This window comes from Alteromonas sp. ABH4_452 (genome assembly GCF_056311825.1).
On the sequence record NZ_CM149973.1, the window covers coordinates 2,013,086 to 2,070,756 of the forward strand.

The 57,671-nt window shown below is 44.0% G+C and carries 53 protein-coding genes, 2 rRNA genes and 1 other annotated feature (2 of these 56 running past the window's edge); of the genes, 33 read left to right on the forward strand and 22 right to left on the reverse strand.

What is annotated here, in order from left to right:
* From ACYX4N_RS08580 to ACYX4N_RS08655, 16 genes are all read left to right on the forward strand, one after another.
* Positions 1–1,686, forward strand: a 23S ribosomal RNA gene (locus tag ACYX4N_RS08580); it begins 1,190 nt to the left of the window's first position.
* Between the two features lie 121 nt (positions 1,687–1,807).
* Positions 1,808–1,923: ribosomal RNA gene (gene rrf, locus ACYX4N_RS08585) — 5S ribosomal RNA — on the forward strand.
* Between the two features lie 392 nt (positions 1,924–2,315).
* Positions 2,316–2,711, forward strand: a complete 396-nt coding sequence (locus ACYX4N_RS08590) for an HvfA family oxazolone/thioamide-modified RiPP metallophore (protein WP_476056254.1) — start codon at positions 2,316–2,318, stop codon at positions 2,709–2,711.
* A gap of 149 nt (positions 2,712–2,860) precedes the next feature.
* Positions 2,861–3,712, forward strand: coding sequence for an HvfB family MNIO-type RiPP peptide maturase (locus ACYX4N_RS08595; protein ID WP_476056255.1), 852 nt, complete (start codon positions 2,861–2,863; stop codon positions 3,710–3,712).
* The gene (locus ACYX4N_RS08600) at positions 3,709–4,473 is read left to right on the forward strand and encodes an HvfC family RiPP maturation protein (protein WP_476056256.1); all 765 of its coding nucleotides are present in this window, start codon (positions 3,709–3,711) and stop codon (positions 4,471–4,473) included. The genes ACYX4N_RS08595 and ACYX4N_RS08600 overlap by 4 nt, the downstream gene beginning before the upstream one ends.
* A gap of 153 nt (positions 4,474–4,626) precedes the next feature.
* On the forward strand, positions 4,627–4,749 hold the full coding sequence (locus ACYX4N_RS08605) for a hypothetical protein (protein ID WP_256253717.1): 123 nt from the start codon (positions 4,627–4,629) through the stop codon (positions 4,747–4,749).
* A gap of 22 nt (positions 4,750–4,771) precedes the next feature.
* A complete protein-coding gene (gene apt / locus ACYX4N_RS08610; protein WP_202942946.1) occupies positions 4,772–5,308 on the forward strand; it encodes an adenine phosphoribosyltransferase in 537 nt (178 codons plus the stop codon).
* A 41-nt stretch (positions 5,309–5,349) separates the two neighbouring features.
* Positions 5,350–8,442 carry a DNA polymerase III subunit gamma/tau gene (gene dnaX / locus ACYX4N_RS08615; protein ID WP_476056257.1) on the forward strand — a complete coding sequence of 1,031 codons (3,093 nt, stop codon included), beginning with the start codon at positions 5,350–5,352 and terminating at the stop codon, positions 8,440–8,442.
* Positions 8,443–8,480: 38 nt separating this feature from the next.
* Positions 8,481–8,807, forward strand: coding sequence for a YbaB/EbfC family nucleoid-associated protein (locus tag ACYX4N_RS08620; protein WP_014950049.1), 327 nt, complete (start codon positions 8,481–8,483; stop codon positions 8,805–8,807).
* Between the two features lie 423 nt (positions 8,808–9,230).
* On the forward strand, positions 9,231–11,792 hold the full coding sequence (locus ACYX4N_RS08625; RefSeq protein ID WP_476056258.1) for an HWE histidine kinase domain-containing protein: 2,562 nt from the start codon (positions 9,231–9,233) through the stop codon (positions 11,790–11,792).
* 4 nt (positions 11,793–11,796) lie between these two features.
* Positions 11,797–14,211 carry an EAL domain-containing protein gene (locus ACYX4N_RS08630; protein WP_476056259.1) on the forward strand — a complete coding sequence of 805 codons (2,415 nt, stop codon included), beginning with the start codon at positions 11,797–11,799 and terminating at the stop codon, positions 14,209–14,211.
* Between the two features lie 281 nt (positions 14,212–14,492).
* Positions 14,493–15,440, forward strand: coding sequence for a hypothetical protein (locus ACYX4N_RS08635; RefSeq protein ID WP_474805872.1), 948 nt, complete (start codon positions 14,493–14,495; stop codon positions 15,438–15,440).
* A gap of 5 nt (positions 15,441–15,445) precedes the next feature.
* A complete protein-coding gene (recR, locus tag ACYX4N_RS08640; RefSeq protein WP_039222833.1) occupies positions 15,446–16,045 on the forward strand; it encodes a recombination mediator RecR in 600 nt (199 codons plus the stop codon).
* Between the two features lie 229 nt (positions 16,046–16,274).
* Positions 16,275–18,197, forward strand: coding sequence for a molecular chaperone HtpG (gene htpG / locus ACYX4N_RS08645; RefSeq protein ID WP_476056260.1), 1,923 nt, complete (start codon positions 16,275–16,277; stop codon positions 18,195–18,197).
* 348 nt (positions 18,198–18,545) lie between these two features.
* On the forward strand, positions 18,546–19,190 hold the full coding sequence (adk, locus tag ACYX4N_RS08650; RefSeq protein WP_334059352.1) for an adenylate kinase: 645 nt from the start codon (positions 18,546–18,548) through the stop codon (positions 19,188–19,190).
* Positions 19,191–19,340: 150 nt separating this feature from the next.
* Positions 19,341–19,736, forward strand: coding sequence for an MAPEG family protein (locus ACYX4N_RS08655; RefSeq protein WP_474805876.1), 396 nt, complete (start codon positions 19,341–19,343; stop codon positions 19,734–19,736).
* A gap of 541 nt (positions 19,737–20,277) precedes the next feature.
* On the opposite strand, the gene ACYX4N_RS08660 is transcribed toward ACYX4N_RS08655, so the two are convergent.
* Together ACYX4N_RS08660 and lepB are read right to left on the reverse strand one after the other, a co-directional pair.
* Entirely contained in the window at positions 20,278–22,872 is a 2,595-nt protein-coding gene (locus ACYX4N_RS08660) for a TonB-dependent receptor (RefSeq protein ID WP_476056261.1), read from the reverse strand.
* 446 nt (positions 22,873–23,318) lie between these two features.
* Positions 23,319–23,993, reverse strand: a complete 675-nt coding sequence (lepB, locus tag ACYX4N_RS08665) for a signal peptidase I (protein ID WP_476056262.1) — start codon at positions 23,991–23,993, stop codon at positions 23,319–23,321.
* Between the two features lie 324 nt (positions 23,994–24,317).
* Between lepB and ACYX4N_RS08670 the strand changes: the two genes are divergently transcribed.
* Positions 24,318–25,163 (forward strand): formate/nitrite transporter family protein, encoded by an 846-nt coding sequence (locus ACYX4N_RS08670; protein ID WP_476056263.1) that lies wholly within the window; start codon positions 24,318–24,320, stop codon positions 25,161–25,163.
* A 100-nt stretch (positions 25,164–25,263) separates the two neighbouring features.
* On the opposite strand, the gene hisIE is transcribed toward ACYX4N_RS08670, so the two are convergent.
* From hisIE to hisG, 8 genes are read right to left on the reverse strand one after another with little or no spacing between them, the layout of a single operon-like run.
* Positions 25,264–25,881, reverse strand: coding sequence for a bifunctional phosphoribosyl-AMP cyclohydrolase/phosphoribosyl-ATP diphosphatase HisIE (gene hisIE / locus ACYX4N_RS08675; RefSeq protein ID WP_476056264.1), 618 nt, complete (start codon positions 25,879–25,881; stop codon positions 25,264–25,266).
* Positions 25,878–26,690 (reverse strand): imidazole glycerol phosphate synthase subunit HisF, encoded by an 813-nt coding sequence (hisF, locus tag ACYX4N_RS08680; protein ID WP_476056265.1) that lies wholly within the window; start codon positions 26,688–26,690, stop codon positions 25,878–25,880. The genes hisIE and hisF overlap by 4 nt, the downstream gene beginning before the upstream one ends.
* Positions 26,672–27,409: a 1-(5-phosphoribosyl)-5-[(5-phosphoribosylamino)methylideneamino]imidazole-4-carboxamide isomerase gene (gene hisA / locus ACYX4N_RS08685; protein ID WP_179983944.1), complete on the reverse strand. Its 738-nt coding sequence runs from the start codon at positions 27,407–27,409 to the stop codon at positions 26,672–26,674. The genes hisF and hisA overlap by 19 nt, the downstream gene beginning before the upstream one ends.
* Positions 27,409–28,038: an imidazole glycerol phosphate synthase subunit HisH gene (gene hisH, locus ACYX4N_RS08690; protein ID WP_476056266.1), complete on the reverse strand. Its 630-nt coding sequence runs from the start codon at positions 28,036–28,038 to the stop codon at positions 27,409–27,411. Before hisH ends, hisA begins: the two co-directional genes overlap by 1 nt.
* Positions 28,038–29,108 (reverse strand): bifunctional histidinol-phosphatase/imidazoleglycerol-phosphate dehydratase HisB, encoded by a 1,071-nt coding sequence (gene hisB, locus ACYX4N_RS08695; protein WP_476056267.1) that lies wholly within the window; start codon positions 29,106–29,108, stop codon positions 28,038–28,040. The genes hisH and hisB overlap by 1 nt, the downstream gene beginning before the upstream one ends.
* Complete coding sequence (gene hisC, locus ACYX4N_RS08700; protein ID WP_476056268.1) at positions 29,105–30,184, reverse strand: histidinol-phosphate transaminase; 1,080 nt, start codon at positions 30,182–30,184, stop codon at positions 29,105–29,107. Before hisC ends, hisB begins: the two co-directional genes overlap by 4 nt.
* Entirely contained in the window at positions 30,184–31,488 is a 1,305-nt protein-coding gene (hisD, locus tag ACYX4N_RS08705) for a histidinol dehydrogenase (RefSeq protein WP_476056269.1), read from the reverse strand. The genes hisC and hisD overlap by 1 nt, the downstream gene beginning before the upstream one ends.
* A gap of 13 nt (positions 31,489–31,501) precedes the next feature.
* Positions 31,502–32,404, reverse strand: coding sequence for an ATP phosphoribosyltransferase (hisG, locus tag ACYX4N_RS08710; protein WP_179983939.1), 903 nt, complete (start codon positions 32,402–32,404; stop codon positions 31,502–31,504).
* Between the two features lie 50 nt (positions 32,405–32,454).
* Positions 32,455–32,572 (reverse strand) — a sequence feature (His leader region).
* 229 nt (positions 32,573–32,801) lie between these two features.
* On the opposite strand from hisG, the gene ACYX4N_RS08715 reads away from it, so the two are divergent.
* Positions 32,802–33,041: a hypothetical protein gene (locus ACYX4N_RS08715; protein ID WP_476056270.1), complete on the forward strand. Its 240-nt coding sequence runs from the start codon at positions 32,802–32,804 to the stop codon at positions 33,039–33,041.
* Between the two features lie 13 nt (positions 33,042–33,054).
* On the opposite strand, the gene ACYX4N_RS08720 is transcribed toward ACYX4N_RS08715, so the two are convergent.
* Positions 33,055–33,828, reverse strand: coding sequence for a ParA family protein (locus tag ACYX4N_RS08720; RefSeq protein WP_476056271.1), 774 nt, complete (start codon positions 33,826–33,828; stop codon positions 33,055–33,057).
* Positions 33,829–34,036: 208 nt separating this feature from the next.
* Between ACYX4N_RS08720 and ACYX4N_RS08725 the strand changes: the two genes are divergently transcribed.
* Together ACYX4N_RS08725 and ACYX4N_RS08730 are read left to right on the forward strand one after the other, a co-directional pair.
* Positions 34,037–35,947 (forward strand): TonB-dependent receptor domain-containing protein, encoded by a 1,911-nt coding sequence (locus ACYX4N_RS08725; protein ID WP_476056272.1) that lies wholly within the window; start codon positions 34,037–34,039, stop codon positions 35,945–35,947.
* The gene (locus ACYX4N_RS08730; protein ID WP_476056273.1) at positions 35,920–36,969 is read left to right on the forward strand and encodes an MBL fold metallo-hydrolase; all 1,050 of its coding nucleotides are present in this window, start codon (positions 35,920–35,922) and stop codon (positions 36,967–36,969) included. The genes ACYX4N_RS08725 and ACYX4N_RS08730 overlap by 28 nt, the downstream gene beginning before the upstream one ends.
* Positions 36,970–37,044: 75 nt before the next feature.
* Here ACYX4N_RS08730 and ACYX4N_RS08735 read toward each other — a convergent pair whose 3' ends face one another.
* From ACYX4N_RS08735 to ACYX4N_RS08750, 4 genes are all read right to left on the reverse strand, one after another.
* On the reverse strand, positions 37,045–38,034 hold the full coding sequence (locus ACYX4N_RS08735; RefSeq protein WP_476056274.1) for a hypothetical protein: 990 nt from the start codon (positions 38,032–38,034) through the stop codon (positions 37,045–37,047).
* Between the two features lie 311 nt (positions 38,035–38,345).
* Positions 38,346–38,918 carry a lipid-binding SYLF domain-containing protein gene (locus ACYX4N_RS08740; RefSeq protein WP_476056275.1) on the reverse strand — a complete coding sequence of 191 codons (573 nt, stop codon included), beginning with the start codon at positions 38,916–38,918 and terminating at the stop codon, positions 38,346–38,348.
* A 220-nt stretch (positions 38,919–39,138) separates the two neighbouring features.
* Complete coding sequence (locus ACYX4N_RS08745) at positions 39,139–39,408, reverse strand: DUF6482 family protein (RefSeq protein ID WP_474809236.1); 270 nt, start codon at positions 39,406–39,408, stop codon at positions 39,139–39,141.
* Between the two features lie 150 nt (positions 39,409–39,558).
* Positions 39,559–40,041: a DUF2244 domain-containing protein gene (locus ACYX4N_RS08750; RefSeq protein WP_474857138.1), complete on the reverse strand. Its 483-nt coding sequence runs from the start codon at positions 40,039–40,041 to the stop codon at positions 39,559–39,561.
* 152 nt (positions 40,042–40,193) lie between these two features.
* Between ACYX4N_RS08750 and ACYX4N_RS08755 the strand changes: the two genes are divergently transcribed.
* From ACYX4N_RS08755 to ACYX4N_RS08765, 3 genes are all read left to right on the forward strand, one after another.
* Complete coding sequence (locus tag ACYX4N_RS08755) at positions 40,194–41,102, forward strand: sulfite exporter TauE/SafE family protein (protein ID WP_476056276.1); 909 nt, start codon at positions 40,194–40,196, stop codon at positions 41,100–41,102.
* 97 nt (positions 41,103–41,199) lie between these two features.
* Positions 41,200–42,504: an alpha-amylase family glycosyl hydrolase gene (locus ACYX4N_RS08760; protein ID WP_474857136.1), complete on the forward strand. Its 1,305-nt coding sequence runs from the start codon at positions 41,200–41,202 to the stop codon at positions 42,502–42,504.
* Between the two features lie 85 nt (positions 42,505–42,589).
* Positions 42,590–42,808 (forward strand): hypothetical protein, encoded by a 219-nt coding sequence (locus ACYX4N_RS08765; RefSeq protein ID WP_476056277.1) that lies wholly within the window; start codon positions 42,590–42,592, stop codon positions 42,806–42,808.
* Between the two features lie 187 nt (positions 42,809–42,995).
* Here ACYX4N_RS08765 and nadS read toward each other — a convergent pair whose 3' ends face one another.
* From nadS to ACYX4N_RS08795, 6 genes are all read right to left on the reverse strand, one after another.
* A complete protein-coding gene (nadS, locus tag ACYX4N_RS08770; RefSeq protein ID WP_474805911.1) occupies positions 42,996–43,286 on the reverse strand; it encodes a NadS family protein in 291 nt (96 codons plus the stop codon).
* Positions 43,283–43,552 (reverse strand): type II toxin-antitoxin system RelE/ParE family toxin, encoded by a 270-nt coding sequence (locus ACYX4N_RS08775; protein ID WP_474857134.1) that lies wholly within the window; start codon positions 43,550–43,552, stop codon positions 43,283–43,285. Before ACYX4N_RS08775 ends, nadS begins: the two co-directional genes overlap by 4 nt.
* Before the next feature lie 269 nt (positions 43,553–43,821).
* Positions 43,822–44,451 carry a phosphatase PAP2 family protein gene (locus tag ACYX4N_RS08780; RefSeq protein WP_476056278.1) on the reverse strand — a complete coding sequence of 210 codons (630 nt, stop codon included), beginning with the start codon at positions 44,449–44,451 and terminating at the stop codon, positions 43,822–43,824.
* 127 nt (positions 44,452–44,578) lie between these two features.
* On the reverse strand, positions 44,579–45,274 hold the full coding sequence (locus ACYX4N_RS08785) for an EF-hand domain-containing protein (RefSeq protein WP_476056279.1): 696 nt from the start codon (positions 45,272–45,274) through the stop codon (positions 44,579–44,581).
* Between the two features lie 319 nt (positions 45,275–45,593).
* Complete coding sequence (locus tag ACYX4N_RS08790; RefSeq protein WP_474857131.1) at positions 45,594–45,992, reverse strand: GFA family protein; 399 nt, start codon at positions 45,990–45,992, stop codon at positions 45,594–45,596.
* Positions 45,993–46,030: 38 nt separating this feature from the next.
* Positions 46,031–47,095, reverse strand: coding sequence for an aromatic ring-hydroxylating oxygenase subunit alpha (locus tag ACYX4N_RS08795; RefSeq protein WP_476056280.1), 1,065 nt, complete (start codon positions 47,093–47,095; stop codon positions 46,031–46,033).
* Positions 47,096–47,257: 162 nt separating this feature from the next.
* Here ACYX4N_RS08795 and ACYX4N_RS08800 point away from each other — a divergent pair, with 162 nt between their 5' ends.
* A complete protein-coding gene (locus ACYX4N_RS08800; RefSeq protein ID WP_476056281.1) occupies positions 47,258–48,178 on the forward strand; it encodes a cation diffusion facilitator family transporter in 921 nt (306 codons plus the stop codon).
* 101 nt (positions 48,179–48,279) lie between these two features.
* On the forward strand, positions 48,280–48,612 hold the full coding sequence (locus tag ACYX4N_RS08805) for a hypothetical protein (protein WP_136782985.1): 333 nt from the start codon (positions 48,280–48,282) through the stop codon (positions 48,610–48,612).
* A 189-nt stretch (positions 48,613–48,801) separates the two neighbouring features.
* Here ACYX4N_RS08805 and ACYX4N_RS08810 read toward each other — a convergent pair whose 3' ends face one another.
* Positions 48,802–49,026 (reverse strand): hypothetical protein, encoded by a 225-nt coding sequence (locus tag ACYX4N_RS08810; protein ID WP_476056282.1) that lies wholly within the window; start codon positions 49,024–49,026, stop codon positions 48,802–48,804.
* A gap of 298 nt (positions 49,027–49,324) precedes the next feature.
* Between ACYX4N_RS08810 and ACYX4N_RS08815 the strand changes: the two genes are divergently transcribed.
* From ACYX4N_RS08815 to ACYX4N_RS08850, 8 genes are all read left to right on the forward strand, one after another.
* On the forward strand, positions 49,325–51,244 hold the full coding sequence (locus ACYX4N_RS08815; RefSeq protein WP_476056283.1) for an ATP-dependent DNA helicase: 1,920 nt from the start codon (positions 49,325–49,327) through the stop codon (positions 51,242–51,244).
* 76 nt (positions 51,245–51,320) lie between these two features.
* Positions 51,321–52,037 (forward strand): tRNA (adenosine(37)-N6)-threonylcarbamoyltransferase complex dimerization subunit type 1 TsaB, encoded by a 717-nt coding sequence (tsaB, locus tag ACYX4N_RS08820; RefSeq protein WP_476056284.1) that lies wholly within the window; start codon positions 51,321–51,323, stop codon positions 52,035–52,037.
* Between the two features lie 136 nt (positions 52,038–52,173).
* Positions 52,174–52,467: a hypothetical protein gene (locus ACYX4N_RS08825; RefSeq protein ID WP_476056285.1), complete on the forward strand. Its 294-nt coding sequence runs from the start codon at positions 52,174–52,176 to the stop codon at positions 52,465–52,467.
* Between the two features lie 348 nt (positions 52,468–52,815).
* Complete coding sequence (locus ACYX4N_RS08830) at positions 52,816–53,472, forward strand: Slp family lipoprotein (protein ID WP_474857126.1); 657 nt, start codon at positions 52,816–52,818, stop codon at positions 53,470–53,472.
* A gap of 96 nt (positions 53,473–53,568) precedes the next feature.
* A complete protein-coding gene (locus ACYX4N_RS08835) occupies positions 53,569–54,408 on the forward strand; it encodes an alpha/beta fold hydrolase (protein WP_476056286.1) in 840 nt (279 codons plus the stop codon).
* Between the two features lie 121 nt (positions 54,409–54,529).
* Positions 54,530–56,182, forward strand: a complete 1,653-nt coding sequence (gene fadD, locus ACYX4N_RS08840) for a long-chain-fatty-acid--CoA ligase FadD (RefSeq protein ID WP_476056287.1) — start codon at positions 54,530–54,532, stop codon at positions 56,180–56,182.
* Between the two features lie 62 nt (positions 56,183–56,244).
* Entirely contained in the window at positions 56,245–57,402 is a 1,158-nt protein-coding gene (gene rnd, locus ACYX4N_RS08845) for a ribonuclease D (protein WP_474805936.1), read from the forward strand.
* 77 nt (positions 57,403–57,479) lie between these two features.
* A protein-coding gene (locus ACYX4N_RS08850; protein ID WP_474857122.1) for a YcgL domain-containing protein crosses the window boundary here: on the forward strand, positions 57,480–57,671 show its 5' portion. It continues 105 nt past the right edge of the window; only the first 192 of its 297 coding nucleotides appear in the window; the start codon lies at positions 57,480–57,482; its stop codon lies beyond the right edge, outside the window.

Sequence of the window (57,671 nt, forward strand, 5' to 3'; positions counted from 1 at the left end):
AGGTGAGTTGTAAAGCTTGCTGGACATATCACAAGTGCGAATGCTGACATGAGTAACGATAATGGGAGTGAAAAACTCCCACGCCGGAAGACCAAGGTTTCCTGTCCCATGCTAATCAGGGCAGGGTAAGTCGGCCCCTAAGGCGAGGCAGAAATGCGTAGTCGATGGGAAACGGATTAATATTTCCGTACTTATATAATCAGTGATGGAGGGACGGAGAAGGCTAGGCAAGCTTGGCGTTGGTTGTCCAAGTGAAAGTGCGTAGGCTGAAGACTTAGGTAAATCCGGGTTTTCAAGGCCGAGACACGAGACGAGCTCCCAAGGGAGTGAAGTTGTTGATGCCCTGCTTCCAGGAAAAGCTTCTAAACTTATGATTATATGAACCGTACCCCAAACCGACACAGGTGGTCAGGTAGAGAATACTAAGGCGCTTGAGAGAACTCGGGTGAAGGAACTCGGCAAAATTGTACCGTAACTTCGGGAGAAGGTACGCCTCTGTTTGTGAACACTTCGCGTGGTAAGCAAATGGAGGCCGCAGTGACCAGGTGGCTGGGACTGTTTATTAAAAACACAGCACTCTGCAAACTCGTAAGAGGACGTATAGGGTGTGACACCTGCCCGGTGCCGGAAGGTTAATTGATGGGGTTAGTTTTCGGACGAAGCTCTTGATCGAAGCCCCGGTAAACGGCGGCCGTAACTATAACGGTCCTAAGGTAGCGAAATTCCTTGTCGGGTAAGTTCCGACCTGCACGAATGGTGTAACCATGGCCACGCTGTCTCCACCCGAGACTCAGTGAAATTGAAATCGCAGTGAAGATGCTGTGTACCCGCACCTAGACGGAAAGACCCCGTGAACCTTTACTACAGCTTGGCACTGAACATTGAACCTACATGTGTAGGATAGGTGGGAGGCTTTGAAGCACAGTCGCTAGATTGTGTGGAGCCGTCCTTGAAATACCACCCTTGTATGTTTGATGTTCTAACATTGGTCCCTTATCGGGATTGTGGACAGTGTCTGGTGGGTAGTTTGACTGGGGCGGTCTCCTCCCAAATAGTAACGGAGGAGCACGAAGGTTAGCTAATCACGGTCGGACATCGTGAGGTTAGTGCAATGGCATAAGCTAGCTTAACTGCGAGACAGACACGTCGAGCAGGTACGAAAGTAGGTCATAGTGATCCGGTGGTTCTGTATGGAAGGGCCATCGCTCAACGGATAAAAGGTACTCCGGGGATAACAGGCTGATACCGCCCAAGAGTTCATATCGACGGCGGTGTTTGGCACCTCGATGTCGGCTCATCACATCCTGGGGCTGAAGTCGGTCCCAAGGGTATGGCTGTTCGCCATTTAAAGTGGTACGCGAGCTGGGTTTAGAACGTCGTGAGACAGTTCGGTCCCTATCTGGTGTGGGCGTTGGATGATTGATGGGAGCTGCTCCTAGTACGAGAGGACCGGAGTGGACGAACCGCTGGTGTTCGGGTTGTGATGCCAATCGCATTGCCCGGTAGCTATGTTCGGAACGGATAACCGCTGAAAGCATCTAAGCGGGAAGCCGGCCCAAAGATGAGTCATCCCTGACCTTTAAGGTCTGGAAGGGTTGTTATAGACGATGACGTTGATAGGCAGGGTGTGGAAGCGTTGTAAGGCGTTAAGCTAACCTGTACTAATTGCCCGAGAGGCTTAACCATACAACGCCCAAAAAGCTTTAGGCTTTTGGAAGTGTTGTAGACAAGCTAAAGTAAGTAGAGTGAAAAGTAGTTACTCACTGATTGAATTGATATCCAGTTTTCTAGATTGTTACCAGTTTTTCCTGGCAGCCATAGCGATACGGTACCACCTGAATCCATTCCGAACTCAGAAGTGAAACGTATTAGCGCCGATGGTAGTGTGGGGCTTCCCCATGTGAGAGTAGGACACTGCCAGGTCCCATTAAGAAGAACCCGCCTAACGGCGGGTTTTTTGCTTTCTGCACCAAAGAAAAATAATGGGGTCAGAGTCACGACTCTGACCCCATTCCTCCTTCAGCCGAACCTCAAAAATGGGGTCGAAGTACTTTATTACTATCAAGGTGAGTACGCAGTTATACCGTTATCCCCAGTACCGAAAATTCAGAAAAAGTACTCTGACCCCTTTGCTTGTTACTTATTCAAGCTTTAATGTGCATTTCGAATTTTATAAAAATCAATAATATCAATTGGATATAAAATAACTGTAAAAAAATTAATTATAATGAAATATCCTTTAAGCAAACAGGGTCTTTTAAAGTACACGTGCTTACTGTACGTCAAACACGACTAATATTATTGAGGGTAGATCAATGAAACAAATCAAAAAATCATCAGTAGCGACAGCTTTGGGTGCAGTTGTAATTGGCTCTTTGGCGTCAACAGTTGCAGTAGCAGACGTAAACCCATTTGGTATGCAAGCACTAGAGTCTGGCTACAGCCAATTTGCTGCAGAGGGCAAATGTGGTGAAGGCAAGTGCGGCGAAGGTAAATGCGGCGGCGACAAAGCTGAAAAAGAAGGCAAGTGCGGCGAAGGTAAATGCGGCGGGGACAAGAAAACTGAAAAAGAAGGCAAGTGTGGCGAAGGTAAGTGCGGCGGCGACAAGAAAGCTGACAAAGAAGGCAAGTGTGGCGAAGGCAAATGTGGCGGCGACAAGAAAGCTGGCAAAGAAGGCAAGTGCGGCGAGGGTAAATGCGGTAGCATGTAGTCACCATTCAAAAAAATCGTGTAGCTAGAAATAGAATGATGAAGGCTGCACGAATAACACTTTGCAATAAATGGCTGTCGAATGATGGCCATTTTTGTCTAACAACTTACGTTACTATTGTGCAATCCCATGTGGTAAGAGGGGAAAATATGAAAAACATATGTGGCGCAGGTCTTGGATTTCGTCGGGAAATGCTAAATGACCTTTTACCTACATTGCCATCTGAGGTCGATTTTTGGGAAGTAGCCCCTGAAAATTGGATCCCACTTGGTGGAAAGTACCAAGAACAATTTCAGCAAGCGTCTTCACAAGCTCTCTTTACAACTCATGGCTTATCTTTGTCTATCGGCAGTAGCGACAAACTAGATGTCGAGTTTGTGAAAACCGTTAAACGATTCTTGGATGCAAATAATATTGCATTGTACAGCGAGCACTTGAGCTTTTGTTCCGGCAACGGTCATATGTACGATCTGATGCCTATTCCTTTTACTGAAGACGCAATTAAGCATGTAGTATCTCGAATTGTTCAAGTTCAAGATATTATTGACCGACCGCTAGTCCTAGAAAATGTTTCTTATTACATAGCTCCCGGCCAAGAGATGAATGAGCTTGAATTTACCACGCGCATATTAAAAGAGTCGGGTTGCCAAATGCTTCTGGACGTAAACAATGTTTACGTGAACAGTATCAACCATAAATACGATGCGAAAGCGTTTATCAACGGCTTGCCCTCAGACAAAATTGTGTATGGGCATATTGCTGGTCATTATGATGAAGCGGAGGATTTGAAAGTTGATACTCACGGCGCTGATGTCATTGAGCCCGTTTGGGAATTGTTGGAGCACGCTTACCTCACTCACGGCGTATTTCCGACTTTGCTAGAGCGTGATTTTAATATTCCCCCGTTAAGCGAATTACTTTCTGAAGTGAAGAAAATTAAGCAAATTCAAGCAAAATGCGAAGCTGTTCAAGCATCAAACGTTAAAGGAAGTGTCGCGTGACTCAGTCATTTCAAACCACTCAAAAAACGTTCGTTGATGCGATCAAAGACCCACAGACATTTTGTGATACCGACGCTGATCACGCTCGTCGGATGAAAATATATCAAACCCTTTTTTTTAATAACATCGACAATTTTGTGAGTACCGGTTTTCCAGTTTTAAAATCTACTGTGGTAAAACAGTATGGTGAAAAAGGATGGGAGAGTATTGTGCGTCAATTTTTTATTGAGCACGAATGCCGCTCTCCTTATTTTGCTGAAATAAGTAAAGAGTTCGTTGAGTACCTTTCAACACAGCCAACCTTCGATATTACTCTGCCCGACTTTGCAGCGGAGCTTGCTCACTATGAGTGGCTCGAGCTTGACGTCAGTATTAGAAAAAATGAAGAGAATGTTGAATTCTATCAACAAGGAAACAATGTGACCGGCATTAGGGTGTCACCGTATGCCTCGTTGGCGGCATATCAGTTCGAAGTCCATCTAATTGGTGAGGATTATATCCCAGAGCAACCTGCCCAAGAACAGCAGTTCTACGTGGTTTACAGAGACCGTGAGTTTGACGTTCAATTTACTCATGTTAATGCTGTGACGGCTATCTTAGTCAACACGCTGGAACAACATGAACTGGGAATGGAAATAGAACAATTAGCTGAATCCTTGTGCCAACAACTTCCCCAAATACCGGCAAACGTGCTTGTAAATGGTATGAACCAGACCCTCACTGATATGTTACAAAAAGGAATATTGCTTCCAGTATCCTAAGTAACCATTACTATTTACCTGCTTTATATTAAACTTTCGCTAGGATCTGGTCTGAAAGTGAGCGATCGATCATATTAGCGCTGTCAATCGGGCTTGCTTTCGATTAACATTTAGCACCATTTTTTTGTTCACAAAATTGTTTAGGTAGTGCAAATGGCTGACAATTCAGATTTCAAAGAAGTCTATAACAAGTGGTACTTTCTAGCATCGCTAGTAACTCTAATCGCGTTCCCGTTGATGCATATCATCGCCGGCTGGTTCACCTTCTGGTTATAACGCAGACATTCAAGGCATAATTGTGACTGCAGAATATATTAAATCAGTAGTGAAAACCGTACCTGACTATCCAAAGCCAGGTATTTTATTTAGAGATGTGACCAGCGTTTTAGAAGATCACAAAGCTTTTAGTAGCTGTATCTCGTTACTTGTAGAAAAGTATCAGGGTATGGGATTTACCAAGATCGCAGGTACTGAAGCGCGCGGGTTCCTTTTTGGTGCGCCATTGGCCATCGAAATGGGCATAGGCTTCGTTCCAGTAAGAAAACCCAACAAACTTCCTCGTGAAGTAGTTAGCGAGAGCTACGAGCTTGAATACGGCATGGATACATTGGAAATCCATAAAGATGCCATTGAGCCAGGTGATAAAGTCCTTCTTATTGACGATTTACTTGCAACAGGTGGAACGATAGCCGCTTCTGCAAAACTAATTCGTTCATTGGGCGGTGAAATAAATCACGCAGGTTTTGTGATTAATTTACCGGACCTAGGTGGCGAAAAGAAATTGAGTGCGCTTGATATAGAAAGCTACTCTATTTGTGAGTTTGAAGGCGAATAATCGCTATAAAGCATAACTAGCAAAAGGCGAAATACGTAATAATGAGTTATCAGGTACTAGCAAGGAAGTGGCGACCGGGCAAGTTCAGTGAACTTGTGGGTCAGGAACATGTTGTCTCTGCCATTTCAAATGCTTTGGATAACGATCGTCTACACCACGCTTATCTTTTTACAGGTACGCGAGGCGTAGGTAAAACCACTATTGCACGTATTTTTTCGAAAAGCCTTAACTGCGAAGAAGGGCAAGGGGCCAACCCTTGCGGTCAATGTAACACCTGTAAAGAAATAGAGCAGGGCAACTACGTTGATTTGTTAGAGATTGACGCTGCATCAAGAACCAAAGTTGAGGATACTCGAGAGCTTCTTGATAACGTGCAATACAAGCCAACTCGCGGACGTTATAAAGTGTACCTTATCGATGAGGTACACATGCTTTCAAAACACAGCTTTAATGCGCTGTTAAAAACGCTGGAAGAGCCACCTCCACACGTTAAGTTTTTACTGGCGACTACCGATCCTCAAAAGCTTCCAATAACCATATTATCCCGTTGCTTGCAGTTTAACTTGAAAGCTATGTCTCGGGAGCAAATTGTTGGGCAGCTACAGCATATTTTAGAACATGAACAGTTGCCTTTTGAGCCACAAGCGCTAACGCTTTTAGCTAGAGCTGCTCAAGGCAGTATGCGTGATGCGTTAAGTTTAACGGACCAAGCTATTGCACAGGGTGGAAATCAGGTTCTGTCATCGGTAGTGACCGACATGCTTGGCCTGATGGACAAGAACCAGTTGCTTAAAGTGGTTCATGCGGTGGTAAGTAAAAGTCCTGCTGATGTATTGCAGTTAGTTAATGACATTGCGGAGCAAGCACCAGATTATGACAACGTCCACAGCGAATTGGCCAGCCTGCTGCATCAAATAGCGTTAACGCAATGGGTGCCTGAAGCATGTAAGCTAGAAACCACGTCGGCTAAAGCGATATTTCAATTAGCGAAAACTATTCCAGCAGAGCAAGTGCAGTTGCTTTACCAGATTGCGCTGCAAGGAAGAAAAGACTTACCGTTTGCGGCAGACGGAAAAAGTGCGTTTGAAATGACATTGATGCGTATGATGTCGTTTGCTCCAAACATCCCCATCGACGACACCACAAGTGAGATTGAAAACGGGAGGAGTGAGCATAGTTTACCTGTAGATCATGCTTCTTCCAGTGGTGGCCCGGGAAACGTCGGTAAGCAGGAGGAAGCGCCATTAAGCGAAACTTCTGCAACCAATGTGCAGGAGGCGACGTCTTCACATCTATCGGTTGAATCTACCTCTACCCAATCGTCAGAAAGTGCGCCATCTACCCCTGATTCACTTGCTACATCAATAATTGATGAAGAGCAGCAAGAACAGCCTCAAAAGACGTCGGCATTTGAATCACAGCAAGAACAGCAGTCTGCAGCCGTTGATGAAAGCGAGTTGAGTGAAAGTAATGCTCAGTCGGCGCTATCTCATGTGGAATCAGGTGCAACGCCGACTCAAACAACAGGGCTGGACCGTGACGCTGCACATGGTGATGAATCTGTAAAGTTAGCACCAACTTCGTCTATTGAAGATGTAGCTGCAGAAAATACCGCCGTACAAACAGGAAACGTTTCTACCCAGCGTGAACCATCGCCAAAGGACACCAGTGCGCCCCAAAACGAGGCCGAGCAGCTTTTTGATGAGCCTCCGCTAGATGCTTACATGGACGATATGCCGCCTCCGTCAGAAGTCGATGTATCCTTAGGTTTTGAAGAATTTCATAACGCTGAGGGTTCTCACAACGCTGAAGGTTTTCATGACGCTGAAGGCTCTCATAAAAACAGCGAGTCGTTGTCGCGCGAAAGTGAAGCGTCCTCATTAACCGCAGAGGAACAGCTTACCTCTACGGCAGATATGTTGGCACTTCGTCAAAAGCTAAAGCAAAGGAAAGCACAAGACGCAGAAGCAAAAAGTACCAGTGCAGCGAATGCTAAAACCGAAAGTGCAAGTGATATTCAAGCGCGCTTTACCAAAAGTAAAGCCGAGGCCTTAAGTACTGCACAAACTGCAAATGGAATTAATAATATTGGCGATAATGGTGCAGGGCAGGCTAGCGCTGATAACGAAAGCAAGAGTGGTAATTTAAGTCCCGTTGGGCATGACGATAGCCTTGAGTTGCAAGATCATACCCCAGAGCTTAAAGGTCATAACCCTGAGCCTGTAAATAGTAGCCCTGAACTTGAAGATAACAGCCTGGAGCCTATAGAAAGCAGCTCAGGATATAAAGACAATAGCATTGCACGTGATGACAATCCTCAACTGGATAGTACAAATTCAGGCTCGTCTATAGGCATTACTCACGCGCATTCTACTGACACTATGCAAACTAGCGAGTCAGAAAGTAATCATTCTAGCTCAAACAACACGAGCGATTTCTCGCTTGATGAATTTGAAGAGGATATGCCTTTTTCAAATGATGAAGCTGTCGCTCAACCAAGTACAGCGGCGTCTACAGAAGATATGCCTCCTTGGTCTACTGATTATGATAATCAACCGCCTCAACACATTGAAGGTGCTGACTATGTTGAAGCTCCCTCAGATAGCAGCTCAAATTACGAGGATGCTCCAGAGCAGATGGAAAGTGTGGGAGATCGGTCTTTTGCGCGGGATGCACTAAATTTTGATACGCCGCTGAGCAGTACCTATGACGGACAGTTAAAGGCGTACTTAAATGACGGAAGCAAATTAACTCACGCTAGCCAAATTGACGAATGGAGCAACTTAGTTGAGCAAATGCCGGTTGCTGGTTTACTTAAACAATTGGTGCTGCACGCATCATTTTCTCGTGATGGCAATCAAGTGTCCCTTGAAATTGACCATAGTCAGACGCACTTATTAAATGATAGTGCGAAAAAGCAATTGGTTGATGCAATCCATCATGGGTTGGGTGAAAACGTTGAAGTAAATATCACGTTAGGTGAACCAGCATCTACACCTTTTGCGTTACAACAAGAGATTCATGCCATGCGCCATGCGCATGCACATTCGGTGATTAAAACCGACGATACAATTCAAGCATTGCTATCGACTTTCGATGCGTCAGTGCTAACCGATTCGGTTAAAGCGCGATAGCAGAATTATTAACACCAAAACGAAGCGAGACAAAAATTATGTTTAAAGGTGGAATGGGCAATATCATGAAGCAGGCGCAGCAAATGCAAGAGCGCATGCAAAAAGCACAAGACGACCTAGCCAAAATTGAAGTAACCGGTGAAGCGGGTGCAGGAATGGTTAAAGTCACCATGACATGCAATCACAACGTACGTCGTGTAGACATTGATGAGTCATTGATGGACGACGACAAAGATATGGTTGAAGACTTGGTTGCTGCAGCATTTAACGACGCAGTACGTCGAGTTCAAGAAACTAGCAAAGAGAAGATGGGTGATGTAACTGGTGGAATGCCACTACCTCCTGGCTTCAAAATGCCGTTTTAAAAAACTAAGCCCTTAGCGCCCGCCTCTATACACCAGCTTAAGTTTACAAAACTAACGGGGTCACATAGGGGCTAAAACTCCAAAAAGCTCTGGTTCTGCACTAGAGCTTTTTTGTGTCTACCGTTTCAATCATAAGTTTCAAATGAGTGGTACATTCGACGACTAATTTAATCACACTTGCCAGCGTAAATTAGGCTATTGCTATATTGTTAAGCCTACTTCATGTCTAACGCTAAAAAAACACACGTCTGCTTATATTTACACTAATATTAATAAACATGCATAAAGAGTTTAGATTCGCTAGAACCTAGGCTATATTTTATCTGGAATGTTTGTTTAGTTTTTCTTAAAGGCTCCTGTGAAGCTTGATACTGCTAAGTTTCCATAGGCGTCATCTAATATGAAGTGGTTGGGATAATAATAATGCACGATGAAGCAGGCGAACTTTCATCATTAGTCGATCAATGCGATAAAGAACCGATACACCTTCTAGGTCGGATACAAAGCAATGGTTTTATGATTATCGTCGATAAGGCGGGGGTTGTTACTCATTTTTCAGAAAACCTGAACCAATTTGCTGATGTTCCGAGCAATCAACTGCTCGGTTGCACATTTTGGGAATTAGTCGATCGTGAACTTGTGCACGCGATACGTGGTGCGCAAAGCCAGGCAATGATCCTTGGCAAAGCAGCCTACCTTCATTCTGTATCAATACCGCATTGTAAAGACACATTCGACCTGTGCATTCATCAAAGTGCCGAACACCTCATCCTTGAATTCGAAAAATTAGAGAGTTTGGGGAAGTATGAGGGGGTTATCACAGCGCTAATGGCTCAGATATCGATGTTTCCTGAGCTTGAGGACCTTTATCAAGGTTTAGTTGAAAGCGTGAGAACTGCGACTGGACACGACAGAGTGATGCTTTACCAATTTTTATCCGACGGTTCAGGCGAAGTTATCGCAGAGTCAGTGTCAAACGAAATGACTCCTTTCTTGGGGTTGCGTTACCCCGCGTCGGACATTCCGCGTCAAGCAAGACAGCTTTACAAGAAAAACCTTATTAGAACTATTTCTGACGTTAACGGTGAAACTTTTCCTATTATTGGTAACAAAAAAAGCGATGGAGCTTCTATAGATCTCTCACTTTCACGCCTAAGGGCTGTTTCCGAAGTGCATATTCAATATCTAAAGAATATGAAAGTCGGCGCCTCTATGTCTATATCACTTATTGTGGAAGGTGAGTTGTGGGGGTTGATTGCATGTCATCACAACACTAAAAAAGTTATCCCTAGTCGCTTAGTTTCGCAATTAGAACTCTTCGCAGAGATGTTTTCACTAGAATTATCCAGAAGGCTGGTAAATGAACGGATAAGAGTAAGCGAGAAAGCAAATGCTACATTTACACGTGTACTTAGCAACCTTTCTCTAGGCAAGTCACTCAATAATGCTATCGTAGAACAGTTATCCCTGCTTAAAACGCTTATAGATATTGACGGCATCGGCTGTATTTTTAGCAATGAATATACTAAGTCAGGTGCTGCATTTAGCGCACGAAAAATCAAACGTCTTACAGCAATACTCGCTGAACTTCCCGAAGAAGAAATCCATCAATTTGACAACTTAGCAGACATTCACAACGAGTTAGCGGATGAGAGTGTTGCCGGGGTATTGGCATTAAAGATCTCTCATCAGCCAATGGACTATATTTTTCTTTTTAGAAACTCAGTTGTGCAACAAGTCTATTGGGCGGGTAACCCTGCAAAACGCGTCGAGCTGAAAGAGGGGAAGGAAACGCTTACTCCACGAGCGAGTTTTGATAAATGGGTAGAAAATAATGAATCTACTTCTACTCCATGGACAACGCTGGATATTGAACGTGCTAAATCTATTAGGCTCGGTGTAATGGAACTAACCATTCGCCATTTGCACGAAAAAGAACTACTGCAACGTGAAGCCAAAAAAAGACTCGAGTTACTGATTGGTGAACTAAACCATCGCGTTCGCAATATCTTAAATTTAGTCAGTGCGATTATCGGACAGACATCACAGAGCAAGAAAGATATTGATGAATTTGTGGTCTCTTTATCGTCGAGAATATCTGCACTTGCTCTGGGGCATGATCAGCTTACGCATGCCTCATACAACAGTGTAAGATTCAAAGAGCTTCTTCATAACGAGCTCAAAGCTTACATGATCAATGAGTCATCTTTTAAGATAGACGGGCCTGATATAAGAATCTTACCCTATGCAGTAACGCCTATCGTGTTAGTCTTTCATGAAATGATTACCAATGCTGCCAAGTATGGAGCGCTAAGCGCGACAAGTAATGATGGCAGAGTGGCGATAACCTGGGAATTAGACGAAAAAGGCTGCTCTATTAAATGGGAAGAAATAGGGGGGCCTCCCTTACATGGTTTAGGTGATGAAGGGTTTGGAATGACGGTTATAAAGTCAGTCATCCCCCACGAATTAAAAGGCAAAGCGTCATTGAGTACTAAAATTACCGGGCTCAATGCAGAGTTTCTCATTCCTCGTAAATTTATAGAATTGGGTGCTAGCCAAACAAGTACTCCACATGCAACCCATGGCGAAAAGCCTCAATCCATTAGTAAAGCTAATACCGAAAAAATCCTCACAAGCGCCTTTATCGTTGAAGATAACTTACTTATATCGCTAGACCTCAAGAAGCACCTTAAACAATTGGGAATTGATAAAATTGATATTTTTGGTGATATCAGTTCAGCAAGAGCGGCGTTGGCCAAAGTTAAACCTTCGATGATGTTTTTAGATGTTCATTTGGGAAATGAAAATACCTTTCAGTTAGGTATTGAAATACAAAAGTTATCAATACCCTTTATCTTCATTACGGGTTATGGAGCGACAATAGAGCTGCCAAACGAGTTATCTAATGTGGATGTATTAACCAAACCCGTCGACACAACATTGCTAAAGCGCTCCATCGAAGCTTTTGGCTTTAAGGTGTAAAGCTGTGACTGATATAACTCCGCCCTTGATACTTGTTGTTGAAGACAATTTAGTTGAAGCAATGAATGTTAAGAATGCGCTTACCGAAGCAGGTATGCAGGTGTTAGGCATAGCAAAGACGGAAAGCGAACTGTATGCGTTAGTAGATAAACGTGTTCCGGATCTGATTTTGATGGACATTGATTTGGGTGGTTCAGATTCTGGTATTGGAATTGCCAAAAGCATTACAGAGAGGTTTAAAGTACCCGTAGTGTTTAGTACCTCTTATTGTGATGACACGACAATTTCTAATGCGCTCGCGATTTCCCCGTATGGATATCTAGTAAAACCGTACGGCGTGCTTTCGCTTACAACGACTATTCAAGTTGCGCTGGAAAGAAAGAAAACGGAGAAAGCGCTCGCTTCTTCTAATAGACGTTTCGCAATGGCCTCAAAGATTGCTAAGTTAGGCGTGTTAGAAGTCGATACCTCTACTCAGTCAGTCGTTATTAAAAGCGTCGAGAACCTTTTTGATTTTCCACGCAAAATGCCAATATCCAAATTCCTTTCGTTGTTTCCCGAAGAAACGGAAGTTGAGTTAAAAGAGGCGATACATTTAAAGTCGAATTATCTCACAACCTTGCAGCTGAAAATTGAAGGGCAAGCGACTAAATGGTTTCAGGTTGTCCTTTCCGATGTAGGGTGGGGCGAAGACTACGTTCAAATTGGCGCCATACAAGATATATCAATCCTACAGAGCGCTCAGTCAAACCTGAGTGTTGCAGATAAGATTGTAAGTGAAATTAAAGAAGGCGTTTTAGTCTGTGATGCTGAAGGTCTCATAATAAAAGCTAACCAATCCTTATGTGAGATGCTAGGTACCCAAGCCGAGCATCTAATATCTACCCACATTAACAATGTTTTTCCTAAAGCGCGAAAACACGATCCTCGTCCAGACTATTTGATAGACGGTTTAAGGACAGAACTCACTATTGTAAGCGAAGGACAAAGGTTTCATTTAACCATGTCGGTAACGTCATTCGAAATTGATGTTGGTGAAACTAATTATGTTGCCATTCTCACAGATGTTTCAGAACTAAAGTCATCGGAAAGTCAACTCAAGTACCTTGCATTCACTGACGCCCTCACAGGCGCGGGAAATCGAAACCTACTAAACAACATTGTCGAGACTTATAGTGAATCATGTGAGCCCTGCTCGATTATTTTTATTGATATCGATGAGTTTAAGCTTATTAATGATACCCATGGACATGAAGTGGGAGATGAGATTTTGAGAGCGTGTGCAAGTCGATTTAAGGCAGCGCTAAGAGACGATGATACTGTTATTAGGTTTGGCGGTGACGAGTTTGTTGTTGTAACAAGCACTACCTGCCATAAGCTTTTAAGTAAAATGACATCCCGGTTATCCTCTTCATTGAAAAAAACATTTAGAACAACATCAGGTGACTTTCAAATTACAGCGAGTATCGGCCTTGCTTCATCTACAGAAAGTATGTCGCCAACAGAGCTACTAAAAAATGCCGATATCGCAATGTTTTCAGCAAAGCAAGGGGGTAAAAACAGCATTGTCACTTTCAACGATAATCTGTCGAAAAACATTGAATATAGGCTGTTTATCCAACAAGGGCTTAAAAGCGCTATCCAAAGTAAACAAATTACCGCTTATTTTCAGCCTATAGTGGGCTCTAACGGTGAGGTTTTGGCCGTGGAGGCATTAGCTCGTTGGCACATTCCCAGCCATGGACCAATCAGCCCAGAAAAGTTTATTCCAATAGCTGAACGTACAAAGTATATTCATGATATTGGGTTACTGATGCTTGATGAAGTCTGTTTTGCACTCAAAGCACTAAGCGGATGGGGTTTTTCAAAGATAAAATTCAATCTAAATATGTCTGCGGTACAGTTACAGAATGATGGCGTCGTAGAACTGTTTGCGGAGCGCTTTGCTTTCCATAATATTGACCCTGGACGAATAGTCATCGAAATAACTGAATCCACGCTTCAAAGTTCAAAGGCGAGGGAAGTGCTTACCAAAATTAAAGGTCTTGGGGTCATTATTTCCATCGATGACTTTGGAACAGGCTTTTCTTGCATATCAGAATTAGCTGACGAAACGTATGATGCAATCAAAATCGATCGCTCGCTACTGCCTGACTTTCCACTACAAAGTAAACAAGAAAAACGCAGAGCGCTGATCATCGAGAATGTGGTGTCAATGTGTGTGAAACTAGGCATGCCGTGCACGTTAGAAGGTTTAGAAACCTCTGAACAGGTAACCTTCGCCAAAAAGATTGGTGCCAAAGCTATGCAAGGATATTACTTCACGAAGCCTTTGAGCTTAGTCGGCTTGATGGAGTATTTGCAAGCAGAGCATGCTTCACCGCTTGTTAGCATTACCGCACTAGCCGAAGGGCAATGAAGACGCTAGTTATTTGAGTTAGTACTGCTGAGTTTTTGTTCCACTTTTATATCATTCTTCATTTCTTAGGCATCCGTTCACACTAGAGAGGTTTCAAGCAGTATTTTACGTCGACAGAAGCGTACCTATCGCACTAAAATGTCGCTTCACTTAGAGTTGGTCCTTTATCTGACCTGATTCGTTATATTATTGACTCTTTATTTCCTCTGCGTAGAGGCAGCTTCCTGCAATGAAAAGCGCTGGGAGAACGTAAAACCAATCACCCTAAATAGAGGTTTGTAGTGCTAAGGAAAGGCTTAGTTATCACCACGGTTCTTTTGCTCCCTATCGCAGCCGTGCTGTTTTTTATGAGTGTTCACGAACTGTTTAAAATGAAAACGGTAACAGTAGACCCAAAACTCAAAGAAATTTCTGGAATAGAGTTCGACAAATATAAAAGGCTGTGGGCTATTAATGATAGTGGTGACGGACCTATTTTGTATTTGCTGGGCAAGAACGGCAGTATTGTTAGAGAGGTTACGGTTTCAAACGCTAAAAATGTAGATTGGGAAGATATGACCCAAAATAGTTTTGGTCATTTTTTTCTAGGAGATTTTGGTAACAATGACAATAAACGCCGCTGGCTCACTATCTATAAAATAGAAAATCCCATTGACATTGAAGGGGATACTACTGAAGCAGAGATTATAAAGTTCACCTATCCAGAAATGGGTAAAGGCAAAGTGAAGCCCCAAGACAAAAACTACGATTTAGAAGCCTTCGTAGAATACAAGCGTAATTTGTATTTATTCACCAAAAATAGAACCAAGCCCTTTGATGGCATTACAAAGCTATACAAAGTGGGCGACCATGCTGCCAACTTCGATGCACAGCTAATAGGTGAGTTCAAAACCTGCACTACCCTAGAGAAGCTATGCTGGATAACCTCTGCGGCGATAAGCCCTGATAGAACAAAGCTTGTACTACTCGATTCAACTAGCTTGTGGCTTTTCGAAAATTTTGAAGGCGACAACTTTTTTAGCGGTGACGTTTCTCGTATCGACCTTGGTGTGGTAACACAAAAAGAGGCGGTAACTTTCTACGATGACAACACCCTGGTGTTCACTGACGAAGAGTACAAAGGGCTATTTGGCGGCAATGTCTACGAAGTTAAACTCGACCAAGTGAAGCGTAACGTGATTAAATACCGCGAAAGCCCGAAACTAACCGAACAAATACCTAAGCAGTAAATATTATGAAGTTCAGCCCGCTACTCTCAGAACTAATACAGGCATTAACCTGTCTTCCCGGTGTTGGAAACAAAAGCGCTCAGCGAATGGCATTTCACCTATTAGAGCGAAATCGCACAGGCGCTATCGATTTAAGCAACGTGTTGCATAATGCCATGGAGCACATTCACCATTGTAAACGCTGCAGAACATTCACCGAAGATGAACTATGCGATATTTGCCGTCACCCAGAAAGAGAGGCTAGCGGTTTATTGTGTATTGTAGAAAGTCCTCAAGACGTATTAGCGATAGAACAAACGTTAAGCTACAAAGGCCAGTATTTTGTACTAATGGGGCATTTGTCTCCTATCGATGGTGTTGGGCCTGAAGAAATTGGTTTAACCGAGCTTGAGGCGCGTTTAGCCGCTGGTGGGATAAATGAAGTTATCTTAGCCACAAACCCCACTGTAGAAGGGGAAGCAACAGCGCACTATATTGCTCAGCTATGCACAAGTCACAATGTGGACGCCTCTCGCATTGCCCATGGTGTACCGGTTGGGGGAGAACTTGAATACATTGACGGCAATACACTTACCCACGCTTTTTCGGGTCGCCGCAAGCTGTAAGTAACATACCGAGCGTTTTGAGTACACAAAACGCTCTTTTTCTTAAAACCGTTCTTCCATTTCCAAGATAACACCTTCCTATTCGCTAGTTAAATAAGCGGTATATACCTTTTCTCGAAAAAGTTTACGAATAGAAAATAAATTTTCGTTCTAAACGTTGAAAAGTGCGTTGAGTGACCTTACCTGTTTAACATCAAACGTGATCCATTCAACGAGGAGATATTGGATTATGGCTGAAGCAGCCCACAAAGAAACCCACGGTTTTCAAACAGAAGTAAAACAGCTTCTTCAACTGATGATTCACTCTTTGTATTCAAACAAAGAAATTTTTCTACGCGAGCTTGTCTCTAACGCGGCAGATGCTGCGGATAAATTGCGCTTTCGCGCATTAGAAAATGATAGCCTGTACGAAAGCGATGGTGAATTAAACGTAAAACTTAGCGTTGATAAAGAAGCGAACACAGTTACGATTACCGATAACGGTATTGGTATGACTCGTGATGAAGTCATTGCTAACTTAGGTACCATCGCCAAATCTGGTACTAAAGACTTCTTTAGTAAGCTTTCTGGCGATAGCGCAAAAGACTCCCAGCTTATTGGTCAGTTCGGTGTAGGTTTCTACTCAGCATTTATCGTTGCAGACAAAGTGACTGTTCGCACTCGTGCGGCTGGTGCCGATGCATCTACTGGTGTTGAATGGGTTTCAGACGGTGAAGGTGAGTTCACTATCGCCGAAATCAACAAGCCTACTCGCGGAACAGAGATTACGCTTCACCTTCGCGAAGACGAAAAAGAATTTGCTGATACATGGCGTCTGCGCTCGATTGTAAGCAAATACTCGGACCACATCAGTATTCCTGTGCAAATGTGGAAAGATGAAGTGCCAGAGAGTGAAGGTCCGGATGGCGGAAAAATCGAAGCTCAGCCTGGTGAGTGGGAAGTGGTTAACAAAGCCACCGCGCTGTGGACTCGTGAAAAGTCTGATATTACTGATGAAGAGTACAACGAGTTCTATAAGCATATTTCTCATGACTTTGCCGATCCGCTAGCTTGGGCGCACAACAAGGTAGAAGGTAAAACTGAATATACCAGCTTACTTTATATCCCTTCTAAAGCGCCTTTCGATATGTGGAACCGCGACCAAAATCATGGTCTTAAGCTTTACGTTCAACGCGTTTTCATCATGGATGACGCAGAGCAGTTCATGCCGACCTACTTGCGTTTTGTTAAAGGTTTGCTAGATAGCAACGACCTTCCGCTAAACGTGTCTCGAGAGATTCTTCAAGACAACAAGATTACCCAAGCACTACGTCAAGGTTGTACCAAGCGCGTTCTACAAATGCTTGAGAAAATGGCGAAGAATGACAGTGAAAAATATCAGTCGTTTTGGAATGAGTTTGGTAATGTACTAAAAGAAGGTCCAGCGGAAGACTTCAGTAACCGTGAGAAGATCGCTGGTTTATTACGCTTTGCTTCGACACACGGAGAATCTGACGCTCAAACGGTTTCATTAGCTGATTATATTGAGCGAATGAAAGAAGGCCAGGATAAGATTTACTACGTGACTGCAGACAGCCTGCAAGCGGCTAAATCTAGCCCACACCTTGAGATCTTCCGTAAGAAGGGCATCGAAGTGTTGCTAATGGGCGAGCGCATCGACGAATGGCTAATGTCTCACCTAACTGAGTTTAACGAGAAGCAGTTTGTTTCTATCGCGAAAGGAAACTTAGATTTAGGCGACTTAGAAGACGAAGAGACTAAGAAAGCTCAAGAAGAAGCAGAGAAAGAAGTAGAAGGTGTACTAGAGCGAGCGAAAACAGCGCTAGGTGACAAGGTTGTAGACGTTAAGTTTACGCACCGTCTTACTGACTCACCTGCGGTGATTGTTGCCGACGACAATGGCATGACTACACAGATGATGAAGTTGATGCAGGCGGCTGGCCAGACCGTACCAGATGTGAAGTATCACTTTGAACTTAACCCTGAGCACAGCTTAGTTAAACTGCTTGCCGACACGCAAGATGAAGAGCTATTCAACCAATGGGTTGGTGTACTCTTTGATCAAGCAGCGTTGTCAGAGCAGGGCAGTTTGAAAGACCCATCTACGTTTGTTCAGAACTTGAACACCTTGCTAATGAAGTTGGCAAAATAAGCAGGTAGACAGCAGGTTTATACTTAAAAACGGGCATCACGCCCGTTTTTTTATGTCTACTACTAACAAAAGTAAATTTGGCTGTTTTATTGTGCTATATTTTGGCAGTTAAAATTTCTAGTTAATCACTTAAAACTTTAAAATTTCATGATTTAAAGAAGATGGATTAGCGGGCGATTAGCTTACAGGTTTCGACTTAAATTTATAAAAACGCCTATAAGCTGAACATATATTCGCCATTAGTCTTAAGATTAACTTTACGGTACTTCTTACACTTGTCACTACAGTGTTGAATGTGTAAAGTGCCCGAAGTAAAAAGTTCAAAAATCATAAGCGGAGAACGCACTCATGCGAATCATTCTTCTCGGCGCTCCTGGCGCGGGTAAGGGCACACAAGCTCAGTTCTTGATGGGCAAATATGGCATTCCACAAATCTCAACGGGCGATATGCTTCGTGCTGCGATTAAAGCAGGTACAGAGCTTGGTCTAGAAGCCAAACGTGTAATGGACGAAGGTAAGCTAGTGTCTGATGAGATCATCATTGGCCTAGTTAAAGAGCGTATTGCACAAGATGACTGCAAAGACGGTTTCTTGCTAGACGGTTTCCCTCGTACTATTCCACAAGCTGATGCAATGAAAGAAGCCGGTGTTTCTGTTGACCATTGCATTGAGTTTGACGTTCCAGATGACGTCATTGTTGAGCGTATGGGCGGTCGTCGCGTACACCCAGCATCGGGCCGCGTTTATCACGTTGTTTACAATCCGCCTAAGGTGGAAGGTAAAGACAATGAAACAGGTGATGACCTAATCGTTCGTGACGACGATAAAGAAGAAACAGTGCGTAAACGTCTTGCTATCTACCACGAGCAAACTAAGCCTCTTGTAAACTATTACAGCGCTGAAGCTGACGCTGGAAACTGTGAATACCACAAGCTAGACGGAACACGTCCAGTTGAAGAAGTAAGTGCTGAGCTAGCTGAGCGTTTAGGCTAAGTACCAAAGAGAACTACAAAAGGTCGCATATGCGGCCTTTTTTTGTTGCTTGTAACTTAATAGCGGATAACGTTTAATAGCTTCTAATGAACGTATGATGTAATCACTGATTAAACTTACGCGCTATAATTATAACATGTGGAGTAGACCATGGTTTTACCAATCACGGCGTTTTATGCCAGCCTATTGGGTATTTGTTACCTGTATTTGTCGTTTTTAGTTATTGGTGCCAGGCGTCGTCACCAAGTGAGTATTGGCGATGGTGGTCACGAAGATCTTGGTCGTTTAGCGAGAGCCCACGGTAACTTCAGTGAGTACGTGCCCATTACTCTCATTATGATAGCCTGTTTTGAAGCCAATACGGGCCAAGTATGGGCTGTTCACGCTCTGGGAAGTGCATTGTTATTCGGGCGCGTCTTTCACGCTTACGGATTAGGGAGACACTCTGGCGTCAGTTGGCAACGCTTTGCGGGGATGATATTGACGTTTCTAGCTATGCTTTGTGCTGCAATAGGTAATTTGGTGCTTATCCATTTCGGGTTGTAGTCGCAGTATAACTACTAAATTCATATAAAAATGCCGGCTTAATGGAATTATTTCATTAGCTGGCATTTTTTATATCACTTCCAAGCAGATTAAATTAATCAGGTATTTAAGACAGGTTCGCTTTACGTGTTGCGAAGGTATAGTACGAAAACCAGCTGAATATTCTCACGTAGTTATGTACTTTGCTGGCACATTCGAGAATACGCAAGAAGACCCATCGCCTCAGGCGTTTAACTGTTAAATAATCTTGGTTGTTATTTAAATGCTTAAAATCTTGATGACTCTGGTATTTATGATTTTCTACACTTACTTGTTGAAGCGCAGGTTTAAAGTGAAGATGATGGATGCTTGGCGCGCCGACATTGTGGGGTCAGAGGTTATGGTTTATATCATAATCATTCTGCCGGTACTTTTCGCATGGTTCACAACGGTTCTAATTGAATACTTGTTCTTTTAGAGCAAGCTAATCGACGTTAAGAAAGCGCTCAAGGCACAGTAATGTAAAGTAATACCATTGAGCGCTTTGTCGTTTTACAAGCCTTTAGAAGCGGTAAGTTAGTTTAGAGTAAACAAAGCGGCCACGAGGATTGTGTACGCTACCTACGTAACCGTAAAGGTCGCTATCACCATCACCAATAGCAAACGGTGGCTCTTCATCAAGCAAGTTGTTAGAACCAATTACTAAGCGAAGATTGTCGCTGTAGTTATAACCAAACTGTAAGTCTACCAACATTTGCGAATCTACTGTTCTAGACGTATTTTCTTCAAAGTCCAATACACCGTCGAAATCAATGTCAGGTGTGTCTTCAAACTCACCAATAAAGCTAATGTTCAAGTTAGCATCGAACGAACCTTTAGACCACGTTGTACCGAACAACCAACGATGCTCGGGGTAACCGTATTCGCCCGTGTATTCCAGACCGTCTTTTTCAAACTCGTCCATATATGACCAGTCTAGGTTGAAGCGTACGTTACCGTATTCTTGAAGCTCCATGCTGTAATTAGCACTGAAGTCTACACCAGAGGCTTCTTGTGACGACACGTTTTGGTAAGTGTTGAAAATTTTCTGAATAACACCTAATGACTCACCTTCCTGAGGGTCTAAACGAACACAGATTGTACTGTCTTGGTTATTACACTCGGCATTGTAAACCAAACCAAACTGCTGCTCGTCGATTTTGTTGTCTTGGGTGATGCTCCAAACGTCAATGCTCAAACCAAGCTCTTGAATAGGTGCATAGATAACACCCACGTTCCATGACTCTGATTCTTCTGCATCTAGGTCAGGGTTACCCGCAAACTCGATGTTGTAATCTAGCGATTCACAATCTTGACCTGTAGCTTCACAGCGATATTGGTCTACAAAAAATACGCTTTTCTGCGATGGACCAAGGCCAACTTGTGCAAGAGACGGTGCTCTAAAGCCTTGTGCCCAAGAGCCGCGTACGGTTACTTCGTCGCTCGGCGCCCAACGTAACGCAATTTTAGGGTTGGTTGTGCTGCCAAAGTCGCTGTAGTGGTCGTAGCGGCCAGCTAATTGAAGTTCTAGCTCTTCAGCCAACGGAATTGAAAGCTCTAAATACGCAGCATACTGGTCGCGTTCTGCTGAAGCTGACACAGACTCAGTACCAAATATTAAACCGCGTTGGAATTGTACGTCTGGTACGTCAGACACTTGTTCTTCACGGTACTCCACGCCCGCAGCCATCATGACAACGTCGTCACCAAATTCAAAGGCTTCGCCCGTAATGTGTGCATCAACGCTGGTCATGCGAGATTCACCGCGACGCACTAGGCTGGTGGTTATATCATCAATTACGCTTTGCGGGTTAGTAACGCCACCAAAAGGATTGTAGTTGCCAAGATCGATTTGCTCTTGTAACCAGTCAACGCGAACCCAGCCTTGTGATTGGTCACCGCTTTGCTCTGAACGGCTGCGACCTTTTTGTACCGACGCTTCCCAATCATAGTCATTAAATGTACCGCGAAGACCCGCGACAAGACGTAGGGTATCAGACTCAATGTCCCAACGACGAGCGCCAGCGTCAACAGGGCGGTAGCGGCCAATTTCGATATCTTGACCAAAAGGATTATCAGGGTGAGTGCCTGGAACGGTTAAACCCGCGTCTTCATCAAGTGGGGTTGCTGCGCCGCCTGCTTCAGACGTATTGTGTTGCATAGCCACTTCCATAAACGCTGTGGTTTCATCGCCAATTTTGTAATCAAACTGGCCGATAAAGCCTACGCGCTCGGAAGAAGGGAGCACCAAGCCAAACGGGCCGTAATCGAACAGGCAACTGCCAGACGCCGTAGCGCTATCTTCAGGACAATCTGGGTCGATGGTTTTAACACCATCTACATAAAAGTAGCCAGGGTAGCCGCGCGATGAACGAAAATCCATGCCGCCATAAGGTGATTGATTTGCTGTACCATAACGACCCATTTCATCAGCGCCTAGCGTGCTGTTGTTAAAGTAGTCAATAATAACAGTAGCACTGCTTTTTTCGCTTTGAGAGCCCCACAAAATGCTCGCTGTGGTTTCATCATAGCTTGGTCCTGTAGTGCCACCGTAACCGGCGTTAATTTCAAGACCTTCATAGTCTTTCTTAAGCACAACGTTAACTACACCTGCTACCGCGTCTGAACCATAAATCGCCGATGCACCGTCTTTTAAAATATCAATGCGCTCAATGGCAGACACTGGAATAGAGTTAATATCAACAAATGAATTCGTGATGCTTTCTGCAAATGCGCTAATTGCTACACGGCGACCGTTAATGAGTACCAGTGTCGCGTCGGGGCCCATACCGCGAAGCGATACTGCTGCAGCACCATTCGCAGTAGAATCTTGGCTATTGTTACGAGTTGAGAAGGTACCTGCACCGGTTGCTGGCATTCTTTCTAATAGCTGCTGTAAATTTTCATAGCCCATGCCTTCAATCATGGTTGCATCAATTGATTGAATAGGAGAAGGGCCTTCCATATCTGTGCGCTTAATACGAGAACCGGTGACCGCAATTCGTTCGAGGTTAGCTGATTCTTCGTCAGCTTGCTGTGCATACGCAGGAGAAAGAGAAGTTAATCCTGAAAGTGCTAATCCCACTGCAATTGCACTTACTTTACGACCTTGTTTCATTATTATTTCCTTATTGTCCATCTTACTTGTTGTGTGTCTCTGCAACATAGTTATGCTGCAAAATTATGAATAGCATTCCTTATACTAAAGTTGCAATAGGGAAAAATAGGAAAAATGTGACACTTGGTTACAAGGTGTGTAAATAAAGACTTACTTTTTAGTGTAATGCTTGTCTAAACAAAGTGTTCTTAATGGGGTGAAATCTCGAACGGGCGGAGAGTTGAAGCGTATCGCCGAGTGCTACTGACTTGGTATAATTAAGAAATAATTTGTCCGTACAAGCGTATGGTTTTTAATATGTGTGTAGCGGTCTGGTGCACATATTTTTTTCGTGAGATATCCGCGACCACTCGTTTTCGCAGAGCTGACCAGTCTTTTTATGATGAAAATTTGAACGTGAGTAAAGGTCGCTTTCAAAACGCAATGAAGACTGAACTTAAATAGCTTTATTGAAGTGCCTCAAAAACTCTGTCTCTTCTCGGTAAATACATATCATGCGTGTCTAAAGAAAATGCAACAGATGTCGCCTTACCTTGAATCTCTTCAACTGGAATGAATCCATAGTAGCGGGAATCGACACTATTGTTTCTGTTATCACCCATAGCGAGGACATGAGCCTTGGGCACAGTGACCGTATTAAAACTCTTTGCTGGGCTTGGTATTGGGTTAAGCGCTATAGTGCGGTTATGACCTAGAATGTCTTCAGAATAAACCTGCTCATTTGTGGGGGTTAACGCCGCTTTCTCACCGTTAATAAAAAGCACATTATTTTTTAAAGCAACCTTATCGCCCTCGACGGCAATGACTCTCTTAATAAGCCTTGTATCAGCAGCGCTGCTGTCGATAATCACGATATCGCCGCGTTTTATATCACCAGTTCGAGCAACTACAACATCGGTAAAGGGAAGCTCTAGCGTGTATGCTGATTTATCTACCACGACCCGGTCCCCGACCATAATGGTTGGCTCCATAGAGCCCGTGGGAACATGATACCAGTCGGCCACGCTGCTTCTAAACGAGAAAAGCAAAACGATCAATAAGATAAAAGGCAGATTGTTTTTTACGCTTTGTTTAATATTTTTCAAAATTGAGTGCTCGCTAATCGCATCTGGCAAAATCATGCAAAGACTTTTGAGATCTTACTGTTCATTAAATATAGAAGTCAATCTAACCCATTCGTTCAACTTTCCGGTTTGAAAAATGTAAGCAACTGTGTCTTTGCTTATTCAGAATCGCCTCACCTCCAATACTTCTATCTTAGTTTGTTTAAATACGAACTTCTAAAGAGTGTAATTAATATGACCGAAAAGGTGCGAAACCGACGTACTTGTATTAGAACACGCACCAGTGTAATTAATATCGTCGTGCATTACTCACCTGCTATTACGCTGTTGAAAATGTTTGAACGAAGTTTAGAAGTTTAAAAAAACGTTACGGAGGCATAAGTGACTGAGAAAGAGAAGGAGTCTGGGCGTCGAGAACAGGATGTTGCGCTTAGTCATACTGAAGAAAAGGATGTTCAAAATAATCAAAGTTTAAACTCTGTCTCTTTATACGCAATTGTGCATCGAGAAGGTCTGGAGGAGCTTCAGCGGCCCATGATGTCGCTGTGGTGGTCTGGGGTTGCGGCGGGTATTGGAATTTCGCTGTCTATTCTGGCTGAGGGGATCCTGCATCACCTCTTTTCCGGTTCTCCTTATCAGTTTGTGATAGAGAACTTAGGTTATACGGTGGGCTTTGTACTAGTTATAGTTGGTCGGTTACAGCTATTTACCGAAAATACACTGTCAGTTATTTTGCCGTTGCTAAGTAAACCATCTCTTAATATGGGAGTGTGCATTGCACGACTGTGGACTATCGTTTTCGCCGCAAACATGGTTGGCACCTTCTTAGCCGCCTTTTTCAGCTATACCCTACAAGCAGTTCCATCAGAGCAGGTGGAAGGAATGACTGCTATATCTGAGCATTACGCTGCATTATCACCGTCAGACGCCTTCTCATATGGCATTACGTCTGGCTTTATCATTGCCGCTATTGTATGGATGAAGCCTTCAGTTAAGCACTCTCAAATATTGATGATCGTTATTTTTACCTATCTTATTGCCATCGGAAACTTTACCCACGTAATAGCAGGCTCTACTGAACTCTTTCTATTGGCTCTGCAAGGGCATATCAGTATTGCCGAAACGGCTGCGTTAATAGGCGCAACTCTGATGGGTAATATCGTTGGCGGAACAGGACTGTTCGCACTGTTAGCTTATGGGCAGGTAGTAAGGGAAATAGAGAAGTAGAAAGGTAAGGAAATCGAGAAATAACACATAATAAATAAAAATGCCCTTAGCGCTTATCGCACTTAGGGCATTTTATATAAAACGTTAGCGTGTTCGCAGATTACTTATGACGCTCACGCAACACATTTAGTGCATCATTTAACGACATATCGCTTGCCTGAAGAAGAACCGTTAGGTGATACAACAAATCAGCGGCCTCGTTTTTAAGCTCTTCTTTGTCGTGCACTGTAGCCGCTAGCGCGGTTTCAACGCCTTCTTCACCTACCTTCTGAGCTATGCGCTTGATGCCTTTGTTATAAAGGCTTGCGGTGTAGCTGCTTTTAGGGTCGGCATCTTTGCGGGCAGCCAAGACACGTTCTAAGTCTGCAAGAAAGGTAAATGCCGGTGTGTTGCCGTCAAACCAACAGCTTTCAACACCAGTGTGGCATGTCGGGCCGTTTGGGTTGGCAAGTATCAACAGTGAATCTTGATCGCAGTCACAAGCAACGCTCACTAAATCTAGCGTGTTGCCCGAGGTTTCACCCTTGGTCCAAAGGCGCTGCTTTGAACGGCTGAAAAAGGTTACTTTTTCTGTTTCAAGGGTTTTCGCTAGCGCGTCTTGGTCCATGTAACCCTGCATTAATACCTTGCCTGATAGTGCGTCTTGCACAATCGCAGGCAGCAGGTTGTCCATTTTATCCCAAGCCAGTTTATTGCTGTTTTCGTTAGTAATGATCACGGGTTTACTCCTTCTGCTTGCGCCGTTAATCCGTGACGCTTACGCATGGCAACGCCATTGCTGGTTAACTCTGCTTTAAGCTCATCAATGTTGATGATGCCTTTGTGAAATACCGAGGCTGCAAGTGCGCCATCTACATCAGCTTGTTGGAACACATCAGTAAAGTGAGCAATTTCGCCTGCGCCACCCGATGCAATTAGGGGCACTTCGCAGACATCGCGCACGGCTTTAAGCTGCTTCACATCATAGCCTTTACGTACACCGTCTTGGTTCATGCAGTTAAGTACTATTTCACCTGCACCGCGAGACTGAGCTTCTTTGATCCAGTCAATGGTTTGCCACTGGCTTTTCTGTGTGCGGCTCTCATCACCTGTGAACTTGTATACTTCGTATTGGTCGGTTGCTTCGTTATAGAAACTGTCGATACCAATTACTACGCACTGTTGTCCGTACACATCATGAAGCTGATTAATAAGCTCAGGGTTATTAAGGGCAGGGGAGTTAATCGAGATCTTATCCGCACCCATTTCCAAAATGCGCCCAGCATCTTCAATGCTTTTAATGCCACCTGCGACACAAAACGGTATATCAATAACCTGTGCAATACGGCTTACCCAGCTTTTATCTACCACTCGGGCGTCAGAGCTTGCGGTAATATCGTAAAATACCAACTCGTCGGCACCCGCTTTAGCGTATTGCTCGGCAAGAGGCACGATGTCACCAATAATTTCATGGTTTCTAAATTGAACGCCCTTAACGACTTTACCGTCGCGTACATCCAAACAGGGAATTATGCGCTTTGCCAGCATGCAATAGCCTCCTTCACCGTGAATTTACCTTCAAGTAATGCGCGACCTAAAATTACGCCGCCAACGTTAGTCGGCTTCAAGGCTTCGATATCAGCAATGCTGCCAATACCGCCAGACGCTTGCCAGCTTACATTAGGGAAACGGGCTGCCATTTCTTGATAGAGCTCAGTGTTAGCGCCTTGTAGTGTACCATCGCGGCTAATATCGGTGCATAGCACGTGCTTAGCGCCAACTGTAGCGAAGTCTTCAAGCAAGCCTTCAAGAGCAACGCCAGAATTCTCTTGCCAACCGTGGGTAGCAATAAGCTTTTCACCGCTGTCGCTAATATTGATATCAAGAGCTAAAACGATGTGCTCTGGACCGTACTTTTCTACCCAGGACTTTACTAGCTCAGGTTGTTTTACCGCCAAAGAGCCTATTACTACGCGGCTTACGCCAGTTTCAAGTAACTGCGCAACTTCTTCTTCGCTACGAATACCGCCGCCGGCTTGAAACTTCATGCGCTTAGTGTCGACCATAGACTTAATCAGTGAAAGCTGACGCTTACTAGTGTCTTTCGCGCCCGTAAGGTCAACAATGTGCAGCCAAGTTGCGCCTTGGTCAGCATAGTCGTGAACCACGTCAACAGGGTCCAGTTCGTATTGGGTTTTTTGCTCGTAGTCACCTTGATAAAGGCGGACTACATGTCCTTCAATAAGATCAATCGCTGGAATAATCATTATAGGTTCACAAAGTTAGTCAGTAGTTGTGCTCCGGCTTCGCCAGAACGTTCTGGGTGGAATTGCACCCCGTAAAAATTGTCTTTGTTTATGGCCGCAGAGAACGTATTTCCATAAGTGCAGCTTGCAAGCGTGTGCTCGTATTCAGGAACGGCAAAACTGTGCACAAAGTAAAAGTAGGTATCTTGCGGAATGCCTTTGAACAGACTTTCGTTGTTGTGTGAGACAGTGTTCCAGCCCATATGAGGTAAGCGCACGCCTTTTGATTCCATGCGCGCCACGTGTCCAGGCATAAGGTTCAAACAGTCGATGTTACCTGTGCCTTGAAAACCACCCTCAGCACTAGTTTCAACCATAAGCTGCATGCCTAAACATACACCCAGCACAGGTTGGGTTAGCGCCTGAAGGGTTTCTACCAGTGCTTTTTGCTTAATGCTTGCCATAGCCGCTGCTGCGGTACCAACACCGGGTAAAAACACTTTGTCAGCGCTTTTAATCACGTCTACATCGTCAGATACGTCTACTTGAACGCCTAGGCGTTCAAGGGCAAAGCGTACCGATGAGATGTTGGCACAGCCGGTATTCACTATTACTATTTTTTGTCGCTGGCTAGTGTTTACCACTGACATTACAGTGCTCCTTTACTGCTTGGTAATGCATCACCTTGGCGCGTAATGGCTTGGCGAAGGGCGCGACCAAAGACCTTAAACAAGCTTTCTACCTGGTGGTGGGCATTACCTTCGCTGGTGGATAGGTGCAGCGAAAGACCCATGCTTTGCGCAATCGAGTAGAAGAAGTGTGGCACCATTTCAGTGGCCATTTCGCCTACTTGATCACGACTAAATTCAGCGTCGAACTTAAGGTGAGGGCGGTTAGAAATGTCCATAATACATTCTGCACGGCACTCATCCATTGGCAAGGCAAAACCAAAACGGCCAATACCACGTTTGTCGCCCAGTGCCTTTTTAAGTGCTTCGCCAAGGGCTAGGGCAGTGTCTTCCACGCTGTGGTGATCGTCAATGTGCAAGTCGCCGTCGGTAGTGAGGGTTAACTCAAAGCCACCGTGGGTAGCAATTTGGTCAAGCATGTGGTCAAAAAAGCCCATGCCGGTTTGAATAGTCGACTTGGCCTGCGAGTCAAGATCTACACGTACTTTAATGTCTGTTTCAGAAGTCGTGCGTACCACTTCAGCAATACGTGACGACGCTAACAAACTTTTCTGAATATCGTTCCAGTTTAAGCTTTCTCGGTTGTATTGGAAGCTGCGAATACCCATGTTTTCAGCAAGCTGTACGTCGGTAATTCTGTCACCAATTACAAAAGAGCGGGTGAAGTCCACCTTGCCTTGCTGCAAGTATTCTTGCACTAGGCCAAGCTTTGGTTTGCGGCATGTGCAGTTATCAGCATCGAAGTGCGGGCAAATAAGCACATCGTCAAACACCACGTCTTGGCTTTCAAAAATCGCCATCATGGCGTTGTGTGGCTTGTCAAAGTCTTCTTGAGGGAAGCTGTCTGTGCCCAACCCGTCTTGGTTACTTACCATAACGAGTTTAAACCCAGCTGCTTTAAGCTTTAGCAACACGGGAATAACGTTTGGCTCGAAAACCAGCTTTTCAAGACTATCTAGTTGCTTATCTACCGGAGGCTCTTCAACAAGTGTACCGTCGCGGTCGATAAATAAAATGGCTTGCTGACTCATGCCGCATCCTCACTATTTTTAAATTCGTTAATCAACTGCATTAAACGCTGATTTTGTTCTTCTGTGCCTATGCTTACCCGTAAACAGTTTTGTAAGTTAAGCTGTTTTGATTGGTCGCGGATTAGCATGCCTTGGCTCACCAAGTACTGCATTAACGCAGACGCTTTCGCGTAGCGGAACAAGATAAAGTTTGCTCGCCTGTCACCAATTAGCTCAAAGCCTTCAACTGCTTCTAACGCTTCAGCTAATGCTTCTTTTTCGCGGTTAAGCGTTGCAACCTGCAGCTCAAGTAACGTCAGCGACTCAGTCGACAATGCTTGTGCGGCAATCTGCGCCACTGGCTCTGGAATAGGATAGGGCGCTATCACTTTAAGTAGTGCTTGAATGACGGGGGCCTGAGCAAGCGTAAAACCACAGCGGAGCCCAGCCAGCGCAAACGCTTTCGATAGCGTACGAAGTACAACTAGATTCGGATAGTTGTTTATTTCATTTGCCCATGTATTGTCAGCATCAAACTCAATATATGCTTCATCTACCACCACTAAAGCCTTATCAGCAAAGTGATTAAGCACAGTCTTAATATCTTCACGAGCGACCGGCGTACCGGTTGGATTATTAGGCGCGCAGATGAAAATCACGTTAACGTCTTCTTCTGCGCAAACTGCATTCACATTCAAGCTGAAATCATCGTTCAAAGGGACTTTTTTAATACCCACATCGCAGGTTTCAGCGCTGATTGCATACATACCGTAAGTAGGCGGGCAAATCAGAATCTTGTCTTTACCCGGCGTACAGAAAGTACGAATAAGCAGTTCAATACCTTCATCGGCGCCACGAGTAACGATTAACTGAGACTTATCAAGCCCTGCGTAGTTAGCGTAACCACTCACTACCGCTTCAGGCTGACACGATGGATAGCGGTTAAAGTTACCGCTATCTACATTATATTCGTTGGCATAAGGTGACTCGTTGGCGTTAAGCCAATCTTGACCGCCTGAAAACAAACGACGTGCTGACTCGTAAGGCTTTAGCGGCACTAAATTTGCGTTAATTAGGTTATCGATAAGTGCCGACATTAGGCGTCTCCCTGCTTAAGTGCCTGCATACGAAGTGCAACAGCTTGTTCGTGGGCGTCTAACCCTTCTGCTGCGGCTAGTGCCATAATCGCAGGGCCTAAATTACGCATGCCGTCTTCACTTAACTCTTGAATGGTGTAGCGACGCATAAAGTCCAAAAGCCCAAGGCTAGAATAATTCTTAGCATAGCCGTATGTGGGCAGCACGTGGTTAGTGCCTGACGCATAGTCCCCTGCAGATTCTGGTGACCACGGGCCCAAGAATATAGAGCCAGCGTATTTGATTTTTGGCAGATAATTACGGGCATTCTCAATTTGAACAATTAAGTGCTCAGCTGCATAGGCATTGCTTGCTTCAATGGCTTGTTCAATTGAATCGGCCAAGATATAGCGTGCATTTTCCATAGCTGGGCGAGCGATTTCAGCACGAGACAGCGTAGCTAATTGGCGTTCAACCGCGGCTTTTGCTTCTTCAATAAGCGTGGCGCTGTTGGATACCAAAATGGCCTGTGAATCTGGGCCGTGTTCGGCTTGAGACAGTAAGTCTGCAGCCACAAATTCAGGGTTTGCAAATTCATCAGCAAGTACCAATACTTCTGATGGACCCGCCGGCATATCAATAGCAGCACCATCAGCACGTTGGCTAACTTGCTGTTTAGCTTCGGTAACAAAGCTATTGCCAGGGCCGAAGATTTTATCGACCTGAGGAATCGTTTCAGTACCCAATGCCATAGCTGCAACCGCTTGAGCGCCACCACACAAGAAGATTTTATCAATGCCGCATTTTCTTGCCGCATAGGCAATTTCAGGCGCAATAAGTTGTTCTTTATTTGGCGGTGTGCACAGGAGTTTATTTTCACAACCTGCCACTAGCGCGGGTACACCAAGCATTAGCACAGTTGAGGGAAGTGGAGCACTGCCCCCTGGAATATACAGACCTACTGCGTCAAGGGCAGTGAAGCGGAGCTCACATTTGACGCCAGGCGTTGTGGTCAGCGCAATATCACTGGGCATTTGCGCTTCGTGAAAGGTCTTTATATTGTTAAACGCGGTGTCGATAGCGTTTGCGACTTCAGGTGTTACCTTAGCTGTAAGTGCATCGATATTCTCTTGCGAAAGCACAAGGCTTTTTAGATCCGGGCAGTCAAATTTCCGTGTGTAATCAAGTACTGCCGCATCACCTTCTGCTTCAACGCGGGCGATAATCTCGCCCACGGTTTGCTTTAACTGTTGGCTATTGGCCATAGCCGGGCGGGCTAGCGCCTGTTTTTTCTCATTTGTCGAGAGAGATGACCAAGTAATCATAATTGTCTGCCTTTTAGCCCATCATTTTTTCGATTGGCATTACAAGAATAGAGCTACAACCAAGGGCTTTAAGCTTTTCCATGGTTTCCCAGAACAAGGTTTCTGTAGAAACTACGTGGATAGCAACTTGCTCTTCATTTCCAGCAAGTGGAAGCACCGTTGGGTTTTCAGCACCTGGAAGTAGGCTCTTAACCTGTTCTAGGTAAGCTTTAGGCGCGTGTAGCATGATGTACTTGCTTTCTTTTGCTAGCAGTACACCATCGACACGAGGCATTAGGCGGTTAACCAGTGTTACTTTTTCGTCACTAAGTTCGCTGTCAGTACGTTTGATAAGTACTGCTTTACTGCGGAAGATGACATCCTTTTCAACGAGGCCGTTTGCTTCAAGGGTTGCGCCTGTAGATACCAGGTCACAAATTGCGTCAGCGACACCAGCACGCGGCGCAACTTCTACTGAGCCTTGTAGCATTACGGCTTTCGCGTTAATACCCTGGTCTTTGAAGTAGCGCTCAAGAAGGTAAGGGTAAGTGGTTGCTACTTTTTTGCCTTCTAAAGACTTAATACCGTCGTAATCCATCTCATTAGGTACGGCAATTGATAAGCGACAGCCGCCGTAGTCTAGACGACGCAATACTTCATACTCAAACGGCTTACCTGCTGCTTTGCGTTCAAGCATTTTTTCTTCTAGCTCGTTCTCGCCAATGAAACCAAGGTCGCAAACGCCGTCCATCACTAGACCTGGAATATCGTCGTCACGTACGCGAAGTAAATCGATTGGCTCGTTCGTTGAGTGCGCAATCAGCAGGCGATCACGAATATTCAATTTAATGCCGATAGCTTTAAGAAGTGCGATGCTGTCATCACTCAAGCGACCTGATTTTTGTACGGCAATTCGAAGTCTGTTGCTGTTACTCATTGAAACGTTCCTTACACGTTGTGTTTTAACTTTTGATTGCGCCTAAAACGAAAAACCCCCGGAAGTTTCCTTCCGAGGGTCGAGAATTTTTCTATCTGCGCCGTTGGAAGGAAATATAGACCTTCCAGCACGAACCTGAAAGGTTATGCTTTGTGGTGATGGTGATGTTTCGCCGCGCAGTTAATCATTTTGGTGAATCTAATTCCTAATTTCGAACGGCTGAAACATTAGCGGTTTGAGCTTCGATTTGCAAGGCAAAAGTGAACTCTTTTCTTACATTAACTCTAAATTAATATACATATAATAAAACTATTTGTTATGAATTAGTTGTGAACCGTAATTTTGAGCGCTTCTCTGCCGATAAATTATAAAACAGATACACATTTTAGGAGGGCGTATGAGCAACGATTTACTGTTTCCCATTTTGCCTCGTAACACCAAAGTGCCGATTGAACCTGATGAGCGGGTGAAAAAAGTGCAGAAGACAAAGAAGTCTGAGCGTCTTAGTGAAGACGATCGCGACAACTATCAAGACATAAAACGCACCGAAGTGGTTGATGCGTCAGTAGAGAACACGAAAGACAAAGAGCGAAGCAATAGCGGCGGTGGGCTTAAGCACATTGATATTGATGTTTAGACTATGCTAGTGATTACTTTTTCTCTGCGTTTAGCGCTTCAAATAATGCTTCTATTTGACCGGTGACCTTGTGCTTTGGTAGATAGAAGGGCAGCGGCACACGCTTAGAATGAGACTCTTTCACCTTCACCGTAGCACTTATATAGCTTTCTAACACTGGCAACCCTTGTTGCTTGAGTGATTGTACTAGTTCTGTAGGCAGTTTTGCCTGACTATTAAATTGATTAACTACAATGCCCAATAGCTTAAGTTCTGGGTTATGGTCCTCTTTAAGTTCTGTTGCATTGTCGAGTAAGTGGATGATAGCTTGTGCGGAAAAGTCATCACAATCAAAAGGAACACAGAAACCATCTGCAGCAATAAGTGCCGCTTTTGAATAGAAATTAAAATTTGGTGGTGTATCAATAAAAATATGGTCGAATTCCCCATTTAACTCCTTCAATGCATCTTTAAGCTTAAAAATTTTGTATCGAGATTCGAGTTCTCGCTCTAGGTCAGCCAAGGCTGGTGAGGACGGCATAACGTAGAGGTTTTCAAAAGGGGTTGGATGAACAAACTCAATAGGCTTTTTAGCCGTTCTGAATATCCCCACCACTTGTTTGAACATATCAGCAACAGAAAGGCTTTTCTCGTTGGGGTTAAACCCCGCGTAGTGAGTACTGTTACCTTGGGCATCCAGATCCACTAATAACGTTTTGTGACCCAATTTCGCGCTTTGTGCGGCTAAATTGGTACTAATCGTTGATTTACCCACCCCACCTTTTTGATTAAATACCACGACAATCATACGCGATCCCTATGTTGAAACGGTTATTGAACACACTGATTGACTAAAATATGCCCAAATACGATTGTGGATGCAAAGTATTGTTTTTATTTTTAGCGTTTGCTTTCTGTAAAAATACCTAAGCGTGACGATAAAAATGAAATTCAACTTTACATATTAATGATAATGATTATCATCAGCTTATTCTTTTTATATTAATCGATTAAGTATGCGTTTTACTCCCACTTTACTGGCAATTTCACTGTATTCACTGTTCTCTCAGAATGTTCTTGCTCAATCTAACGAACAAGATGATATGGAGAGCATCACTGTTACAGCTTCTGGCTTCGAGCAACTTTTGTCTCAAGCACCCGCGTCAGTAAGCGTCATCGATAGAAAACAACTGGCGCAGCGAGCGTACAAAGACATCACAGATGCACTTCGAGACGTGCCGGGGGTTACTGTAACGGGGGGCGGGTACCGCCAAGATATCAGCGTTCGAGGCCTACCTGCACAATATACATCTATACTTGTTGATGGTAAAAAACAAACAGGTAGAGAGTCCCAGCCAAATGGCAGCGGCGGGTATGAACAAGATTGGTTGCCGCCTTTGGACAGCATAGAACGTATTGAAATTGTGCGCGGGCCTATGTCTACCTTATATGGTTCAGACGCAATGGGTGGGGTGATCAATATCATTACGCGAAAAAACTTCAGAAAATGGAGTGGTAACCTTCGCGCAGAAACAAAAATTCAAGAAAATTCAGACAGTGGCTCAGATAGTCAAGTTCAACTGGCATTTTCTGGGCCGTTAATCGAGAATTTGTTGAGCATTACAGCCAGCGGTCTTTATCAAAAGCGAGAAGAGGACGATATTGAACGAGGCTACGCAGAAAAAGATCTAAGCAACATTCGTACAGCGTTTCACTTAACACCAAATACTACAGATACACTCACGTTTGAGTACATCTTCCAAGATCAGACACGTATATCCACACCTGGTAAGTCTCTGCCAGAAAAAAATTCCTTATCAGAGACAGAAAGCGAGAGACATTCATATGCGCTGACTCACGAAGGGAAGTATGATGATGTGACTGCTCGAAGTTACATTCAGCAAGAGTCGGTTGAAAACGTAGGGCGAGATATCACTATTGATAATCTGGTCTTTAATTCTCAATGGTCTTGGGCTGCAAGCGATAGCCACATGCTTACGGTTGGCACAGAGTTTCTTGAAGAGTCGCTGGATGATTTTGATACAAACGGCGGCGAGGCGACCAATATTGAAAACAGTCAATGGTCTTTATATGGCGAAGATGAATGGCGTGTTAACGATAGGTTGGCCTTCACGCTAGGTATTCGTCTTGATGATAATGAACAGTTTAGTTCCCAAGTTAGCCCTCGTGCGTATGCGGTGTACAACCTCAATGATAATTGGGTAGTGAAAGGAGGTGTCTCTACCGGCTATCGTACACCTGAGCTTCGAGAAATGGCTGATGGTTGGATTCAAGAAAGCCGAGGGGGAGATGTTTACGGTAATCCGGACTTGTCACCTGAAACTACGTTAAACAAAGAGCTCGCGCTTTACTATTCCGGTGATGCTGGCTTGGAGTACAGTATTACGGTGTTCCATAACGACTTCGATGATAAAATTGCCATCGCATCATGTGAACTATCAGTCTGTTTGGATGAAACGGACCGCTACAATATCAATATCGATGAAGCTGAATCTTACGGTGCAGAATTCGCTGCAAAGTATAACGTTGGAAACTGGTCATTTAACGGTGCATACAGCTTCACGCGTTCTGAACAAAAGACAGGTTCAAATGAAGGCCTACCTTTGGTTCAACAGCCTAAGCATTTGTTCACGCTAAACACCACATATCGCCTATCTCAAGAAAGCGAAATCTGGTCAAGGTGGACAGTAAGAGGGGAAGAAACGGCGCTAACGTCAGTATCTTCACGTTCTATTTTATCCCCAGGGGTCGGTTTGTTTGACATAGGTTACAACACCAAGCTTACGCGCAATATTAAATTGCAAACGGGGCTCTACAATGCATTTGATAAAACAATGCGATACGAAGAGTTTGGGTACGTTGAAGACGGAAGAAGATTGTGGCTAGGGTTAAATTGGACGTTCTGAAAATAGCGGTTATTGCTTGGGCTGTTTGTGTGTGCGCTAGTTGCACTGCTAGTTCTTCGCTAACCGCTCAAGATTATGCCCGAAAGGGCCTAGAGAGCGCTACGCATTTTCCTGGCTTGGCAAACCTCTGTGATATTAGTGCTCCACCTAGAAATGTGTTCAAACTCGATGAAAAACGACGAGAACGACCTAAGCGTGCCGAAAGTGGAAGCAAGCCCGACCGCAAAGGAAAGGGGCGGCGTCAAATACCACCCCAGCAGGTCTTTGATAACCTCTATTATGTAGGGGCAGGCAACGTTGCAAGTTGGGCAATAGATACGGGCGAAAGCATTGTTCTGGTGGATGCGTTGAATAATGACGAGCAAGCTCAACAGTACATAATTGATGGTCTTTCTGCGCTCGGATTAGGCAACAAGCCCATATCTCACCTCATTATTTCTCATGGCCATGGCGATCACTATGGTGGGTTTGAAGTTATCAAGTCAACATATAGCTCTCGCATAGTCATGAGTAATGTAGAGTGGGATTACCTCGAAAACGATAAATTTGCCAGTTATCGTTGGGGTAAAAAGCCAAGCCGAGATGTGGCGGTAGCCGATGGTGAAAAATTGAATGTTAACGGTACTGAGTTAACGCTTTATGTTACGCCGGGCCATACGCCAGGAACGTTAACGGTCGTCTTTCCCGTAATTGACGGAAGCGAAAAACATCGGGCTGTGTTGTGGGGCGGTACTGGGCTCAACTACGGCCCTGATGTCTCGCGCATTCAGTCTTATACCGACTCAGCCATGACGATGAAACGATTAGTAAAAGACCAAAATATTGATGTTTTTTTATCGAACCACCCTGGGCGTGCCGGAACAAGAGAAAAGCTTGAAGCTTTAAGTAACCGGGAAAGTAATGAAAAACATGCCTTTGTTCAAGGTCGAGATGTCGTTGTTGAAGCGTTTGAACTGCTTGAAAACTGCACGCGCGCACAGTGGATGAGAATTGAGGAAAAACAACACGAGCAACGTAAATAGCTTGGCTGAATCAAGGCAAGAAGAAGAGGGCGCTTTATGGTTGCCTCACTCCTCTTGCCAGTTCATTACCAGATGCTATTTGCAAAGAGTACGGTGCTTGTTAAACCTTCTCGCACTCAGCAAGCCTACTGCGAGAAAAAAAATCGCAAACGTAGAGGGGGCACTTACTTCAGTTGAAGATAAGGTGGTAGCAAACGAACTTGCTAATATGATTTCTCCGTTAACAATGGGATTATTGGTTAGATTGAACACCGGCCCGTTTAACGGCACACCAGCGGGGAAAAGTGCATCGTAAAACGCGTTCAGAGAAAAATTATCAAAAGATACTCTTACTGCATTTCGAGACTCAGAGCATGAAGTGTTTGAGCACGACTTTTCAACTTCATTAACGAATATCCCCAAGCCAAAGTCGGCAATATTTAAACCAGTAAAAAGAGACTGATTTTCAAGTGTCGTAGCCTTTACGCTATTTCCCCAAAGGCTTACTTCCACTTCCGCAATGTTAGATGTACCTGCTGTAGATAGGTTAACGTTCGAACCGGATGTAGCACTTCCGTCAATTTGCGATACGGTTGAAAGTACATCAGCACTTAACGTTAAAAAGCCACTGATGCTAAGCACGTCTGAAAATAAATCAAGATTGAGGTCGTTTATTGTTCCGCGGCCTGAGGTAAAAAAGTTTGCTGGAACAAAACTCGTTAAAGACGATTGAGATTCTCCTTCAATAATGGCTGTAGATGCTATGCCGTCAAACTCTGTAACGTCAATCGAGCCGCCCAATGTGCCTGATGTGTCTGCGCTTGCGCCGACCATAGTTTCGAGCTGTGAATAATTTTCAGGTGCACTACCGCTGGTGTGAGCTAAGTTGATAGTTGAGTTAGCAGCAGCGGTGACAATATTACCGACATTGCTAGTAATGGACAGGTCGACATGAACGGCATTCCCATAACTGCTGCCTATGATCGCTGCGTTAGTTGAAAAGCCTACCGTCGCAGAAGCGAACAATGCGCTCGTTAATATTGTTCTTGCTAGTGCTCTTATCACTTTGTTGTTTTGTGGTTGCATGATGAACCCCTCGTTAATGGCTTAACGTGCTGCTAAGCGAGCCTTTTACAAATAAAGCGTAGTCACGAGTATTCAATTCAGTTATGAGGGTTTCCCCCTAAATTTAGACTTTCGTATAAAGGAGTGGTGGAAAAAGCATCTATGTTGGTAACACAACACTGCTTATTTATTTGTTCCAAATTGCCTTTATATTTTGAGTGGAAGAGAGCATATTGTGCAGAGCAAAAAATAAAAAGGCCTCTTGCATTCAAGAGGCCTCCGGTGGGTTGGAGCACTAATCGCTAATTTGATTAGGAATAGTTAGGGCTGAGTTAGTTTAGTTCTTTATCTACCCAAAATTTCGTGCCTTTTACAGTGGCCTGCAATGTAAGACCGCTTTCAGTCATAGTGTAAACCTTTACATTACCAAGGTAACCTTCGCCTTCAGCAGACGCGCCTTTATTGCCTGCTTTCGCTGCCACATCTGCGTTACCACCGACGGTCCAACCATTTTCAATGAAATGATTAATCGCTTTTTGAGTATGGAAGACCATAACAATACGATAATCTTTAGCGCCTAATCCTAAGCCAACACCACCTTCAGCCATGTTCATGTAGGTTTTTGCGCCGGTAACGTTATTGTTTACCACACCGTAGCCGGTGCCTGCGGCCACAAAAAACACATTAATGTTGGCGTTAGTGAATACGGCGTAGCCTGCGGCATCCCTTATTTGCGAGCGAGTATCTGGTTTCTCGGTATAGAGACGTGCAAGCGCATTCTCTTGCATGTCTAAAATAGCTTGTTGCTTTTCAGCAACAGTGCCATCACCCATAGAAGCGCAAGCAGTCAATGCCAAAACAGCCGCTATAAATACAGACTTAATCGCTAACTTACTAATCTTCATGCAATTCTCCTTAGCATGTAGGTATTTTATTACTTGCGATAAAAGACACTTTCTACCACATTTAATTCAACAAAATACCGTTTTTATTTACGTTACATGAGTTGTACGCAAAAAATGTGCTAAGTGGAGCATGTGTACATGAAACAGTAGGCGCCTTTGATGAATTGGTAGCTTCGTGCTATTAATTTTAGCCCAAGTTGGGTTCGCTAACAGTCAGCATTCACCATTCTATTTCAAGCTCTAGCGCACCGGGATGATCGGTTTGACCGACCATTTCTTCATACGGAGTACTCTGGCGAAGCCAAACGTGCTCAAATGCTTGCGAATCGAAATGTTCTCTAATTTCATTCAGGCAGTGAAATGTTTTAGGTTGCGACTTTTTGTCTCTGACCAAACTGCGTGATGCACCCATGCCCGTAGCAGCGAGGTAGTTACCACCTTCTAATGATTCAATATATAAATTCATAAAATAGCCCTCGTTAGGTCGCAGCGAACTTTGGCTGCGTCTTATATCTAATTAGTCGAAAACGGCCACAATGATCATTAATTTTGTGTCATGAAGGTTCTCATCATCAATCATTAGTACCTAGAAAAAGGGAACAGAAGAGAGTTTGTCAGATGCAAAATAAGACAACGAGCCTTACCACCATTTGTTTGTGCACACCATGATCCCGGCCTTGTGCAAATTATCGTGTACTAGCTTTTTATCTTCCGAGTTTAAAAAAGCGCCTAACTCAAACTGCTGCATAGAAGTTTGTAAAATTAACCGTGAAATACGTTTTAGGCTTGTGTCCTTTTGATAGAGCAAGGAGGTATCTGGACGTGGGAAGCATAAGCTAGTGCCGTTCGAGCAGGATATAAGGATGCGGTCAGCCGAAATTATAATGGTTTCCCATCGGTAGGTGGCTCTAGACACCAAGTACATAACTAGCGCGAGCAACCCCACTTCTAATCCTGCAAACGGCAAAATTACCCAGGCCCCCGCTATTGACCACGCGATAGCGATTAGACCAATAAACAAAGCAAACGCCATGATTAAGTATTTAGTCTGGCGCCATGTTGCTGAGCGGTTTGGCGAAAGATGCAGTTGCACCTGCTGCTCAAATGTAGATACTTCAACCATATTTTACAAAGTACTGTATATAACAATTGTGTAAGTAAAAGCTTATACGTTATGAGCTAACAATAGTTTGAAAAATGTACTGATGCGAATGGTTGACGTATCAAACAAGTTTATTTTCTGACAATTATCATAGTTGTGTCGTAAGGACGTGTGTGATCTCTTTATTAAAGCGCCAACCTGGCAAGTCAATTTTTGTTCTACTTCTTCTTACTTGGTGTAGCCTTTTATTATCGCAGCCTGCATCTATTGAACTTGTTAAAGAGTTCGGACTTTTCAGCGTTCTTGGTGTGATAGGTGCTATATTTGCAAATGCTACAGGCGCCGGTGGCGGTGTGGTGTTTGTTCCGTTTTTTAACTATCTATCGTTTTCCCCTCAAAGCGTAGTGGCAACCAGCTTTGCTATTCAATGCTGCGGCATGACTGCGGGGGCATTGACCTGGGCGGCGTATTATAAAAGACAGCACCAGCACGATAACTATTGGAACGCGCTGCCGAGCGCTCTACTGCTAACCGTTCCTTCATCTATTTGTGGCATAGGGTTCGCGCAATATTCGTCGCAAAGCCAATTGTTGTTAGCGCAATTGTGGGGCGGTGCCAATAACCTTCACATTGCCTTCGGTGGGTTTTCTATTTTATTAGCCATTGCCATATTCGCGTCTGTTCCATTAATGAAGCGCACTCATTTAGTTAAGGATTTACAAACAAAAGATTTAGTGTTTTTACCATTCATTGGTTTTGTCGGGGGCGTTATTACAGCTTGGCTTTCAGTGGGAGTGGGTGAGTTAGTGGCGGTTTACCTCATTATTCGTGGGTTTAATGTCACTATGTCTATCGCGGTAGCGGTTATTTTATCCGCGTTTACTGTGTGGTCAGCGTTGCCGTATCACGCTTTTATAAATCCGTCGGTGGTTTGGCAGGTCGTTTTGTTTGCGGGGGCTGGTGCAATTATCGGTGGAATGATTGCCAAATATGTAGTTTTGGCATTTTCTGTTCAGCGTCTAAAACTTTTTTTCGGTATGTGGGTACTAATTTTAGGCATCACAAGTTTACCTATATTTTAAGCGTAGCTATCGCCGCTATACAAATGCTAGTGATTAAGGTCGTGAGTGTGATGCGAATTCTTCTTTAAAAACGCTAATCTGTAAAAGGAAAGATAATATGGATATCAATCCTACTCCCCAGAAACGCTATAACGTGCTTCAGCCAAAATGGTCATCTCATGCGGTTATTTATCAAGTAAATACCCGTCAGTTTTCAAAAGAAGGTAATTTTGAGGGAGTAAGAAAGGGACTTGCGCATATTAAATCCCTCGGCGCGGATATCATTTGGCTAATGCCTGTACATCCTATCGGTGAAAAAAACAGAAAAGGTGAACTTGGCAGTCCCTATGCCGTTAAAGACTACTTGGCCATTAATCCAGAGTTCGGTGGCGAAGAGGATTTCAAAGCGCTGGTGGACGAAGCGCACCGGCTATCGCTGAAAGTCATTATAGATTGGGTACCAAATCACAGTGCATGGGATAATCCACTGGTTGAACAACACCCTGAGTGGTACGCCAAAGACTACGAAGGAGATTTTCGTCCATCTCCGTGGTGGGATTGGAGCGATATCATTGAGTTCGATTATGAACAAATTGGCCTTCGAAAATACATGATAAATGCACTGTGTTACTGGGTTGAAAAGTTCAACATCGACGGCTTTCGCTGTGACGTAGCAGGCTATGTGCCTAACGACTTCTGGCGTCAAGCTGTTGAAACATTGAATGCAATTCGACCGGTCTTTATGTTGGCTGAATGGGAGAATCGCGATCTCCACGAAAATGCGTTCAATATGACTTATGCATGGAGTTGGAATGAAACACTGCATGAACTCGCTCACGGAAAGTGTTCACTGGATAGGTTGCGTAAATATTATTCGTGGAACGAACGCAGCTGGCCTCGTTCGGCTTACAGAATGACTTTCGTTAGTAATCATGACAAAAATGCCTGGGATGGCACACAGCGTGAACAGTTTGGCAAAGCACTTGAAGCGTGCATTGCTTTATCGGTAATAGGTGAGGGCATGCCGCTTATTCACAACGGGCAAGAAGCGGGAGAAACCAAACGCTTAGCATTCTTCGAACGCGATCCTATACAGTGGCAAGACCATGAAATTGGCAACTTGTATCGCGAGCTTATTGCACTCAAAAAATCTAAAGCCGTGTTAGGAAATGGAGAGTATGGCGCAAGAATGATTCAGGTCCCGAATTCGAAAATGGACCAGGTTTTTAGCTTCGTACGTCACAACGAGCGAGAAAAAGTGTTTGTTGTGATTAACTTTTCTAATAAACAGCTTGATGTAACGTTTGAAGAACCATTGTTTGAAGGTGATTATACGCACTGGAAGTATGAAAGAAAGCGAAATTTTGAAGCTGGTTCTGTCTGTAAGCTTGAACCTTGGAAGTTTGAAATTTGGGTAGCTTGAAGCGTTGATCGTTTGGCGTCGTGTTTAACTACAAAAGGTATATGAGATTTTTTATTTTTTACTAAGTAAAGATTAAGGACGAACAATGACTACGAATGATCCAAATGAAAAAACCGAAGACCGCTCTTTAAATAATCATGCTGCGCTGAAAACTTCCATTGCCAATGGGGATGTGGATGAGGTTAAAACGCGTCTTAAGGGCCACGCATTAGATAAGCTAGAAAAAGGTTATCTTATCGATCTCGCCCGCTTGAGTGGTAACCGTGAAATCGAGAAAGTGATCAAATCTACACCGGAAATTTGAATGTATGCCTTATAGACCTAATGTGTAACACATTAAGCCTATTGGTGTGATTACTAAGGGAAACTGACGGTATAAGTTCTAAGCTATTCTGACATAATCTGGCAGGCGGCTATAGACAAGGAGCGGATATTCGTCGTGGCTCCTAGTGCATTGCCGAACGTACTATCATGCGGTTAATATTGGCTATCTAGTGATTAAGTGCTTCCAAGGCGAGCTTAGGATCAGCATCTAAGATCTTAAGCAAAGCACGAGCAGGACCTGTTGGATGGCGTCGGCCTTGTTCCCAATTCTCTAGTGTGCGTTTACTCACCCCCAAAACGTCAGCAAAACGGGTTTGTGTTAACCCCGTTTTTGCACGAATGGCTTTAACTTGAGGCTTAGCAAATTCAGTTGTACGGGAAGGCTTTGCTTTACCTTTGATGATATCGTCTGCCTGAGACACACTTTCTATCAATTGTTCAAACATGTCACCATTCATTCTGACCACCTCTCTACGATCTTCTTCAGCGCTTTAAGCTGCGTATCTGTCAAATTATCCTGCACATTTTTTGGGTATGCCAACAGCATATAAAGTTGGTCATTGTCGGTCATCCAATAATAGATAACTCTAGCACCACCACTTTTACCCCTTCCTTCCAGCGCCCAGCGTACCTTTCTAAGGCCACCACTATTTTTAATTAATGAGCCTCTATCTGGCCTGCTGACAAGTGCTTCCTGCAAGTCTTTGTATTCATCATCATCCATCAACTCTTTTATGAGCTTGGTGAATATGGGGGTTTCTATAATTACCATGTGTTAACTATAACATTAACATCAGAATACGCCAATGGCGTATGCAGATATTTAAAGCCCAACTAACCTTTTCCCTAAAAATAACAAATCACATCTCGCAGAAGTATGGATGATATCCTTAACTTTCTAGGCACCATTGTAAGCATTAAACAACAAGCCTATGCAAGTGTGTTCCCTCACTAAAAAAGTGAGGAAACATGCCTTAACTCGTATTTCCGTGATTAGTATTGTTTAAATCGATTCTGCAGGTGAGAGCGTTGCTTCAGGTTTTCAACTTCAGCTTCAACGGGCTTTTCGAGTTTAGACACGGCGTGGGCAACGCCAAAGCCTAAACAGCTTCCCACCAAAACATCTGATAAATGATGTGCATCGCGCTTAGTCCTCGACTTTCCAATAACTGCTGTAGCAGCTAAGCCTGCGGCTGATGCTAATAGTAGAGGTCCAGATGTACGAGGTATTGAGCCTGCCACTGCAGCAACGGCTGCTGCGTGTCCTGATGGCATAGAGTTAAATTTGTCTTTCAATGCCGGGCCTTTTATTTCAGGGCCTGCCTCAGCTCTAGGACGCTTTCGTCCAACCAATCTCTTAAGGCCCGCATTAAGTAGACCAGCCACTGAGGCTGATAACGTCGATTTTAGAAGGAAGCGTTGTATTTTTGGAGCGTCCGTCATCTTAGATACGGCATAGGCTGAACCTGTTATTGCGACGACTGATGGTGGCGTCGTTGCATTACTTAACTTGCTAGACGTAATAAGGCTATCTTTACTGTGCGCTCCATCTGCACCGGGCTCATTCATTTTTCGCAGTGCTCGGTACGCGAGTAAACGTTTAATTCCTGTGGAAGCTAACATAAAAAACCCTTTATTCGATGAAGTGGTGTGGAAGGAAATCGATTCGTGCAGGCTCGATAGCACGTCTACTAAAAAGTATCTGAACAATAAAAAGAGCCGCACGAGCGGCCCTTGTCTTGCTAAGACATTACTCTTCCGAATTACCGTCTAAATTTCCTTTAGGTGAGCGCTGATAACGCTTAAACTCTGTACGTGTAATCAATTCATCATCATTTAAATCAATTTTATCAAAATTGCGTGTCACGCCACTTCTTGAGGCTTCAGCTTTTGTAAGCTCGCCATCGTTATTCGCGTCCATCATATCGAATTTACTACGCGCGATTACTGCTTCATCTGCGATCACAGTCTTATCGTTCACAACAGTATCTTTGGCTACTTTATCGACCTTTGTCTTTTCTAGGTTTCCATTAGCTTTAAGCTCAGTTTCAGCTCTTAACTCGTGAGTGAGCCTTTTATCTTTTGTCGCGGCAACCACTTCATCTACATCGGAATCAACGTTAACCTTCGTTTCCATTGTACCTTTTGCCCCCATGCTTTCTTTCATCGACTTGACCGTGGAAAGCACTTCATCATCGAAATGTTGAGGGTGTTTCATGACATGAGCATTAAATTCTTTGGCTGAAAGTTGCATGTCTGAATTGGTATCAATTTTAGAAAAATGTGCATAAATCTCATCGTCGTCAGCTTCTTCTCGTGAGATGTAGCCGTTATCATCGTTGTCTAAATCGACGAACGTTGTGTCGATTTTCTCCATGTCGTTGCCAGCAAATGCACCAGCAGACAGAGCGGCACTGATTAATGTAGCAATAGTTAACTTTTTCATATCTTACTCCTTGGTTTTTCGGCCTCCATACTGCATAAAAACGGAGGAGAGAGTTCACAAAGAGTCATTCACAGCATATGCCATTCAAATAAAGTTTATTTAAATCAATGTGTTGGTTTTTTTAAGGGACAGGTGGAGGCAGGAGGAATTGTGAGAACTATAGAATTTTATGAAAAAGTTACCCGTTATTTTTAACAAAAATGGAACATATTAAGCGGGGCATGTTGTGAATGTGAGCAACGATCGACCTGCCGTTATTCAAACCGCGATTTCTATCTAGTATAAAGCCACTATGTTTCGAATGAGCACCCAGTGTTTGTTACGGTAAACGTTCGAATGTTGTAATTGTTTCTAAGCTTTCTTCCCACGCAGCTTTGCTTACGCCGAAGATATGTGCAGTAGGTTTAATCAGTAGTTTCGTATCCAGACATCCAGCGGGTACGGCTAGAATGTCACCGAGTTGAGTGCACGGAAGGGCTGAACCACAAATTTTACAGAAACTTTTGCTATGACGCGTGTTCTCGAGCGTGAAGTTGACTACAGCGTCAACACCCGATGCCCAAGTTAATATAGCCGAACTTGAAAACAGGTTGGCTGCGAAGGCCGAACCTGTATCCTTTTGACAATGTTTGCAGTGGCACAGATAAAAACTGTCAAAATCACCCTCAATTTTAAAAGTTACCGACCCGCACAAACAAGACCCTTTGTAGTTGTTCATCAAAACTCCTTTTTTGTGAAATACCACTATTTAAAGCACTAAGACTGCTGCTGTTTAGCAAGCCAATCGTAAAAATGCGCCACGCCCGCTTCTAAAAACGGTTCTATGGGACCGTGTTCTTCTTCGCCTGATAAATAAAGTGCTCGTCGACCTTTTTCTAGCAATAGGCAGGCTTCTTCATCTTCTACCGCTGTTTCCATATAGGCCGCTTTTTCCGCTGCAAAGTAGTCTGGCATATCTTTATAAAGTGCTTCGGGATAATAAAATTCAACGTGGTTTACACATGCGCCGGCACCCTTGGGATAAATAGTGCTGACGACAATAATATCTGGGTACCACTCAATCATAATATTAGGGTACAAAAAGCACCATATTGCGCCAAAGCGAGGAAGTGTTTGCCCGAATCGTGCCAATAATGCGTCTTGGAACTCTCTGTAACGCGGTGTTGTGCGCTTGGTAAGCTGGTCGCCTAGCCCAACTTTTTGAGCTGAAAAATCATCGCCAAACGACCATTCTAAATCATCGGGTTTAACAAACTGGCGAAGCCCAGGGTGCATGGAGTACACGTGATAGTTCTCTAGATAGATTTCGATGAATGTCTTCCAGTTAAATTGATATTCCGTGGTTTCAGAACCGGCGTAAAAGTAATCGGTAAAGTCGAGATAGTCCTCAAGCCCAAGGGCAGATAAGTCCATATTAGGAGATCGCCCTCGAAATAGAAGACAGTTCCACACTGACAGTGATTCCTTTTTCAACTGACCGCTAGGGGCATCCTTAAAGTGGGGCGCACCTTTAAGCTGGCCTGTATTGTCATAGCCCCAGCAGTGGAGTTTACAAACAATACTGCGTGCTCGACCTTGCCCTTCAAGAAGTTGAGCTTGTCGATGTAAGCAAACATTGGATATAAGTTCATAACTCTCACCCTGATTAAACAACGCATAACGGTCGTTAAAGTGAGGAAGCACTTGATAACTAAACTTCTCTGGCACCATGAGAGAATGGCCTGCATAAGCAAGCCCCCGAGAGAATGCCTGCTCGATTTCCTGCTGGCTTTCATCAGCATCAAAGTAACTTTTTATAGAAGGGTGGGTAATGGATTTCATAGTTTAAAGTGAGTATTAAAAACGCATTGCGTTAAGTCGAAATTATATAGGCGCTATGTATCACTGAATTGATTAAAAAAATAGCAATATTTTTGTTCAAAGCACTATTTTTTTTTTAATAACGGAGTAGAATCCGCGCACCTTAATTTCGATGTGATTTTCATGGACATTGGCTTCCATCACCTTGAAGAAAAGCGTTTATTAACGCTTTCTTTTTACATTGCCGGCGCATTTGTTGTTATTGCGCTTGGTTTTGCCATTTTAACCAGCTCAGGCGCTATTTTATTTGATGCCGCTTACTCGTTAATTGCTTTTGTTATGTCAATGCTAACGCTTAAAGTAGCTAACTTGGTTCAACGTCCTGATGATGACCGGTTCCACTTTGGTTACACAGCAATTGAGCCTACGCTAAACATGTTTAAGTCGCTTATTATCATTGCTACGTGTGTGTATGCCGTCGCGAGCTCTGTTCAGAGCTTATTAGCAGGTGGGCACGCAGCTGAGTATGGTATTGGTATGGTCTACGGTGTGGTGGCAACGGTTGGCTGTTTTAGTATCTCTCTTTACATGCGTGTAAAAGGTAAGCATTTACTGTCCGATTTAGTAAAAGTGGATTCTCACACTTGGATGATAGACGGTGTGCTAAGTGCATCCATCTTGTTCGCTTTTATTTTGGCCTACGGACTGGAGTTTACAGAATATAAAAGGCTGTCGCCGTATGTTGACCCCGTTTTATTGATTATTCTTGGTTCGGCAATGTTGCCGGTGCCTTTTAAGATTTTGCGTGAAAGCCTTAATGAAGTAATTAACAAAGCGCCGCCTGAAGCTATCTCGGCGGTAATCGAGAAAAAATTCAAAAAAACGTTGGCTGACGTCCCATACGAGCACGTGGAAGTGCGAATTAGTAAACGGGGTAGGGATGTTTATCTGCTAGTCCACATTATAGTGGATGACGCATTCTCGATTGCAACTATCAGTGAGCTAGACGAAATTCGACTGAAATGCGAAGCAGAGATGCGCGAGTGGGACCCTGCAATTATCATGGATATTCTGTTCATAAAAGATCCTGAACTAGCAGAGTAATAATATGGGGTGCGTGTGAATACTCGCATTCACCCCTTACTTGGCTGGTAAAATTTCTAAAATTTTCCGATAATCAAATTTTTGAGCTATTAGAAGATGTGATGGAAACGCGACTTCCGCTATATAAAAAGCTGCTGGTGATGTACCGCATAGAACCGGGGTGCCTTGGGCCGCAAGGTGCTGACTACGTCGAAGAATTCTGTGTATTTGCCAAGAAAAAGCTAAAAGACAACCATGGTCATTGTTTGCGATGGACCATTAAACCCCGCTACGACAAGACATTGCCTGAGCTTGAATTTCAGATAAAAAATGCCGTACTTTCCCGCGACAATGCGGCTAAATATATGGACAGTTTTGGCATTGATATCGACACTTTTGAAGAAGAGTTAGAAGAATCACTCGCCGATTTGGTTGACGCGTTTTTTGAACGCTGATTTATTCGAATAAAGCAACCTTTGCATGCACCGCTGTATATAAGACATAAAAACTCGAAAAGGCATATAAAAAGCAAGGCCAAATAACGTGCTCACTTCAAAAAAAGAAAGCACAAAAAAGCCCCGTCATTTCTGGCGAGGCTCGTTTATCAATTCAGATAAAGTGAATCAGTAACTCACCTTATTAGATTAGTTTAAAGATTTCAGCTTTTGGTAACCTTCAGCTTCTAGCTCATCATTTACGCACTCTAATACAAATGCGTCTTCCGACTTGCCTTTAGTGCCTTCTTCTGCAGCGATTTCTTTACAGAACTGAGTTAATTCAGCTACTAGTTCCGCAGGTGCTTCTTCTGATGCAGCTGCAATTACAGAGAACGCCATTGCGCTTAAACCTACTAAGCCTAAACCTTTCATAATTACCTCGTTAAATAGTTGAGTGTAAACATTTACGAGCTGGATTTTGCGCCTAAGTATTAAGTTTAAAAAGCAAATTCTTTTGTTCTAGAAGATAAATTCTTTTCATCAAAAAATTAACATTTGTGTTGCTCGATAAGTGAAGTTCAGCGCTACGTGCTTTTCGTAATTTAACTATCAAGCTAGGCAAATGAATGGAAGAAGACGACGTTAAAATGCAAACCTTTATTGGGCATTCAATAGGCTTTTTGGCATAATGCGCGGCCTAAAGTAGAAAAGTAATGATAGCGCTTAAACCATGCCCACAATAAATAATGTATTCTCATCAGATGGCCTTCTTGCTGGTGCTATCAAGGGGTTCGTACCTCGCGAAGCTCAAACTGAGATGGCGGAGGCGGTTAAGCGCGCTATTGATACCACAGGTAGTTTAATCGTAGAGGCGGGTACAGGAACCGGTAAAACCTTCGCCTATCTTGCTCCTGCATTGCTAAGCGACGGAAAAGCCATCGTCTCTACCGGTACTAAAAACCTACAAGAACAGCTGTTTCACCGTGACCTACCTTTGGTAAAAAAGGCTTTGGGCAGCAAGCGAAAAACGGCACTGCTAAAAGGCCGTTCAAACTATCTTTGCCTGCACCGGGTAGCGCAGCATAGCGGTAATTCTACTCTGGTTGAAAAAGAGGTATTGGGACAGCTTTCAGAAGTGAAACGCTGGTCTAGTACAACGAAAACGGGTGATATGGGTGAGCTTAAAACCCTTCCTGAAGATGCCCGTGTTTTACCGTTGGTTACCTCTACAGTAGATAATTGCTTGGGCCGCGATTGCCCAGATTATGAAGATTGCTACTTGGTAAAAGCGCGCAGAAAGGCGCTGGATGCTGATATTATTGTGGTAAACCACCACCTTTTCTTTGCAGATATGGCGCTTAAAGACACGGGGTTTGGCGAACTTATCCCAGAAGCTGACGCGATTATTTTTGATGAAGCCCATCAAATTCCTGATATTGCGAGCGACTATTTTGGTGAGTCACTTTCGACCAGACAAATTCACGATATTGCGAAAGATATCACGCTCTTGTTCAGAACAGTGCTAAAAGATGCTGGGCAGCTAGATAAAGCGGCTGACAAATGCAGAATGATTGCCTCTGATTTACGGTTATTGTTCCCGGATACGGCTGAACGTGGCAACTGGGCTGAGGCGCTAGACCGTGACGACGTACGAATGCAGGTGGGCAAGCTGGCCGAAGCGCTAGGTGTACTGCATGAGGTGTGCAAGTTACATATTGGCCGCGATAAAGATTTAGACAACATGTATGAACGTGTTGTCGCTGCAAGAGAGCAGTTAGATGCGTTAAGTGACAATAAGCAAGAAAACGTGAGCTTGTGGTATGAAACAACTCAGCGTCACCTCATTATGCATTTAACGCCATTATCGATTGCGGCTAAATTTAGGCGTTTTGTATCATCGCCCCCGCGCGGGTGGATTTTCACCTCGGCGACCTTAATGGTAAACGGCGGTTTTGATCACTTCCAGCGCCGCATGGGCTTAGAAGATGCTGAAACATTGGGATTAGATAGCCCGTTTAACTATCCTGAACAGGCCATGCTGTGCGTGCCCCGCTATTTACCTGAACCAAACAGCTACGCTATGCGCGAAACATTGCTAGAAACAGCCAAACGGCTAATCAAAGCAAGTCGGGGTAGATGTTTCTTGCTGTTTACCAGTCACGCTATGCTAAGAGAAATTGCGCAGAAGCTAGAAGATGAGATTGACAACCCGCTACTGGTGCAAGGGACTACCACTAAGCAAGCATTGCTGGATGCCTACCTTGCAGATGAAAAAGCCGTACTAATGGGCACAGGTGCATTTTGGGAAGGGGTAGACGTACGCGGCAATGACTTGGTTTGCGTGATGATTGATAAGCTGCCCTTTGCGTCCCCTGACGATCCGCTGCTTCAAGCGCGTATGGAAGATGTAAAAAAACGAGGCGCAAATCCTTTTGGCGTCATCCAAATTCCCCAAGCTGTTATTACGTTAAAGCAGGGTGCAGGACGACTCATTCGAGACCCTTCAGATAAAGGCGTACTGGTAATATGTGACAATCGATTAGTGACAAAACCTTACGCTAAAACCTTCGTCGGCAGCTTGCCGGATATGAAAAGAACAAGAAGCCTAGACGAAGTGGAAAAATTTTTAGCCGGCATTGATGAAGCCTAAGTTAAAGCGCTGAAAGCGGTCAATGTGACTTCACCCACTAACACTATTTTCAGCTTATATGAAATAAGAGATAAACATGAATATTTTAGCTATAGATACGGCAACCGAAGCTTGCTCGGTAGCGCTTCATTATAACGACACTGTTGTTACGCGCTTTGAAATATGCCCTCAGCAGCATAGTCAGCGTCTTCTACCCATGGTGGATGAGGTGTTAAAGGAAGCAAAGGTTTCGCTGGACGATCTAGATTTACTGGCTTTCGGTCGAGGCCCTGGCAGCTTTACCGGTGTTCGCATAGCGACGGGAATGATTCAAGGTTTAGCGTTAGGAACAGGCTTAAAAGTAGCGGGCGTGAGTACGCTTGAAGCTATGGCGTTTGAAGTGGCGTCTGAAACTCAGAACAAAGATGCATTTGTCGCCGTTGCATCGGATGCGCGTATGGGGGAAGTGTATTTTGCTGTTTATAGGCAGACAGAAGAAGGTGTTTCTCTCACTATAGAAGAGCAAGTTTGTCCGCCGGAAGTGGCTATTGAACAGCTAAACGCGCTTAAGGAAGAGAATAGCGCCTCTGTGATTGCAGCTGGCACCGGCTGGTCTGCCTATGAGGAGCTTGATAACTGGAAGTCTGAGTTATGTGGTGAAGTAACGTCTGAAGTGACGCTTCCAAACGCAAAGTACATGCTTAAGCTTGCAATAGATGCACATTGCAAAGGCGAAGTATTTGACGCTGTGAATGTAGAACCTGTATATCTGCGCGATAAAGTCACGTGGAAAAAATTACCAGGCAGAGAGTAACGACGCACCATAATTATGGGGCGCCCATTTCTCATAAAAAGGTTAATAGTAAAACGGCCAACATTGAAAAAAGAAGCGAGTCTCGACGATGAAGCTCGCTTTCCAATGGTATGATTCTTGCCTTAATTAACTTCGTATGATTATCAACAACAATTTCGCCGTACCGTCTTCCGAACCTTCGCAAGGCCGTGTCGCTAAAATTAACAAAGACCCTGAACAGCAAAGTAAAGGGCAAAGTGAATCGTCTACCAGGGCGATCGTTGTTGCGCCCGACGAACAGGGAACGGATAACGCCAAAGCGTACCAACAGTTTATCCGTGAAGACGGCAACACCTATTCTCAAAATGCCATAGCGTCATACACAAGCTTCGAAAAGCAGCAGCAACGGGATTCTATTCAATCGATGTTTGGTGTAGATATTTACGCATAACATCATCTCACTGCTAATTGTTCACTTGTCTATCAGTTCTAACGAATCGTTAAACTTCGCATACCTTTTTGAACTAACTACCGTTATATCTGTTCCAATTATTGTGGCCCAAACCCCATTCTTTATATATGTATTACATTAATTGAACGACAGTGGTAGTCGTCTCGTAATAATGCTAATGTTTAGTTGGTAGGGTGTGGTTTTTCTTTGTAACTTAAAGAGATACGTAAAAGTATATTAGAGTTTTTAGATGTGTTACCGCACGAGGATTTCATAAAGAGCACTTACTGCTCCCCTTATGATCCAAACAGGTGCAACATTTTTTCTAGGGTTCAGAGGAGCGCTTTGATGTCTCGTTATTTAGTTTTAATTACGGTCATGTTATTTACTGGCTGTACCATAGTTCCAGATAGTATCGATGTACCAGAAGGCACTCAGCTTGTTAGCTATTCAAAAGCGGTGACCTCAGGTGCTAATGCGCAAGGTCAAAAAGCGCGGTGGGGTGGTATGATTGTTGGGGTTGAAAATAAGCCCAACAAGACGTTGATCGAGCTTGCTCACTTTCCTTTGAACCACTACGGTAAACCTTCCACTAATGGCGAAACGTCAGGCCGATTTAAAGTGCAAATAGACGGCTTTGTTGACCCTATTGTTTTTGAAGAAGGCCGTTCTGCGACATTCTTGGGCAGCATAACAGCGCCAACGGCAGGCATGGTAGGAGAGCAACCTTATATCTACCCAACGATTATCGCCGACGATTATCATATGTGGAGAAAACAAGAGGTTTACGACGTAAATACTTATTTCTTTAATTATCACACCGGCTGGTATTCACCATTCTATCGTTTTAATGGGCCTTGGATGTACCCGCATTTTAATAGAACCCGCGTTATCCGCTATCAAAATGCACCGAGCAAAGCAAAGTTACCATCTACCAACAGTAGACCAAGTAACAACTATTCGGAGCCGCGCGGTAAATCACCAAGTACCAACAAGCGACAATAGGGATAGTTAAATGGGCGGCATATAATTGCCGCCTTATTGGTTTTAGTGGAAAGGAAATGTAAGGGAGGCGGCGGTTATTTGCCGGTACGGAGCGTTATGATTGAAACAGAGTTCAATATTGGAGCACTACACCTAGCTGCGTTAGACAACCAAGGTGCAGGCAAAGTTGTTATAGGTTTGCACGGGTACTTGGATAACGCAGAAAGCTTAAGGTTGCTAGCGCCTTACCTACAAACCCACCGCTTTGTTGCAATTGACCTAGCAGGGCATGGGCGTTCATCTCATCGTGTTCATGGCGCGCATTACAATCAAGCGGATTACTTACAGGACTTATACGCTTTAATTGAATCCCAAAACTGGGAAGAGGTAATCCTACTGGGGCATTCGCTTGGTGGAATCCTTGCTAGCCTATTTGCTGCGCTCTTCCCCGATAAAGTCTCTGCCGTGATTAGCATTGATGCATGCGGCCCGCTTACAGAAAGTGAAGAGACTACCGCATCGCAAATGCGAGAGTCTATTATCAGCCGTCATGCCAAATCCCGTAATAAATTGCGGATCGTTGATTTAGAAGATGCCGTAAAAGCGAGATGCAAAATTTCAGACATTCCAGAAGAGCACGCCCGCTCAATATTGTCTCGAAACTTAACCCAAGATGCTGGTGGGCACTGTTTCTGGGCGAGCGATCCAAAACTTCGTACAAAATCATCGCTAAGGCTTACAGAAAAGCAGGCAGAATCTCTTATGCGTGCTATTGTATGTCCTGTACTTTTTATCGGTGCATCTAATAGCTTTAAAAATCTAGAGTTAGTCTTTCCAAAGAGGAAGGGGTGGTTTTTAAATGCACAATACGAACAATTAGTAGGCGGTCATCATATTCACATGGAAAATACTGATGATGTAGGGCTATTAATTCGCAATTTTGTTGAGCAATTGTAAATTGCGCCGTTTATTTTTTTTTACACTTCCTATACTATTCGCAAGTTATCAGACCAGTTACATGAGCACGTCTTCTAAAGTGCTCATTAAATAGTATAAGAATAAAGTAGAGGAGGTTTTGGTGGAAAAAACCTGGCTTAAGCATTACGACCCTCGCGTTTCCGCAGAAATCGATGCCGATCGTTACGCATCTGTAGTAGACATTTTCGAGCAGTCGGTTAAGAAGTTTAAAAACAAAGAAGCCTTCATTAACATGGGGCACTCAATTTCGTTTGAGGAGCTAGATACCTTATCAGCGCAGTTTGCTGCATACTTACAGTCTAGCGGCTTAAAACGCGGCGATGCCGTGGCAATTATGATGCCTAACCTCCTTCAGTACCCTGTTGCTATGTTTGGGATATTGCGTGCAGGTATGGTTGTGGTTAACGTTAACCCTCTTTACACCGCTCGCGAGTTGAAGCACCAGTTAAACGATGCCAACGCTAAAGCTATCGTTATAGTCGAGAACTTCGCTTGTACTCTCGAAGAGGTCATCGCAGATACTAATTTACAAGAAGTCTTTTTGACGGCATTGGGTGATATGTTGCCTGCTCCTAAGCGTTGGGTTGTGAACGCGGTGGTTAAGTACGTTAAAAAGATGGTGCCTTCATTCAATTTGCCTGAAACCACTTCGTTTATGTCGGCGGTTAAAAAAGGTCAGTCCCTAGAATATACGCGTCCAGACATCGATAGCGGTGATTTAGCCTTCCTTCAATACACAGGTGGAACGACCGGTGTTTCTAAAGGCGCAATGTTAACGCACCGCAATATGGTAGCGAATTTGGAGCAGGTGTCAGGAATTCTCGAAACCGTAATTGAAGAAGGCAAAGATTTTGTTGTAACGGCGCTTCCGCTTTATCATATCTTTGCGCTATTGGCGAACTGCCTTATGTTCGTTAAATATGGCTGCCGCAATTTGCTTATTACCAACCCCCGCGACATGCCAGCTTTTGTGAATGAACTTAGCAAATACCCATTTACTATCCTGCCTGGCGTAAACACCTTGTTTAATGGCCTGTTGAACACGCCTGGGTTCAGCGAGCTTGATTTCAGTAAGTTTAAATTTGGCTTAGGTGGCGGCATGGCGGTTCAGCGCCCTGTTGCAGAGAAGTGGGAGAAGGTTACTAACACTGTGCTTCTTGAAGGCTATGGCCTTACTGAATGCTCACCTGTGGTTGCAGTAAACCCGCCACAAATTGAAGCTTACAAAGGCGCAATTGGAATGCCGGTTCCTTCAACAGACATCAAGCTTCTTGACGACGATGGTAATCCAGTTGAAAAAGGCGAGCCTGGTGAAATGTGGGTGAAAGGCCCTCAGGTGATGAAAGGATATTTGAATCGCCCTGAAGCAACAGAAGAAATTCTGAAAGACGGTTGGCTAGCCACTGGTGACATTGCAACAATAGATGATGAAGGTTACTTCTATATTGTTGACCGTAAAAAGGATATGATCCTAGTTTCTGGCTTCAACGTGTTCCCTAATGAAATTGAAGAAGTAGCTGCAATGCATGACAACATTGTTGAGGCGGCGGCAGTTGGGGTTCCTCATGAGGTCAGCGGTGAAGTCGTGAAACTATTCGTAGTTAAAAATAACGATTCACTCACTGAAAAAGACGTTATCGCGCACTGTCGTAACCATTTAACGGGTTACAAAGTGCCTAAGCAAGTTGTTTTCAAAGACGACTTACCAAAAACCAATGTAGGTAAAATACTGCGTCGGGAGCTTCGAGACTAGTTTCATTGAAATAGTTTTGTGAAAGCCGGCGTAAGCCGGCTTTTTTATTACTGTGCAAAAATATGCAATATCAATTAATTACAACATCTGAACAACTTGAAAAAGTGTGCACTGCAGCTCAGCGTCAAGAGGCCGTAGCCTTAGACACCGAATTTGTAAGAACGAGAACCCTTACTCCTCACCTTGGCCTGATTCAGCTTTACGACGGCCATCAACTGGTTCTTATTGACCCGCTTGCCATCGACAACATGCGGCCGTTTATCGAGCTTATGGAAAATACTGAAGTAGTAAAAGTACTGCATTCGTGTTCAGAAGATATAGAGGCATTTCTCACAGCCTTTGACACGGTACCAACACCCGTTTTCGATACACAGTTGGCAGGAAGCATTTTGGATATGGGGCCGTCACTGGGCTATGCAAAGCTGGTAGAGTTGCTGTGCGATATTACGCTAGATAAAGGTGAATCGCGAACAGACTGGATAGCGAGACCCCTTCGCGAATCTCAGCTTAGCTATGCAGCAAACGACGTATTGTACTTACTGCCATGCTACCAAGAGCTAGCCAGTAAAGTACAGGAAGCCGGCAAAGTGCATTGGATTTACCAAGAGATCGCTTTGCTAGTAGATAAAAAGCGTGCCCAAATGCCAGAAGATTTTGCCTATTTAAGTATTAAGAACAATTGGCGCCTAAACAGCGAACAGCTCACAGTATTACAAGCGTTAGCCGCATGGCGTCTAAATACAGCACGAAAGAAAGACTTGGCGCTAAACTTTGTTTTCAAAGAAGGTCATTTGTTTGAAGCGGCGCAGCGTCTGATTGATAGTAAATCTGGCCTTTCGCGCATTAACGGCGTGAATCACCAATCGGTACGCCGCTACGGCGATACTATTATTACGCTAATTGAAGAAGCAAGAGCGAAGTATGCGCAAACGCCAGAGAAGCTACGGTTACCTGTTGTGTTGCGGCTTATCGATATTGCTAAATACAAGAAAACCCTTGCCGAACTTAAAGTAATTAGTGATCAAATTGCAAAAGATAACAACGTCAATAGCGACGTTATAGCGTCTAAAAAACAGCTAAATCAATTGTTAAAATGGTACTGGTTTCCAGTTGACGAGACCCGTGTACAAGGGTTAACGCCTGATGTGCTATCTACTTGGCGTGAGCCATTGTTTCGACCTCACGTAACCCGACTGTTAGGCGACGCGCCTTCTCAGTAACTTTCTACAAAACATCGCGGGCGTGAAAAAGTGAAAATTTTCACGACCGCACTCATTACAAAGCGAGTAAATCATTTATGTTATGCGCAGTTTATAAAACGCGAAAAAAAGAAGGCATGTATTTATATGTGCCAAAAAAAGATCATTTCGAAGATGTGCCCGAAGCGCTAATGGAAACCTTTGGGCGCCCAGAATTAGTGACCATTATCGCTTTAGAAAAACGGGAAAAACTGGGTATGGTCGATAAGCAAAAGCTTATCGATGAACTT

Bases quoted from the DNA above. Each gene is read 5' to 3' on its own strand.
- ACYX4N_RS08590 (WP_476056254.1), top strand. From the start codon at position 2,316: ATGAAACAAATCAAAAAATCATCAGTAGCGACAGCTTTGGGTGCAGTT.
- ACYX4N_RS08595 (WP_476056255.1), top strand. From the start codon at position 2,861: ATGAAAAACATATGTGGCGCAGGTCTTGGATTTCGTCGGGAAATGCTA.
- ACYX4N_RS08605 (WP_256253717.1), top strand. From the start codon at position 4,627: ATGGCTGACAATTCAGATTTCAAAGAAGTCTATAACAAGTGGTACTTT.
- dnaX (WP_476056257.1), top strand. From the start codon at position 5,350: ATGAGTTATCAGGTACTAGCAAGGAAGTGGCGACCGGGCAAGTTCAGT.
- ACYX4N_RS08620 (WP_014950049.1), top strand. From the start codon at position 8,481: ATGTTTAAAGGTGGAATGGGCAATATCATGAAGCAGGCGCAGCAAATG.
- ACYX4N_RS08625 (WP_476056258.1), top strand. From the start codon at position 9,231: ATGCACGATGAAGCAGGCGAACTTTCATCATTAGTCGATCAATGCGAT.
- recR (WP_039222833.1), top strand. From the start codon at position 15,446: ATGAAGTTCAGCCCGCTACTCTCAGAACTAATACAGGCATTAACCTGT.
- htpG (WP_476056260.1), top strand. From the start codon at position 16,275: ATGGCTGAAGCAGCCCACAAAGAAACCCACGGTTTTCAAACAGAAGTA.
- adk (WP_334059352.1), top strand. From the start codon at position 18,546: ATGCGAATCATTCTTCTCGGCGCTCCTGGCGCGGGTAAGGGCACACAA.
- ACYX4N_RS08655 (WP_474805876.1), top strand. From the start codon at position 19,341: ATGGTTTTACCAATCACGGCGTTTTATGCCAGCCTATTGGGTATTTGT.
- ACYX4N_RS08660 (WP_476056261.1), bottom strand. From the start codon at position 22,872: ATGAAACAAGGTCGTAAAGTAAGTGCAATTGCAGTGGGATTAGCACTT.
- lepB (WP_476056262.1), bottom strand. From the start codon at position 23,993: ATGATTTTGCCAGATGCGATTAGCGAGCACTCAATTTTGAAAAATATT.
- hisF (WP_476056265.1), bottom strand. From the start codon at position 26,690: ATGCTGGCAAAGCGCATAATTCCCTGTTTGGATGTACGCGACGGTAAA.
- hisA (WP_179983944.1), bottom strand. From the start codon at position 27,409: ATGATTATTCCAGCGATTGATCTTATTGAAGGACATGTAGTCCGCCTT.
- hisH (WP_476056266.1), bottom strand. From the start codon at position 28,038: ATGTCAGTGGTAAACACTAGCCAGCGACAAAAAATAGTAATAGTGAAT.
- hisB (WP_476056267.1), bottom strand. From the start codon at position 29,108: ATGAGTCAGCAAGCCATTTTATTTATCGACCGCGACGGTACACTTGTT.
- hisC (WP_476056268.1), bottom strand. From the start codon at position 30,184: ATGTCGGCACTTATCGATAACCTAATTAACGCAAATTTAGTGCCGCTA.
- hisD (WP_476056269.1), bottom strand. From the start codon at position 31,488: ATGATTACTTGGTCATCTCTCTCGACAAATGAGAAAAAACAGGCGCTA.
- hisG (WP_179983939.1), bottom strand. From the start codon at position 32,404: ATGAGTAACAGCAACAGACTTCGAATTGCCGTACAAAAATCAGGTCGC.
- ACYX4N_RS08715 (WP_476056270.1), top strand. From the start codon at position 32,802: ATGAGCAACGATTTACTGTTTCCCATTTTGCCTCGTAACACCAAAGTG.
- ACYX4N_RS08720 (WP_476056271.1), bottom strand. From the start codon at position 33,828: ATGATTGTCGTGGTATTTAATCAAAAAGGTGGGGTGGGTAAATCAACG.
- ACYX4N_RS08725 (WP_476056272.1), top strand. From the start codon at position 34,037: ATGCGTTTTACTCCCACTTTACTGGCAATTTCACTGTATTCACTGTTC.
- ACYX4N_RS08735 (WP_476056274.1), bottom strand. From the start codon at position 38,034: ATGCAACCACAAAACAACAAAGTGATAAGAGCACTAGCAAGAACAATA.
- ACYX4N_RS08740 (WP_476056275.1), bottom strand. From the start codon at position 38,918: ATGAAGATTAGTAAGTTAGCGATTAAGTCTGTATTTATAGCGGCTGTT.
- ACYX4N_RS08750 (WP_474857138.1), bottom strand. From the start codon at position 40,041: ATGGTTGAAGTATCTACATTTGAGCAGCAGGTGCAACTGCATCTTTCG.
- ACYX4N_RS08760 (WP_474857136.1), top strand. From the start codon at position 41,200: ATGGATATCAATCCTACTCCCCAGAAACGCTATAACGTGCTTCAGCCA.
- ACYX4N_RS08765 (WP_476056277.1), top strand. From the start codon at position 42,590: ATGACTACGAATGATCCAAATGAAAAAACCGAAGACCGCTCTTTAAAT.
- nadS (WP_474805911.1), bottom strand. From the start codon at position 43,286: ATGAATGGTGACATGTTTGAACAATTGATAGAAAGTGTGTCTCAGGCA.
- ACYX4N_RS08775 (WP_474857134.1), bottom strand. From the start codon at position 43,552: ATGGATGATGATGAATACAAAGACTTGCAGGAAGCACTTGTCAGCAGG.
- ACYX4N_RS08780 (WP_476056278.1), bottom strand. From the start codon at position 44,451: ATGTTAGCTTCCACAGGAATTAAACGTTTACTCGCGTACCGAGCACTG.
- ACYX4N_RS08785 (WP_476056279.1), bottom strand. From the start codon at position 45,274: ATGAAAAAGTTAACTATTGCTACATTAATCAGTGCCGCTCTGTCTGCT.
- ACYX4N_RS08790 (WP_474857131.1), bottom strand. From the start codon at position 45,992: ATGAACAACTACAAAGGGTCTTGTTTGTGCGGGTCGGTAACTTTTAAA.
- ACYX4N_RS08795 (WP_476056280.1), bottom strand. From the start codon at position 47,095: ATGAAATCCATTACCCACCCTTCTATAAAAAGTTACTTTGATGCTGAT.
- ACYX4N_RS08800 (WP_476056281.1), top strand. From the start codon at position 47,258: ATGGACATTGGCTTCCATCACCTTGAAGAAAAGCGTTTATTAACGCTT.
- ACYX4N_RS08805 (WP_136782985.1), top strand. From the start codon at position 48,280: ATGGAAACGCGACTTCCGCTATATAAAAAGCTGCTGGTGATGTACCGC.
- ACYX4N_RS08810 (WP_476056282.1), bottom strand. From the start codon at position 49,026: ATGAAAGGTTTAGGCTTAGTAGGTTTAAGCGCAATGGCGTTCTCTGTA.
- ACYX4N_RS08815 (WP_476056283.1), top strand. From the start codon at position 49,325: ATGCCCACAATAAATAATGTATTCTCATCAGATGGCCTTCTTGCTGGT.
- tsaB (WP_476056284.1), top strand. From the start codon at position 51,321: ATGAATATTTTAGCTATAGATACGGCAACCGAAGCTTGCTCGGTAGCG.
- ACYX4N_RS08825 (WP_476056285.1), top strand. From the start codon at position 52,174: ATGATTATCAACAACAATTTCGCCGTACCGTCTTCCGAACCTTCGCAA.
- ACYX4N_RS08830 (WP_474857126.1), top strand. From the start codon at position 52,816: ATGTCTCGTTATTTAGTTTTAATTACGGTCATGTTATTTACTGGCTGT.
- ACYX4N_RS08835 (WP_476056286.1), top strand. From the start codon at position 53,569: ATGATTGAAACAGAGTTCAATATTGGAGCACTACACCTAGCTGCGTTA.
- rnd (WP_474805936.1), top strand. From the start codon at position 56,245: ATGCAATATCAATTAATTACAACATCTGAACAACTTGAAAAAGTGTGC.